Genomic DNA, 57,671 nt, shown 5'->3' with positions numbered 1-57,671 from the left:
AGTTCGCTACCACGCTAGAAAGTTGCTGTTTGCTGTTATCTAGGTCGGCATCAGCAAGGTTCTGTTGGGCTTCTTGCAGTACTAGCGAAGCGATATTTGCACATGTATCAACGGTGTCTAAAGATTTTTCTGTTAGCACGACTAACTTGCTTCGACTATCCGTTGGCGAAGGTTTCCTCTCTGTCCAACCGCGCTTTTCAAGCCCATCAATTGAGCGACTGACGCTCGATTTTTCTAAGTACAACAGTTCACAAATCTGACTTTGAGAAAGGGCACCGTTGTTTCGCAACAGCAACACGACACCCCATTGTTCTGCTGTCATATCAATACCAGCATCTTTGAAACGGGTGGTGAGTAATCGGTTAAACAGACGACTAGCAAGCCCCGTAAGGTGACCGAGAGACTGATGATGGTTGTATTGGGACATGGAAAATTTCACCAAATAACATTAACGAACAATATGGTTGTATGCACAACTATGTTGGGCGATGTCAAATTCGTTTGAAGAAAATGCTACTAGCTTGTGCTTATCGTTGGGTTGATGTGTCAGATTGAGGTGCTAATGAAAATTGGTGAGGTAGCTTCGAAAACTTCGGCCAGTCAAATGTTTGCGCCTGATGCACCGAGTTGGGGAGCAAGCTTCAATAAAGGTAGGGGAGTTGCAATCCTTTCTTTATTTATTCAGTTTAAATGTGTTTTTTGTTTACATTACAAATGGTTAGATTTTAATTCTTTTCATTCGAAACACTCTTCTCAAGAAGTTCATGATAAATCAATGAGATTGATCTTTTTGATTGGCAATGATCAAATGTATCTTTACTAAAACTGTACGGTACAGTACAGTTTGTGAAAGTCATAAAATGGGTTTCAAACATGAAGAAGAAAGTTATCGCCTTGTCGCTTGTTGTTGGTTCGTTATTTGCTGCTGGCTGTGCCTTATACCAGCCGAATACTGTAATGACGGATAACGCATATGTTCATTCAGACGTTACGGCCATTTCACCTGAGGTTGGGGGGCAAGTAAGCGAAATCTTTGTCAAAGATAACCAGTGGGTAAGAGAAGGAACTCCTTTGTTTGTCATTGATGATGAAGACTTTATTGCCAACCAAGAAATTGCTCGAGCAGCACTAGATGTTGCGAAATCTGAGCTTACTGCAAATCAAATCAAAACGGATATGCAGTTAATGAAAATTGAGCAGGCGAAGCAAGGTATTCGCCGCGCGAGTGCAAATGCCGAACACCAAGCGGCGGAGTTTCAACGTCTTTCTCGTTTGGTACAAAAGCAATCTGTGAGCAAAAATCAGTTTGAAGCACAAAAAACGCGATCTATTGAAGCAAGCAGTAATCTTGAAACCGCTAAATTGGGCTTAGCTGCTGAGCAAAAACAGCTCGACACATTGATGACTGAGAAGTTGCAACTGACAGCACAGCGTAAAAAAGCAGAAGCAAACTTACGACTAGCTAATATTTCACTGGAAAGAACCACGGTGCGTGCACCATTCGATGGCTATGTGGCAGATAGACAAGTGCAAGTCGGCAAGTTTGTACAACCAGGAATGGGGCTCATCGTGATGGTGCCAGATTATGTTTGGATAGAGGCAAACTTTAAAGAAACACAACTTGAGAACGTTGTGCCTGGGCAAGAGGTTGAAGTAGTATTGGATATGTTTCCAAACCATCCATTGCATGGCCGTGTTTCTTCGATAACCCCGGCGACTGGTGCACAGTTTAGTTTATTGCCACCTCAAAATGCGACAGGCAATTTCGTAAAAGTAGTACAACGTGTACCAGTACGTATTGAGCTAGAGATCCCTCAAGAGTTGAGTCAACGAGTCTATCCGGGGTTGTCTGCAGAAGTATCGATCGAGACCGCAGCACAAGGTTAACTGCAATGGAAAAACGTTCACCGCTGCTGATTTTGACGCTTTTTGCGATTGCTGCTTTTGGTATTAACTCCGTGATGTTCACCGAGTTATCGTATGAGATGGCGGCAACGTCAGGCTTATCTGTCGATGAAGTTGCTCTGGTTAAAGTCGGCTTTATGATTACCCAGGTATTAGGTTTTATATTCACACCAATATTGGTGCGTAGATTGGGTACGTTAATTCTCTTACATGCCATTTTATTGGTAGGTCTAGCGAGCAATCTTGTACTTTACTGGGGCGGACAGCAAGAGCTGGTGTTCACTCTGACTTGGCTCTCGAGTGGCTTTTTTATGAGCATGTTAATGGTGGTATTAAACCTTTACCTGCTCCACTTCTTTGAGCAGCGTTGGCTACCTGCCATTATCGCTTTAACGTTAGTATTCTCAACCTTGCTACCGATCGGCGCTTACCCTTGGGTAGTGGCCAATATTGTCGAAATCTTTGATTGGTCACTGTTGTGTGTCGTGTCGGCTTGGCTGTACTTCTCTGCCTTGGTAATTGCATGCATATACAATCCTAAGTCGATTCAAATCGAGGCCGAACCCAAATCTGGCTGTTGGTTTTATTTAGTTTTTGCCCTGACAATAAGCCTCGTTGTATTTCTATTGATGAGAGGCAGTTATTACAACTGGTTTGACTCGGAATGGTTTGTTAAAGCCTCTTCGATTGCCGCAGCTCTGACTTTATTAGTGGTGTATTACTTTGTGAAAACCAGTCCTTTAAATACAGCATCAATACAGCTGCATAGTAAGTTGAAAACTAATGTTTTTATGTACAACGCTTTTTTGGCAGGTTTTGCTGTTATGGCGAGCAATGTGTTGTTTACTAGCTTTTTGAAAATGGCGTTGCAGTACAACAACCTTAATGCTGGATATGCCCAATTACCGGCATTTTATGCCATGCTAGGTGGTATGCTAGTCAGTGTGCTGGTGTATTACTTCCGCCGTCCATTAGCGGATGCAGTCGTCCCGTTTGGTGTGGTGATGATTATACTTTCGGTACATATGTTTAGTCAGTTACCTAGCTTTGCTGGTACGGAATCTTTGTCCGTTCCGATGATGTTGCGTGGGTTTGGTGTCGGCTTATTGAATGTGTCTGTGACCATTGCAGTCTTGATGTACTTCCAGGTCGGGCAGCGTTTAGAAGGCATCGCCAATTTCTACCTCTTTCGTACCATTGGCGGTGTGATCGCTGGTGCCATGTTCTCACGGGTAATGCAAAGCCATAGTGCACAAGCTGCTGGAGAGATTGGCCGAACGCTAGATGATGTGAATCATGCTTTTGGTGCTTATAAAAATGCGTTGAGCAGTACGATTCTGACTCATGGACACTTGCCAAATTCGGCATTAGGAATGAGCCAAATTAGTTCTGTTGTCAAAGAGCAGGCGACCACTCTCGCACTGAGTAATTCATTATTGATGTTTATTATCTCGGTCTTTGCTCTCGCGCCAATCTTAATAATCGGTAAAAAACTGGCGGCGAAGCGAGAGATTCACTAAGCCATAGAAACAACAAGGGAGCGATGATGCTCCCTTTTATATTCAGTGAGTTTACCTTTGGTATAGATTTAGGAAGGCGGTGACCGCTTTTTTCGTATGTGCATCTAACTCTTCATCCGTCGGAAAATCGAAGCCAATTAGTGCCATGTTCTGGTAATCAAGTTTAATTAATGCAAGTAGTTGCTCACAAGCGAGGTCGGCATTTTCAACATCGAGTTGTGAGCTGACAGTTTCACTCTTTAAAAAGTCGATGAGGTATTGATGAATGCGATGCGGCCCTGTCTGCCAGAATTGATTTGGTACGGAATCATGTTTGTTGAAGTCAGCCGAAACGATCCGATAAAGTGATAGCATAGGATTGGAGCATACACCTTTTAGGTACTTCTTGGCGAAGTCATTCAATGTTTCTTGTAAAGGCTCCGATTGCTTGTCGGCAAGCTGGAAGACGGACTCTAAGCTGGTTTTGGTATTGTATGCTAAAACTTCAACAAATAACCCTTCTTTGTTCGAAAAATAGCGATATAACGTCTGCTTTGAGCCTCCACAAATCGCGACGATTTGATCGAGTGATGTGTCTTTGTAACCTTGTTTTATAAAAAGGTCAGTGGCAACTTTGATGATTCGAGTTCGTTTCTTTTCGGTAGATATGCGCATAAATAAATCAACCCAAGCAAAAATCCACCTTTGTTGTGGCTGGCGTGGTTTATTACCGAGCTTTAGGTGGTTTAGAGGTGAAAGTAAAACTGTCCAGTACAGTACCACTATTGACGTTAGTAAACACGACTTTTCATGAACCAAGTGCTTCATTGAGACAAGCAAAAGTAGGCAAATTCGATATGCTGAAACCTATAGCGAAGGATGATATATTTAAAAATATCATTACGTATAGAAAAGTGATAACCGTTCTTCGTACGATAGCCTTTACTCTCGAAATCATGTTAGTTCAGCGCCTTATCCGACTCCAATGATGCCAACCAACGAAGCACTTCGGCGGTTGCTTCAATAAGATCACTTGGGATGTACTGGTCGACGTTGCCGTCCGCGTATAGTGCGCGAGCAAGAGGGACTTTTTGCATCACAGGAACGCCTTCCTCTTTAGCGATTGCGATCATACGTTTGGCTACCGCATCGGTTTCCATCAAGGTGATGACGGGCAGGGGCGTTTCGCCTTTCTTGTAATAAAGACCAACTGCTATATGTGTTGGGTTTGTAACCAATACATTAGAACGTTTAACGTTTTCGCGTTGATTGGAGGCTTGTAGCTCTTGGTGCAACTGACGACGTTTACTTTTGATTTCAGGGCTGCCTTCCATTTCTTTGTATTCGCGTTTCACTTCGTCCTTGCTCATTTTGAGTTTCTTCGTGTGGTCAAATTTTTGGTACGCAAAATCAGCTGCAGCGATGACGATGAAACCTACCGAAGAGATAATCATTAATTGTTTAATCATGACGCCAGTAATGGTCGGGACACATTCTAGCCCGCAAGTTGGAATTTGCATCAAAGCGTTGATGTTACCGCGTAAGGTCACCCAGATAATGCAGGAAAGAAGAGAGACTTTAAGGATCGACTTGATAAACTCAATCACACTCTTAAGCGAAAAAATGCGTTTGGCACCTTCGACGGGATTGATCTTTTTGATGTCGGGTTTAACGGATTCACCACTAAATAGAAAGCCGAACTGACCCATATTGGAAAAGATGGCGACGAGTGCAGCAACCAGAATAATCGGGGCGAGTAGATAGGCAATTTCTTTTGCGATGGCAATAGCGACATCGACTAGCGCATCTTGGAAGCCCTGATAAGCAAGCTTACTTGGTAGGAGAATAAGCGCTGAGATGTGCGACATGTAATAATCGGCGAACGCAAACAGTACAATTATGAGCGCCAAAATTAATGCAGACGATACGATTTCTTGGCTTTTGGCTACCTGACCTTTCTGCCTGGCATCGCGTAACTTTTTTGCGGTGGGTTGCTCTGTTTTTTCTGCGCTCATAAAGAATCCTAAGCGTTATTGCCAAATGGTATTGAGTTGTTCTGCGAATCGGGTAATGCCATAAAATTGCACTTCAAAGTGATCCATCATTAGCCCGAGATACACGATCAGTAAAACACTCGCGATGGCACTTTTTATTGGCATGGCAAGGAAAAAAACATTCAATTGCGGTGCAAAACGACTGATAAGCGCCAGACCAAACTCAGCAAGAAACATTGCCAACACTAATGGAGCGGACATCAACACACCAAGCCACATAAGCTGTTCAAATTGCGCGTAGAAGAAGCTTACCCATGCATCGCTAACGGTTGGGAAAAAGTCCACGATCGGCCAAGATGTGTAGCTTTTGAATAACGCGTAGATAAAAGTGACAAAGCCCCCGCCAGAGAAGAACAGGGTAATCAACGTTTGGGTCAGCAACACTGCGGTTGGCGTTGATTGCGAGCCTAGCGTTGGGTTAAACATACTTGCCATGGCAGCACCACGTTGGTTGTCGACCAGAAAGCCAGCCGCTTCTATTGCCCAAAAGGGGATAGCAGCAACAAACCCGATCAATAGCCCAATTAATACCTCTTTACCCAAAATCACTATCAGCCAAATACCGTCGGTTTCTGCGGGCAAGCTTTGCTGATTAATCATCGGAAATATAAACAGTGCGAGTGAGCAAAGCACACCATTTCTCACCATGGTGCCGCCTAGCATTTGCTTGCTCAAAATAGGCAAAAAGATGAAGCATGCCATTAACCGAGGTAACGTCAGGCTATACAAAAATAAAGCCTGGTGTAAGTCGTGATAACTCATCGTATTTGAGGAATTTTATCCATGGCAAGCGAGGCGAAGGCGTGGAGCTCTGCCCCTAGCCACTGCGTTGTGACGAACAGCGTAATAATGACCGCGATAAGCTTGACCACAAAGCCTAACGTTTGTTCTTGGACCTGAGTTAACGCCTGAATAAGCGACACCAATGTACCAACCAACGCTGCGACTAAAATCGGCGGTAACGACAAGTACAAAACTAGGGTTAATGCTTGAGTCGTGAAATGAATGATTTCTGCAGAATGCATACTTTCTCCGTGATTAACCGTAACTCAGCACTAAGCCGTGAGTGAGTTTCGTCCAGCCGTCAAGCAAGACAAAAAGCAACAATTTGAAAGGGAGAGAGATGGTCATTGGTGATACCATCATCATGCCCATGGCGAGCAAGATATTCGATACAATTAGGTCGATAGCGATGAACGGTAAGTACAATAGAAAGCCAATTTCAAAAGCACGGGTAAGCTCACTGACCGTAAACGCTGGCAGCAACAGCAACAAGCTATCTGACTCTAAACGGTCCACGTACTTTTGAGGCCATAATGTGCGCGCAGCATCGGTAAAGAATATGGCTTCGGTTTCCCGAATATGTTTTTTCAAAAACTCTCGATAAGGCTGTAAACCGCTTTCAATGAGGCCTTCTACACTTGCAGAATCTTCGAGGGAGATATCATGCTGCTTTACGTAGTCGTAGGTTTCAAAACCGACGGGAGCCATGATGAAAATAGACAAAATGATCGCCAATCCGTACAGCGCCATGTTCGGTGGAATTTGCTGTACACCGAGAGCGTTACGCAGCAGTGAGAATACAACGGCGAGTTTGACAAACGACGTCGCCATCATCGCGATAAATGGGATCAGTGCCAGCAGTGCTAAGCTGACAATGAGATTGAGCTCGTCAGGTAACTGGATCATGCTGGCTCCTGCGTGCCACCAAACAGTTCCAGTACGCGCACACCTAAATGCTCATTAACATTAACCAGTTCACACTCACCGACGATTTTGCCGTTGGCACGCAATGTTACCGGCTTAGATACAGGTTGGTTTAGCTCGAATACGTACCCAGGCTGAAGCTGGTTAAGCTGTTCTAGAGTGATGGTTTGATGGCCGATATCAAACGTGAGTTCCACGGGCAGTTGCTGGTGGTCGGTTAACATTTCTGAAGTGTTTACGTCATTCATATTGGTTTCTTTTTCAATAATGTGAAGAATTTGGTCATCCAGTTGGCAGCGCCAGAGATTCTGGTTAGATACTTGAAAAATGGCTTGTTGTTGGGCGATATAACAATCGTCAAAAAAGATCACATCTCCCAGTTCGAGCGAATTAAATTCGCTTAACATTAAATGGGTCTTTCCAAGGCTTAACCACACAGGTAAAGCGAGATGTCGCGCCTGAAGAGCAGCGCTGTTTGGTAGTGCATCCAACAGCACGTTTGCTCCTTCGCTAACCCACAAACAAAGAGAGCCGTTAGGTTTATTGAGGGTTAACATCAAGGTATGCTCTTGAACTTGGCTCGACTCTAACGGTTGTAACTGGCTAAGAATGGGCAACTGACCAAATAGTGCTTTGAATGCCTCACTATGCGGTTCAATCTGAGAACTCAAAAGTGCTAACTGGAGCGAGTTGGGCAGTGACTCGAATGCAGTGGCATTCAGAGTAGACTCAAGCCATTTCTGGAGTTGCGCACGACAAAAATCCACTTGGATCGTTTGCCCTCCAATCAACGTGGTTAAACGGAATCCTTCAAATGAAGGGATTTGAGAAACAGTAATCGATACGCTCTGACCATCAGCCCCTTGGAAATGGCATTGCTTTGCACAAAGTTGATTACTGAGCGCAATACTGTCTGAATCGACTTTGGGTATCGTTAACGGCGTCATAGGTCATTCTCCGCTTGCCATTCTTCATACACGCTACGTTTCTGGCGTGAGTGTTGTTGTTCATGTTGTTGTTGATCGAGCTGTTGAGTTTGTTCGCTGATCGCTAGACGAAGTGGCTGATCACCGCCAAATCGATTTAGGCGTTCGGCAAGATCTTGTCTAGCTTGTTGGCTAATAATGGAAAGGGCATGCTCTTGTCGAATCGTCACGCTATAACCTTGCGCGTCCAACTTGATGTGGATTTCGCCACCTTTTAATTGTCCTTCACTCAGAAACAGCCGAACCTCTTTGTTGTCCGATGCGGTTGGCAGCGAAACATAGATTTTGTCCACCAATTGTTGGAGTAACGTGTTTACGTCTCGAGCAGGGGCCGGCTGAGCCTGTGAAGCGACACTCTTTAAAATGACATCGCCTTGCGTTGCCGCGCTCGCAAGGTGTTGAGGATCTGCTTTTTCGTCATCCGCTTTACCGGACAGTGTTGCGCTTTTCGTCTCGATTTTCTCAAGCGATTTAGTTTCAGAACGACTATCGGTTTTGTCTGTTAGTTTGCCTGTGTCTTGTAGTCGCTGAGTTGCACGCTTATTGTGTGTCGTTTCGGTTTGTTTCGTCGTGAAGTTAGCATGGTTAATTGCATCTTGAGCGAGCGATTTCCCTACGGCCTTTTTAGGGAGAGAACCGTCGAGAGAAGCTTGTGCTTGAGAATGGGGGCCAACGCGCTCAATCGAGGATGAGTTTGGAGCCTGATCGATCTCAAGTTTCTTATCTTTCTCATGCAATTTACTGTTTTCAATTAGGTGTTCTTCGCTATTTGTTGCGTCGTCTTGTGGTTTCTCTATGCCTCTCTTGGTGACGACGTCACTTTTTCCTTTTGATGTGGCGGTATTTCTATAAGTGCTGGCTTCTTGGTTAGAAAGTTTCGGTTGTTTGTCTAGGCTTTGAGATGCTTCATGTCTTAACGGAAGGCTCTCGTCTCTGCTCTGAGTGTCTTTTTTGCTCACAACGGTAGATTCTTCTTCCTTGCTAGGTTTCTCCGTCATTGCACGCTCGAACTGTGATTGAAGCTCAACCTCTCGTTCCAGGGGCTTTTTTTCTGGCGTTGATTTGTACAGCGTATTCGGTGTTTCTTCTGTTGGAGTAATGCGCATAATGAACCTTTAGATAATATCGACAGTGCGAAACTCTTCTTGTTCGAGTTCTTCTTGGTATTGTCTTTCTCGCGACTGTTCCGCGAGTTCTTGTTGTTGAAACTGAACGAATTTTTCTTTGGTTTTATGGGCTTGCCGTGCCTCTTTTTGTTTTTCTTTAAGTACCGAGCGTTCGTGCTCAAGCGCTTTTTTTGCTTCGGCAACGCGCTGTTTAAGCTCGGCTTCTCGCTCTCTCAACAACGCGATTTCTTGTCTCAATGTTTCCAACTCTTTGAGAACGAGTGTTTGTTGCTTTGCTTTGGCAAAACGTCGTTCTTCTTCTTCCTGACGCCAAACGTGATAGTCCTCGACGGAACGTTCGGCCTTTTGAACCTGTGCTGCCGAATTTGATACTCGGTATTCTTGGCGCTTAACGGCTTTATCCGCACGTTCAGCTCGAATTTGTTTGATTTCTAATAACCGTTCGATCATTGGTTCGCCATCCCTTTTAGTTGAGCGATAGCACCATCAAGATCACTTGGCTCATGCGTTTCTTGACGTAAAAAGGCGCGTATATCATCACTTTGTGCAATCGCCATATCTGCTCGGCTATCTGCCCCATGCTGGTACTCGCCAATTTTTATCAGTAGCTCAACTTCTTCGTACTTGGCTAACATTTCGCGAAGGTGAGCAGCAGACGCCTGATGATCAGGTTCAACGATTTGATTCATCACGCGGCTTGCTGATCGGAGTACATCAATGGCGGGATAATGGTTCATTGCCGCAAGTTTGCGCGAGAGAATGATGTGCCCATCTAAAATGGAGCGAGTTTCATCGGCGACAGGTTCTGTCATGTCGTCGCCTTCAACCAACACGGTGTACAGCGCTGTAATTGACCCTTTGTCAGATTGGCCGGCTCGTTCCATCAGCTTTGGCAAAGCGGCAAAAACGGAAGGCGGATAGCCACGTCGTGTTGGTGGCTCGCCTGCGGCTAGTCCAATTTCTCTCTGTGCGCGGGCGAAACGCGTTACAGAATCCATCAGCAGTAACACGCGTTTACCTTGGTCACGAAAATATTCAGCAATAGAAGTGGCAACAAAAGCGGCTTTGGTACGTTCCATGGCCGGGCGATCGGATGTCGCGACCACTAAAACCGATTTGGCCATTCCTTCTTCGCCCAAGTCATGCTCAATAAACTCTCGTACTTCGCGTCCGCGTTCACCAATCAAGGCGAGAACGGTCACGTCGACGTCTGCGGATCGAATCAGTTTTGCCAGTAGGGTACTTTTACCACCGCCCGCCGCTGCAAAAATGCCCATGCGCTGACCTTCACCACAGGTCAGTAGTCCATCAATGGATCGAACCCCAAGAGAGATTGGCTTTTCAATCAGTTTACGTTGCATTGGTGGTGGCGCATCGCGATAAACCGGATACCAAGCACTTGGTTCCTGGCTTTGCGTACCATCGAAAGGACGCCCAAGCCCATCAAGCGTTGTACCTAACAGGTGATCGCCAACACCGACTTCATGCATTTTTCCCATTGGGCTAACTTCTGTATTTGAGGAAATCCCAAACATGTTTCCTAACGGTGTGAGCAGAGCGTGATGCTGTTGAAAGCCAACGACTTCCGCTAATAAAGACAGAGTTTGATCAGGATTACGCAACTCACACAGCTCACCAACACGAACGCCGGGGACAACGGCCTTGATGATGGTGCCGGTTACTTGCGTAACGCGCCCGCGAATTTGGATCAGACGAGTTTGCCTGATCGCAGATTGTTGGATATCAGTGATGTATGAGAAATCGTTCAAGGTAAAAATATGCGCAATGATTGATGTTGGGAGGATAGAAAGGATGAGGGGGTATTTATAGTGAATATCAGTCGGGAGTTTTTAGAAAACTGAAAACGCACTAAAAAAACACGTCTGATTTTGACAGCTTCGAGAAAGCGCACTTCCTATAATTCGCCTGTATTGTACGGAAGGAGTGCAAGTGAATGAGTATTATCAACAATCATATCGCAACAAACCCAAAGTTTGATGCGTCTATCCAAAACGGGTTGGAATCGTCTCGTACCGACGCTTCACGAAAAGGCAATTACCGCGGTGAAACGGTCCGTGTTCACAATGCCACACAATCACTTTTTGATGCGATGGAAGAGCTCACTTCACTCGGTTCCGAAAAAGCAGAAAAAGATTTGACCAAGCGTAAAGTGAAAGATAGTGGCGTTCGAGTTAATGAAGCGCACGAACTCGTTTCTGACTATCTGCGAAAAGTCCCTGATCTTGAAAAGAACCAAAAGATCAAAGATCTGGCTGCAAAAATGGCGGGAGGAAATATCTCGACCATCGCTCAATTGCAAGCTTATTTGAATGGATTTTCAGAGGAGAAAAGCCATCAATACCTTGCGTTAAAAGCCGTTAAAAAGTTTTTGAGTTCGAGCCCAGAAAGTAAACATCTACTAGCGCTGATTGACCAAGCGATTCTGAGAATCGAGCAAAACCCAGATTCTTGGGCTCAAATTGATACGGAAATTCGCGTCTCAAACTTTGCTGATGAGTACAGCCAAGAGCAAGAGTTTAGCTCATTACATCAGCTGCGCGGTTTCTATCGCGATACCGTTCATAGCTATCAAGGGCTCGGCGCCGCTTATCAAGACGTAGTGGCGCGCTTTGGTGAACAGGAGGTATCGACCGCTGTTGACTTTATGCTGCAAGGCATGAGTGCAGATCTTAGTGTTCAAGGCAGCAGTATCGACTCGGTTAAGTTGCAGTGGTTGATGTCCGATATGCAAAAACTCAAAACTCTAAATACGTTGCAAGATCGCGTGAGTCAGCTGTTCCAAATGTTTAAACCGGAAAGGACGAGTTATGGCTTATCAAGTTTCTAATTTGATGGCTGATGTGATTGCGTTGGTAGAGCAGCGATGGGTAAGCAGTGATGAGATTTGGAAAGTCGCCAACGCAATGGAATTGACGGCGGTACAACAAAAAATCGATTTTTTTCGAGAGTTCCACAAGTTAGTTCGCGCGATCCCTATTGATGTATTCGCCGATGAAGAACAACGACAGAATTTAATACAAGCGGTACAAAAGGCGCTAGACGAAGCCATTGATATAGAAGAAGAGGAAGCGTGGGAAGATGAGTTGGATTGATGCATCCGTCAATGAATTTTGCCGAGGAATGGGGCTCGATGCCGTCGATTTCTCATCAGCTGGACGGGTGCAGCTGGATTTTGAGCAAAGCGGTACACTACATATTGAGCGACACGGAGAACAGCTATTCTTGATGTTGTCTCAAGCGTTATCTTGGCATCAAACCAGTGACATCATTCAAAGCGCCCTCAGTTTGTGTCATGCCGATCAAGGCTGGCCTTTCGAAATTAAAACTGGTTTGTTAGATGAGCAAACTTTGGTTTTTTCCGCGAGGTTAAACGGAGAAGTGGTCACGCTTCCAACTTTAGAACAAGCGTTTACGCTTTTGGTTCGTCTACATAACGATGTGGCAACCTCATGACTCGAGTAAGCACTTTAAACGTAGGCATAGAAGCCTTCACGCATGTTACTCATAGTGAGGTTAAGGCCGATTTCCCTGAACGGTTTCAATTACTTCCTGATGGACAGGCGGTCGCTACGCATTTAGAGAAGCTCTATGACCTCAGGCCTTCAGACCAATACCTAATCGCGTTAACCAAGCCAAAATTGTTGCACTCAGAATTGTTGCGTCCAGAAAAGTACCGCCAACAGTTCGATGAAACGTTGGCTCAGTTGCAAGTTCTTGCACAGGATTCAGGCTCCGCTTCTTTTATCAAAGCATCCGAAACGCTACAAAGTACGCAACTTGATCAGCGTTACCTCACTATGGCGCTCAATCTCCTTATCCAGGTCTAACCAACATGTTGAGATCCAAAGACATTGAACTGTTGCTTGTTCACGCGGCACTGCAAGTTCAATACCAAAAGCCAGAGCATGCTATCTCTATTCTCGATGCGGTTTTAGAGATAGACCCGCAACACAAAGAGGCGATGCAAACGCTCGCAGTGGCGTGTTTACAAAGTGGTCGATATGCCCGTGCTGTTGAGGTATGTGAGCACTTATTAAAATCCGACCTTAAACCTGATTCGGCAGGACTCTGGTTTTGCTTAAGCCAAGCTCGTTGGAAACAAAATGACGTCGATGGGGCACGCCAAGCGCACCGACGCTATCTGCAATCTTTAAATAGTGAATCACATGAATAAGTTGATCGATATTTTAAACAAGGTAGGGCAACGTAAAGACATTATGCTTGCTGTGATGTTGCTCGCGATCGTCTTTATGATGATATTGCCACTGCCTACCGCGCTGGTGGATGTGCTGATTGGCACCAACATGAGCATTGCGGTGGTGCTGCTTATGTTAGCGATTTACATCACTACGCCGCTTGAGTTCTCTGCGTTTCCCGCAGTGCTACTGATCACGACATTGTTTCGTTTGTCTTTATCCATCACGACAACCCGGTTGATCTTGCTGCAAGGCGATGCTGGTCAAATCGTTTATACCTTCGGTAACTTTGTCGTGGGCGGTAACTTGGTGGTCGGTATTGTTGTTTTCCTGATCATTACTATTGTCCAGTTTATGGTTATCACCAAAGGCTCGGAGCGGGTTGCAGAAGTTAGTGCGCGATTCTCACTTGATGCGATGCCTGGTAAGCAGATGAGTATTGACGGTGACATGCGCGCTGGGGTGATTGACGTACACGAAGCACGGCACCGACGATCACTGATTGAAAAAGAAAGCCAAATGTATGGCTCGATGGATGGCGCGATGAAGTTCGTTAAAGGCGACTCCATTGCTGGTTTGGTCATCATTGTGGTCAACATCTTAGGTGGCGTCACGATCGGGGTAACGCAAAAAGGCATGAGTGCTTCTGAAGCACTTGAGTTGTTTGCTATTTTGACCGTTGGTGATGGTTTGGTGTCGCAAATTCCGGCGCTGTTTATCGCGATTACGGCCGGTATTATCGTGACGCGTGTTTCTCATGAAGACTCTTCTGATCTTGGTTCGGACATTGGTGGGCAGGTCATTGCTCAGCCACGTGCGCTTCTTATTGGCGGTGTGCTTTTGGTGCTCTTCGCACTGATTCCTGGTTTTCCAAAAATTACTTTTCTGGTCTTGGCCACAGTGGTTGGTGGTGGTGGTTTCTTCCTTTTCTATCAACAGAAAAAACAGGCTGAATCAGATACTACCGACTTATCAAGCTTTGTTTCGCAAGGGGCGGGTTCACCAGCAGCGAAGCCAAGCAAACCAACCCCATCTAGAAACAGTAAAGGAAAATTAGGTGAGCAAGAAGAGTTCGCTATGACGGTCCCACTCTTGATTGATCTTGACGCGAGCCTTCAGGAAAGCTTGGAAGCGGTCGCATTGAATGAAGAGCTAGCAAGGGTGAGGCGCGCACTATATCTCGACCTCGGCGTGCCTTTCCCGGGTATCCACCTGCGTTTTAACGAGGGGATGCAAAATTGCGAATATTTAATTCAGTTACAAGAAGTTCCGGTTGCACGAGGACGAATTGTAAAAGACCAACTCTTGGTGACAGAAGGGAATGAGCAGATCGACTTATTAGGCGTGCCTTATGAGCAAGATGAAGATTTTCTACCCGGTATTTCTAGCATTTGGGTGGCACAAAGTTACGAGCAAAAACTCACGACTAGCCATGTCGGCTTTCTCACACCCGACAGAATTTTAACGTACCACTTGTCTCATGTTCTCAAGGAGTACGCACAAGACTTTATTGGTATTCAGGAGACGCGTTATCTATTGGAGCAGATGGAAGGCAGTTATTCGGAGCTTGTTAAAGAGGCTCAACGCATTGTCCCGTTACAAAAAATGACGGAAATCTTGCAACGCTTGGTTTCTGAAGACATTTCCATCCGAAACCTTCGCGTGATCTTGGAAGCCATGGTTGAGTGGGGCCAAAAAGAGAAAGATGTTGTACAGCTGACGGAGTACATTCGTTCCAGCTTAAAACGTTACATTTGCTACAAATACGCGAGTGGACAAAACATGTTGCCCGCTTACTTATTGGATCAAAGTCTCGAAGACACAATACGCAGCGGTATTCGTCAAACCTCTGCAGGGAGCTACTTGGCGTTAGACCCGTCAGTAACTCAACAATTTGTGAGTGATGTGAAACAGACCATTGGTGATTTAAGCCGCATGCCGAATAAGCCTGTGTTAGTTGTGTCTATGGATGTACGCCGATATGTGCGAAAGCTTATTGAATCGGAGTACTACGATCTGCCCGTTTTGTCATTTCAAGAATTAACTCAGCAAATCAATATTCAGCCACTTGGAAGGGTGGGGATGTAATGAAAACAAAACTAATGCTCTCGCTCGCGCAAGCGGGGATCGAAGTGACGCCATACTTTTGGCAAAAAAGTGAAATTCAACTTGGTTATCGAATTGAAGTAGAGGGTTTAGAGCTCGTTTTTCGTGTGGAGGACGGAGAAATCATCATCGTTCTTTTGAAACGTGTGCATCCAAACCTAGGGTTGAGTAACCCTTTTGCAGGCTTATTTCTCTTAGCTGAGCATGCTGTTCAACTTTATCCCTCCGATTGGGTCATTCGCGGAAACGTCGATGTGTTACGTGGTAGCAACATGAGCAGCCAGCGATTAGCCCAGTTTTATTTAAGAGCATGTGGTGCTAGCCATGATGAGCAGGCCGATTGGTACTGTTTACGTCTGGCAGATTATAGACCTTTGAAAAAGTTGAAAAAGTAAAAACTCACGACTGTTACTGACAGCACCGATGAGATGACCCGCTTTAAGATAGGAATCAAGATGAAGCAACCGTTTACCGATGCGATTGAGAACGCTGAGCTCGCCATTAGAAAAGCTGAAGACAGAATCGATATTTTTAACGAGCTATTGGAAGGCTTAGGTGTTGGTCCTGTTGCGGGTGATGTTTTACTTGGCGGCATAAAAGCGCCAGTAGATACCATGAAACGTGCAGAGCAAGAACTAATAGACGAAGTCCAGCGCCGCCGGCAACAACAAAATCAGCTACAAGGTACGTCAGGTAAACGCAGAAAGCGTCCCACAGTGATGCGCGGCATGATGATTTAGAGGTTTGGAAATGACGAATACGACAAAGACTGGCTCTACGACAGGAGCAACAGACACAGCTGCGAGTAGTGCACCATTACCCACTTTCCAACAAAACTTGATAGAGGCATTTACACCTGTACTGGGTGAAGCAGAGACTCAGCAACTTGCCTCTCTAATCTCTTCATTGCCAACTATCTCGGGACAAACGGAATCACAAAGCATCGCGCTTTATGTTGATACACTTGAAAACCTAAAAGCGAAAAATAACGCGTTTGCTGGTATATCATTGACCGACACCGCATCGGTTTGGATAAAGTCGCTACAAAGTTCTAACTCAGATGACGAATTAACCGCAGCCGAGTTCAATGCTCAAACAAACCAAACGCTATCAAATCAGTTTCAGTCTTGGTTTAGTAAGTTACTGACGGAAAACGTAGATAGCTCGTTATCTACTGAGTTTGTTAGTCAATTTAATCTGGGGACTCAGAGTAACCAAGCGGAGCAGATCGCCAACCTCTCCGAGACAGAACTGGCTAATGCCACCAAAGAAATTTCTCTTTTTGTTGCAGAGCTTGCTAATCAAATGGGCTCCCGTGAAGTGAGAGATGCTTCTATTTCTTTTCTTCGCAATGCCTTTAGTAGCTTAGGTTCCGTGAATCTCGCGCAACTGAAGAGCTCGGATTTCCTGTTGACTAAAGAGAGTTTCGCTCTTCAAGTCTCAGCTCAATTAAAAAGCAGTTTTCAAGGCATCGGTATTACTTTAAGCACCGATGACGCAAGTGCGTTAGCTTATCGAATCACTTGGACTCCCGGTATTTCTAAACAGCAGCTTAAAGAGGCGCTAAATGAAATGGCCGCTCAAGTGAAAGGCCAATATAGCGCAGCTTATGGGGAGGCGGCTGGAACAAACAACCTAAAAGCAGCACTTAACACCGTCATTGGCGGAACCGAGCCTTTGACCCTTTCTAGTCTGTTCGCCAACTTCGCGGTGAGTTTAACAAATATAGAAATCGACGACTTTTACCAGGACGGCGCGATAGCCGATGTCCAAAAGACACAAATAACGTCAGCTCAAGTTACTTTGATCAAAGAAAACACCGAACGAGACATCCGATTACAGTTTGAAAAAATAGTAAAAGGTGAATCTACCGGGGCTTCATTTACTGAGCGATACGAGGCATTGCGCAAGAACTTAGGGGCATTGAAAGAGCGTCTACTCAATATCACCGACAAAGAGAAAGCGGATCGCGAGGTGAGAGCAGAGCACTCTCTAACGGCTCGTGATTTGTTGGCCGTTGTTGAGTCTAGCATTGGAGATCGTTTTGATGAGCAAGTGCTGCTTGCACTAAATGAGCGTCGCGTAAATCGCCTAGAAAAACGTAACGAGCAAAAGGAAGCACTGCAAGATTTAACCGTGCAACTAAAAATCTTTGGTGTTGTTCAGTCGAAAATTCACTCTACGCAAAGTGTTGATGGAGTTTATAAACCGGGAGATCCAGAAAGTAACTTCAAAGCGAGTGACTTTAACTACAGCAATCAAACGGATTTCGAAGCTTCACCTGAGTACAAGTATTTGACGGATAATAAGATAACAAACCATCGAGACTTCCTTCAAAAACAAGGTATTACTATCGGTGATGGTGCGTCGTACCAAGACGAAGAGAAGTCGAAAAAACTGTCTAACTTTTCTAGTTCTGTCAGTGATAAATCCAAGTTGCTTAACGATGAAGTGCAAATCAAAACCACTGAGCTGAACGACACCAGTTCTCAATACAACTCTACCGTTGAAGCGATGAACAAGTTTGTTCAGAAGTACCACAGTATTTTACAAGAAATCCTACGAGCCATTTAAGGATAACCAACCATGACTAAAACAAACGCGACCGATCCATCCCAAATGCAAGCTGAAGAGCTGCTGTCTTTTCTGGAAGAGGGAGGCACGCTAAAAATGTTGCACGATGTGTCTCAGGACACCATCGAACATATTTATGCCGTAGGTTACAACTTTTTCCAATCGGGAAAGATTGAGCAAGCAGCGAAAGTATTTCAATTACTCAGCATGCTTGATCATTATCAGGCGCGATTTTTCATTGGCCTTGGCGCGGCTCGTCAGGAGTTGGGTGAGTATCTGCAGGCAATAGATGCCTACAGCTACGCAGCGCTAGTGGACGTAAATGATCCACGTCCACCTTTTCACTCTGCTGAATGTCACCTGAAACTGGAACAACTGACAGAAGCAGAGAGTGGGTTTTACAGCGCGAAGGAGATGTCTGCCGGAAAATCACAATATGCAGATTTGCATGAGCGTGCAGGCATCATGTTAGAAGCGGTGAGAAATAAAAAGGAGTAATTAGACTATGAGTTCTATTGCACTTGACCGCATCCAGACACAGGTTTATAGCCCTGAATCTGGCCAAGCCACGTTAGATAACGTGCAGAAAACGGCGTCTACAGCGACGCCTTCTGTGACGGTAGAAAACGTGAAGAGTAAAGATGCAGATGTACTGAACACCGGAAAAGTAAAAGTTCAGTTAGATGCACCTAACGCAGCTGTTAGCGACAAAGTGAATGATTTGACGCTAAAAGCCATGGCACAGCTGCAAAAGATCGTCGATACCATTGCAAAATCTCTCCATGCAGTTGCAGATCAAACAGGTTCGATTGCAGTCAAAATCATCGCAGGTTCTGCTGATGATTTTGAAGTAGAGCTTGCTGCTATCACGGATAAACTGAAAAGTGCTCAAAACGAGCTGAAAATTCAGGAAGTGAAGGTCGCAAAAGCTAAGCACGAAAAAGAGATGGTGGAAAACCAAGACAAAATCAAAGAATCGGAAGCCGCTGCAAAAGAAGCCCAAAAATCAGGCTTAGCAGCGAAGATCTTTGGTTGGATCAGTGCGGTGGTTTCTATTGTTGTTGGTGCCGTAATGGTGGCAACGGGTGTTGGTGCAGCAGCTGGTGCTCTTATGATCGCTGGTGGCGTCATGGGAGCAGTGAGCATGGCGCTGCAAGAGCCAGCCGTTCAAGATGCTCTAAAAGAAGCGGGCGTAAATGTCGATGTGCTAAACAAAGTCGTAATGGCATTAGAAATCGCAGTCGCGGTTATCGGAGCTGTTGTGACGTTTGGTGGTGCAGCAGCTGGCGGTATCGCGAAACTTGCAGCAAAAGGTGCTGGCAAGATAGCTCAAAAGGTCACAGAAATCGCTACGAAAGCCGCTGCAAACATGGCGAAAGTGGCGGACATGGGCACAAAAGCTGCGACAACGACCGCAAAAGCGATTCGTTACGGAGCAGAAACTGTCGATATTGCCGTCAACGTAGGTAAAGGCGCTACGGACAGTGTTCATGCCGCTAACAATGCTCACGTAACTGAGATTCAGGCAGATATCACGGACCTTCGCGCCAAAATGACCTTAAGCCAGGCCGTCATCGACAAGCTTAAAGAAGAAATTGGCAAGTTGATGGAAGATTTCCAAGAGCTGATGAGCGTCATCATGCAAATGATCCAAGCGAAAAGTGAAACCATGCAAACGGTGTTAAGCCGTCCTGCAACGGTATAAGGAGTTTATTATGCTAGATAAAGTAGGCGGAACGGGACGCGGCGAACTGTATGGTTTAGGCGATACCATTAAAACCAACAAAGCAGAAAAAGCGCCGGAAACAAAGCTTGAAGCAGGCGCCGTTAAAAGCCAAAGTGAGTCAGGTGTTTCTGGTGCAGCACGCTACCAGTTAGAGACGCCTAAAGCTCCTACAGTGAGTAACCAAGCTCAAGTTGTTGCAAACCTAATGAGCGCTCTTGCACCGACGGTGAGCTCATTAATGAGCACAACGATGAAAGCGCTTAACGGTGAGGAGGTGATCAAGTCACCATCAGATGCGGTATCACAATCGTTGACGCTATTAACATTGTTGTATCAAGTATCAAAGCTGAGCCGTGAGCAGCAAGTGCTACAACGTGAAATTGCTGTTGAAGCAAACGTCGCGAGTTTAGAAAGCCAAGCGGCAGAACTAAACAACTCGGCAAGTGCGATGATCGCGATGGCAGTCGTTTCGGGTGTATTAGCGGGTGCTACTGCAATTATTGGTGCCCTTGGTTCTTTCAAAGCAGGGAAAGAAATCAAGAATGAAATGGCGAGCAATAATGTACTGAAAACGCAAAAAGCTGGCTTCGATCAAGCAGAAGAGTTATTGAATAACAATAGCTTGTCTAAAACTCAGCAAGATCAGGTTAAGCGTGCGCACTCACTAGCGAAAGACAATATCGCAGACACGACAGCGCAGCTGACAAGTGGTGGCCGTAAGTTCGATAAGTTGATGAGCTCAAACCAAGCGAAGAACGCTATTCTTCAAGCTTTGGGCCAGATGGCAAACTCAGCATCGAATGTAGAGCAAACCAAAGCGCAAGCGCGCAGCAAAGATGATGAAGTACAAGCGACTCGCGCACAAGCAGCCAAACAGAAAGCCGATGAAAACATTGGTTTCCAAGAAGGTCTGTTGAAAGAGCTACGTGAATTGTTCCGTTCTATCTCAGATAGTCAGAACCAAGCGTGGCGAGCGTCAGTCCCAACGGTGTAACCGTCCATCTCATTAACTACAAAGCGTTGTTTATACAACGCTTTTTTTGTGCAATTCAAGTATAGATATTATTTATCAGTAGGTTACGTTGATGAAAAAGTACATATCTATAATTCAACCTTCAAAGATGAGAACTCAAACGTTATCAAATTGTTAACGGTTGCTATACTTAAACGGTCATCAACACAGGTAAAAAGGATGTTCAATGTTTAAGTTTAAGCAAATCGCACTTGCTGCTTCTTTAGCGGCACTCACAACAGGCTTTTCTGCGTCTGCGGAAGAAACGTTTGTCACGATTGGTACTGGTGGCGTAACAGGGGTTTATTATCCGACTGGTGGAGCAATTTGTCGCTTGGTTAACAAATCGCGAGAAGATCACGGTATCCGTTGTTCGGTAGAAAGTACTGGGGGATCGATTTATAACATCAACACTATTCGTGCTGGTGAATTGGATCTCGGTATCGCTCAATCAGACTGGCAGTATCATGCTTACAAAGGAACCAGTAAGTTTAAGGAAAGCGGGCCTTTTAAAGAACTACGCGCCGTATTCTCCGTTCATCCAGAACCGTTCACTGTCGTTGCACGTAAAGACGCGAACATCAAAACTTTTGATGATTTGAAAGGTAAGCGCGTCAACATTGGTAACCCTGGCTCAGGTCAACGAGGCACCATGGAAGTGTTAATGAGCCAGTATGGCTGGAGTAACGATGACTTTAAGCTTGTGTCTGAGTTAAAAGCAGCAGAGCAATCAAAAGCACTTTGTGATAACAAAATTGATGCGATGATTTATACCGTTGGTCACCCAAGTGGAGCGATTAAAGAAGCCACTACGTCGTGTGATAGTAATATCGTGACGGTAGCTGGACCTAATGTAGAAAAATTGGTTGCAGACAATAGCTTCTACCGTGTCGCAAATGTACCGGGTGGTATGTATCGTGGCACAGATAGTGATGTTCAAACCTTTGGTGTGGGTGCGACGTTTGTTTCCTCTACAGCGGTACCAGAAGATGTGGTTTATAACGTGGTTAAAGCGGTATTTGAAAACTTCGATGATTTCCGCCGTCTCCACCCAGCGTTTGCGAACTTGAAGAAAGAGGAAATGGTAAAAGACGGTTTATCTGCGCCTCTTCACCCAGGTGCGCTTAAATACTACAAAGAAGTAGGGCTGATTAAGTAACCGTTACTTTCTCTTCTTATTGATGTAAAACGCCATCTTTCGCGATTAATGCCACTCGTTTAACAGCGAGTGGCATATTTATGTCTCTCGTCATCCTGTACAGAGACGGAGGAGCGTGATACAGGATCTTCTATCCGAGCCCTTTATGGTCAAAATTGTTTCATTAGCCGCTCAGCGTACTGCTATTAGATCCCTAGCCACGCCAAGGCTCGCTGTAATGACACAAAAACCTCGTTAAGCGATCAGCATTAATCTTTCGCGATGGCGTTTTTTGCAGGAGTGTTATCCACTTGTACAAGTTTTGCTTAAACATAAACATCAATGAAAAAGTAGATAGTGATGAGAATAGAAGAAATAGCAACAAACCCTTTAACATGATTGGGATTAAGTTGACGAGATACACGAGCTGCAAGATAACCACCCACCAACGTACCGACCAAAACAACGCTACCTGTGCGCCAGTCAATGGAACCATTCGCAACAAATATCACGATAGCAATGAGTGAAACACACGTAGATACCAGCAATTTCAAACCGTTCATTAAATTAATGTCTTGGTGACCCGCTACTACCAGATAACTCAGAACAATAACCCCTAAACCTGCGTTGAAAAAACCACCGTAAGCAGAGACACCAACAAGTAATAGACCCAAAGCGATTGCGCCAAGTATTCCTGCGTGTTTGTGCTCTTTCGCGACAGTTTTGATAAGCATTGTTAAACGAGAACCAGTCAGGAAAAGCACGGTGGCAAACAAGAGCAGCCAAGGAATGGCTTCCAAAAATAGCGACTCTGGTGTGTTGAGCAGCAGATATGCTCCGACAGCGCCACCTACTAAACTGAATGAGACTGTGAACAACAGTTCTTGTTTGTTCTTCATGATCTCTTCTCTGAAGCCAACGGCTCCGCTAATGTACCCCGCACATGAAGCATAAGTATTTGTTGCATTGGCCATAATTGGAGGCACACCAACCGCCAATAGGGCCGGAAAAGTAATAAAGCTTCCGCCTCCCGCAATGGAGTTAATGATCCCACCAACTACGCCGGCAACGAATAAAAGCGCTAGTTCTAAAAGCATAAACAATCCTTGTTATGTTCTTTTTCATTGTTAGAGCTTTAGATGACCCATCCCACATGCTCTAGTGTTCTGATATGAAGTTTACTTTACCCGCTCTAAAACAAAATTGTTCAGTTCTGTGACGTTTTTGATGACATGAACGGTTTTACTTTGAGAGTACCCTTCGAGACGAGACATGAAGTCATCATTCCAGAATGCAGGGCATTGCTGAAGAACTTTGTAGCTTTGTAATGTCCCTTTAAATACCGAACTGCCATCAGGCCACCCTTCGGGTTTAATAAATAGTCCTTTAAGGAGACGTTTCGTCACAAACCAATAGCTTACGGAGTATGGTAGATCAATATAAACGAGAGTATCGGCTGCATCTAAACGAGCATTAAAGGAGCTGATAGGCCCCAGACCATCTATAATCCAACGATCTGAGTGAAGTATATTGCTATGTGCCTCATCAAAAACGTTACGCTCAACGGGCTCACCGTTTGGTTTATAGACTATGGAATCTAATTGATGAAGAGGGAGATCGGTAGCAGACGCGATTGCTTTACTTATCGTCGATTTTCCGCTGCCGGGCTTACCAAAAACCGCTACTTTTTGCATGTGACCGCCTCCAAGAGAGTATTTCCCATACGGTAGAGACAGAAAACCCACCGCTATGGGTGGGTTCGATAAATATTGAGCGCATCAAATATCCCACCATTCCTATGGAATGATGATAATTCGTTGGTTAAGTTGCGCTAAGTGTGTATTCATGCAACTACTCTTATATATAGGCGATGACTTGTCAATATTGTTTTGCTTAATAAGTGAACGATTTGATAGGAGAAAGAAAAGCCATCGCGATGGATGGCTTTGTCTAGGTTGAAAGAGACAGCTATTACTGCTCAACGCTCACTGGCTGTGCTTTAAACTTTTGAATCAGCTTTACGATTAGTGGACTTGCCAGTACCAATACGGCTAAAACAGTAAAGGTAAGGGTAATAGGGCGCTCCCATAGGAAACTCAATTCGCCGTCTGAAATCATTAATGCGCGGCGTAAGTTCTCTTCCATTAATCCCCCAAGGATGAAACCCAGCAATAAAGGCGCAAGTGGGAAGTTAGCGAGTCGAAGTGCAATGGCAGCCATAGCGACAATCAGCATCACGAACACATCCATGGTATTGAATGAGACCAAATAAACTCCGGTGATTGAGAAGAATAAAATCATCGGCAGAAGTACCGTTCTAGGCACCGCCAAAAGCTTTGAGATGTACGGAATCAACGGTAAGTTCAGGATCACGAGTACGATGTTGCCGAAGTACATGGAAATGATCACCGACCAGAACACGTCTGGGTGCTCAACAAACAGGCGAGGACCAGGTTGAATACCATAAGCGATCAGCGCACCGAGCATTATTGCTGTTGTACCAGAACCCGGAATGCCAAGCGTTAGCAGCGGTACAAATGAACCACTAGAGGCTGCATTGTTCGCTGATTCTGGCGCGACCAAACCACGGATACTGCCTTTACCGAACTCTTCCTTTTTCTCTTTAGGTGCGAGGTTGCGCTCCATGCCATAGCTTAAAAAAGCCGCAATGGTTGCTCCTGCGCCAGGAAGAACGCCAGTGAAGAAACCTAATATTGAAGAGCGAATTGAAACAGGCGCAACATCTTTGATTTCGTCCTTGGTCACTTTCATTGAGCCAATGTTACTCAGCTTTTCCTGTTCTTCATCGCTGGTGTCTTTTGATGGTTTAAGAATGCCCATCAGCGTCTCACCCAGTGCGAATGTCGCCATTGCAAGCAACAAGAAGCTAAAGCCATCCATTAAATCCGTTAAACCGAAGGTAAAGCGTTCAACGCCTACGCCTTTATCGATACCAACTGTAGATAGCATCAAACCAAGAATGGTCATCATCCACGCTTTGATGACCTGACCTTTCCCCGCAAAAGCCGCGACTGCTGATAACCCAAGTAGCATCAACGCAAAATAGTCTGACGATTGGAAGCTAAGTGAAACGCTAGCCAATGCTGGTGCTGCGACAAGCAACATAATGGCAGATAGCGTACCGCCAGTGAAAGAAGAATAAGCTGCCAAAGCTAATGCTTTACCTGCTTGGCCTTTTTGAGCCATCGGGTAGCCGTCGAATGCTGTCACCACGGTTGAAGAACAACCCGGCGCGTTGATCAAAATTGACGATGTAGAACCACCAAATACCGCACCGTAATAAACACCCGCCATCAAAATAAGGCCAGAAGAGGGCTCTAGGCCATAAGTAATTGGGATCATCAAAGCAATGGCTGAGATCGGCCCAAGCCCAGGTAACATGCCGATAAATGTACCGACGAAACAACCAACGATCACCATCATGATGTTCATTGGCATTACTGCAGTGGATAAACCTTGTAGAATTCCATCTAACATAATTCAGTCCTTTCTTTGACTACCAGATGGTGAAAATCAAACCCGGTTCGAGGTAGATGTCCAAACCTTGAGTGAGTAATAAATAGAACGCGATCACGAATGGAAACGACGCGCCGAACAGAACGGGTTTACGTCTTTCCCCCAGCAGATAAAAGCCAGCCAATAAAAAGAAGCCAGTAGCTATAACAAAACCTAGGTAAGTCAGGCCCACGCCGTAAAGCGCCATCAAAACCAAGAAAGCGATCAGCAACTTCCAATTAAAGGTCAGCACCGCGCCACTTTGTTTATCTGGTTGTCCTGTTGCCAGTAACAACAGAGAAAGGCCAGCACCAACGTAAGTCAGGATGGTTGGCAAAGTACGTGCGGTGAACGGTTCGTATTCATCACCAGGGAACAATGGAATTTGCGAGGTTTGATAACCGTAGCAAAGACAGAAGAGTAGAAAGATCATTGCGCCGACACGGTCACGACAGAGCAAATATTCTTTGGTGAAAAAGTTGGTTGAACGAGGCATATTCAACTCCTAACAAAAATAAAAAAGACCGCATATGGACGTTAATGAATAAACTAAACCATTAACAATTAAGCATTTCGCTGCTAGTCGAGCTGCTTTGGGTATATAAACAAAGGAGTGTGCATGCCGATTGTCGACAATATCCATATACGGTGAAACTTAGAGTGCAAATACAGTTGGGGAAATACCAACCCCACGTTATTGGGTGAGGTTGGAATCTGAGGGACCCAGTTCGACTGTTACTTTAGGAAGCCTAACTCGCGCATTAAGTCACCCATTTGCTGCTCTTGCTCTTCAAGGAACGCGAAGAACGCTTTGTCCGCTTTGTAGTTGTCTATCCAACCATTGCGGTCACGGACGACTTGCCATTCGTCAGTGTTGTACATTTTGGTAAATGCTGCATTCCATTCATCCAGCTTTTCTTGGCTAGTACCTGGTGCAGCAAAGAATCCACGCCAGTTAGCGAAGACAGTTTCGTTACCATATTCTGTTAGCGTAGGGATGTTTGGTGCGGCCTCTAGGCGTTTTGGTGCAGTTACCGCTAGCACTTTGACTTGACCAGATTTTGACATCTCCAGTACTTCACCTAGGCCCGTAGAGAGCAGTTGAGTTTCGCCTGAAAGAAGGGCTGCCATGGCTTTACCGCCCGCATCGTAAGCGATGTAACGAACTTTACGCGCATCAAATCCTTCGCCTTTAAATGCGGCGGCAACGACGAGGTGGTCCATCGAGCCACGAGCAGAGCCACCCGCAATTTTCACTTTGCGAGGGTTAGATTCAAATGCTTTTACTACGTCTTCCCAAGAATTGTATGGCGAATCAACAGAGGCTACGATGGCACCGTAATCCGCAATGGTGGCTGCAACGGGAGTGAGATCTCTAAAGGATTGAGGGAAAATACCTGTTAGAGAGCGAACGACGATCGGTGTTGAATTCACCATCAGCGTATCTTCTTGGCGATCTGCCGTTTCAATCAAGTGCGCAATGGCTTTACCGCCGCCGCCACCAGAAAGGTTTTGGAAAGATACCGTCTCAACGATGTCTGATTTGAGTAGCACATCACCTGTACCTCGTGCGGTCATGTCCCAGCCGCCACCGGCACCTCCAGGGATCAAGAAATGCATTTTTTCTACATCAGCAGCAAAAGCGTTAAATGAAAATGAAGCTGCGATGATCGATGCGGCGAGCGTTGGTTTGATTACCTTTAACATGTTCACGTTCCTTATGTTGGTGACTCTATTTTTTGATGAGTCTTATTTTTGTTTCAGCCTTTAACTCGAACTGGATGCTGATGTATCAAAGGTTAATTAAGTGTTAAATCGATGTCTTTAAAACGTCGATAAAGAGAATATTGAGCATAATGGGTATTTTGTTCATAAAGTTCACGCTGAAAAATTGGTTGCACATCACGCGTGCGTGCTAACAATTGCGTCATAATGGAATGACATCAAACGAATAAGGAAACAGAGAATGAAAGGGACATGTTTGTGCGGCGCTATTGAAGTGATCGCAGATGCTAAGAATGAAGTGAGTCTATGCCACTGCTCGATGTGTCGAAAATGGTCGAGTGGAGCACTCCATGCTGTGCATTGTGGTCCTAACGTAACGTTTAAGGGGGCCGAGCCAAAGCGTTATCAATCGTCTGACTGGGCGGTGAGAGGTTTTTGTGGCGAATGCGGCACAAACCTTTTCTATCATTTGTTACCGACAGGCGAGTACATTCTCTCCGCTGGTTTGTTCGACAATCCAGATTTCAAACTCTCATTAGAGATCTTTACCGATGAAAAGCCCGCGTATTATGACCTCAATCCCACCTCACAAAAGATGACATCGCAGCAAGTTTTTGAGCAATTTTCACCTAAAGAATAGCCTTTTGTATCCTTAATTGTTCGACAGCTTAATTGTTTTTCTTTTATATCATGATGTTAAGAGGTGTTTGGGTGTCGACAATTTATTTTTTCCTTCGCAATTATCCCTCCATTAAGCCCGTAATAGACGATTTTCGTCGATTTAAATTACGACCTTAGTCTAAATTGTCGACAATTTACTTGATTGTCGACACTTTGATCGACTACTTTATATTCAGGTTAAGAAATTGTAGACATTTTGATGTCGGTAACGTGAGTATCTGAGTATGAACTCTGAGTTGAAAGCTCGTTATAAAGTACTGGGTTCTGAGAAAGAACACACCAAGTCAGAAACACTGACAGAAACACTGATTGAAGTCATTGTGAATGGCGATGTTAAGCCTGGTCATAAAATCTCGGAGCCTGAACTGGCGAAGAAATATCAAGTCAGCCGGGGCCCTTTGCGTGAAGCATTAATGCGTTTAGAGGGGCTAGGGCTCATTGAACGTATTCCTCATGTCGGGGCTAGAGTGACCACTTTTTCTCCAGAAAAGCTGATAGAACTCTATGCGGTTCGCGAAGCGCTAGAAGGTATGGCGGCAAGGTTAGCAGCGCGACATATTACGCAAGAAGAGCTCTTGAGCTTGGAAATGCTATTGTCGACACATTCTAAGCACATTGATCAAGTGGAGGGAGCCTCTTACTTCCATCAGCATGGAGATTTTGATTTTCACTATCGCATCATCCAAGCAAGCCGAAACAGCAAGCTGATTTCTCTGCTGTGCGACGAGCTTTACCACTTGTTACGCATGTACCGCTATCAGTCACCGCGCGCGCAATCTCGTCCAAACGAAGCGCTGACTGAACACAAATTCATTCTGGAAGCCATTCGCAATCGCGATGAAGAGCTTGCAGAAATGCTGATGAGAAGACACATCTCAGGAAGTCGAAAGCTCATCCAATCGCAAATTATACATACAGAAAGTTTAGACAAAGACTAGAAGGAATTCGTCATGAGCTTAACACCGGGAGCGAAGTTCAGACTCGCCATTGAACAAAACAATCCGCTGCAAATTGTCGGCACCATTAACCCTTACTGCGCCATGATGGCGAAAAACTTGGGGCATCAAGCGATTTATTTGTCTGGCGGCGGTATTGCAAACGCGTCATACGGACTGCCGGATCTCGGTATTACAACATTGAACGACGTACTGGTCGATGTTGATCGCATCACTAACGCGTGTGATTTACCGCTATTGGTCGACATCGACACCGGTTTTGGAGGCGCATTTAATATTGCTCGCACGATCAAAGCAATGGAAAAGGCGGGTGCTGCTGCAGTTCATATGGAAGACCAAGTCGCACAGAAACGTTGTGGGCATCGTCCGAACAAAGCAATAGTCAGCCAGCAAGAGATGGTTGATCGCGTAAAAGCTGCGGTTGACGCACGCAATGATGAAAGCTTCGTGATTATGGCTCGTACAGACGCGCTAGCTGTTGAAGGTATGGACAGTGCAATTGAGCGTGCGATTGCGTGTGTGGAAGCTGGCGCAGACATGATCTTCCCAGAAGCGATGACCAAGCTGGATCAGTACCTTCAGTTCTCAAACGCACTTGAGCAAGCAACTGGAAAGCACGTTCCTATTCTGGCGAACATTACCGAGTTCGGCGCAACGCCACTGTACGGCTGCGACGAGCTTGCAAAAGCGAAAGTCGATATGGTGCTTTACCCGTTAAGTGCGTTCCGAGCCATGAACAAAGCCGCTGAAACGGTTTATAAGCATTTGCTAGAAGTGGGCAATCAGGAAGCTTTGGTTGATTCAATGCAAACACGCAAAGAGTTGTATCAGCACCTGAACTACCACGATTACGAAGACAAACTTGACCAGCTATTCTCTGAAGGGAAATAGCGGGGAAAAGAAAAGATAGACGGAAGCCCAAGAAAAGATAATCGGAATTTATCTAATTCAATAACGTGAAATTCGTCTGGCTAAAAAACGCTCCAAAGAGGGCAAAGCCAGACAGAAAAGGAGTTCAAACAATGTCTCAAACTGCAGAAAAGAAAGCAGAGTTAGGTGGTGCAGGCCTACGCGGTCAAAGCGCTGGAAGCACAGCTTTATGTACTGTCGGAAAAACGGGGACCGGTCTGACTTATCGCGGTTACGATATTACTGACCTTGCCAATAATGCTCAATTTGAAGAAGTTGCACATCTTCTGTTACGCGGTCACTTACCAACTCAGAAAGAACTGGATGCGTACAAGACACATCTCTTAAACCTTCGCGGCTTACCAACTGAGCTTAAGCAAGCGTTAGAGCTTATTCCTGCTACTGCTCATCCAATGGATGTGATGCGCACTGGTTGTTCTGTGTTAGGAAATCTAGAGCAAGAAATGAGCTTCGATGAGCAATTGCATTCGACGGAACGTATGCTGGCCCTTTTCCCAGCTATCATCTGTTACTGGTATCGTTTTAGTCACGATGGCGTTCGTATCGATACAGAAGAGCAAACCGAAGACTGCATCGGCGGTTACTTCTTGCGATTGCTTACAGATAAAGAGCCATCAGCGCTACACAAGCAAGTGATGCACTGTTCCTTAATCCTTTACGCTGAACATGAATTCAACGCATCAACTTTTGCAGCGCGTGTTTGTGCATCAACGTTGTCAGACATTCATTCTTGTATCACGGCAGCAATCGGTACGCTTCGTGGGCCACTTCATGGCGGCGCAAACGAAGCAGCGATGGAAATGATTGAAGATTGGCAAACGCCAGACGAGGCGGAAGCGAACATCATGAAAATGCTGGCCAACAAAGACAAGATCATGGGCTTTGGCCATGCCATCTATCGCGAAAGTGATCCTCGTAACGCGTTGATTAAGCGCTGGTCTAAAGAGTTGTCACAGCAAGTCGGTGATACACATCTATATGCTGTTTCTGAGCGTGTGGAATCAGTAATGAAGCGAGAGAAAGGTCTGTTCTGTAATGCGGACTTCTTCCATGCATCGGCTTACCACTTCATGGACATTCCAACCAAGCTGTTCACACCAATTTTTGTGATGAGTCGTTTAACGGGCTGGGCGGCACACGTTTATGAGCAACGTGCCAATAACCGCATTATTCGCCCAAGTGCTGATTACACGGGCCCAGACCATCAAGAATGGGTACCTATCGAGAATCGCTAGCGCGAAGGTCAATTAGGGCACATACGCTTTGATTGACCACCTCCTTCCTTTGTACCTCTCTCTGACAGAGGAAGGAGTCCCTCTCATCACGATGTTTCTGGAGCAATGGAAAAACGTTGATGAAGGCAAGATGTACAGACTGAATGGAAGCAAACCATGAACACAAATATTAATACCCAATATCGTAAGCCGCTTCCGGGAACTCAACTGGATTACTTTGATGCACGCGAAGCCGTCAATGCCATTTCTCCTGGAGCCTATGAAAAACTCCCTTATACCTCCCGCGTGCTAGCCGAGCAACTGGTCCGTCGCTGTGATCCGAACACATTGACGGATAGCCTAAAACAGTTAATTGAACGTAAGCGTGATCTTGATTTTCCTTGGTATCCAGCACGCGTTGTTTGTCATGACATTCTTGGTCAGACCGCTCTAGTCGATTTAGCAGGTCTGCGCGATGCTATTTCGGATCAGGGTGGCGATCCTGCAAAAGTGAACCCTGTGGTTGAGACTCAATTGATCGTTGACCATTCTTTAGCGGTTGAGCATGCGGGCTTTGAACCTGATGCCTTCGACAAAAACCGCGCGATTGAAGAGCGCCGTAATGAAGACCGATTCCACTTTATCGAGTGGTGTAAAACAGCGTTTGAAAACGTCAGCGTGATTCCAGCTGGGAATGGCATCATGCACCAAATCAACTTGGAAAAAATGTCTCCTGTGGTACAAGCAAAGCAGGGCATTGCCTACCCAGACACCTGTGTGGGTACGGACAGTCACACGCCTCACGTAGACGCTCTTGGTGTTATTGCGATAGGTGTCGGTGGTCTGGAAGCAGAAACCGTCATGCTTGGCCGACCATCAATGATGCGTCTACCAGATATTGTCGGTGTCAAACTGACGGGTAAACGTCAACCGGGCATTACCGCAACGGATATTGTCCTCGCGATTACTGAGTTTCTTCGTAATGAGCGTGTTGTTTCTTCATATCTTGAATTCTTTGGTGAAGGTGCTCGCGACCTAACAATTGGTGACCGTGCAACCATCTCCAATATGACACCAGAATACGGTGCAACCGCGGGTATGTTTTACATCGATGAGCAGACCATCAACTACTTGAAACTAACTGGCCGAGATGAAGAGCAAGTTGCTCTAGTAGAAAAATACGCAAAACAAACCGGTCTTTGGGCTGACGATCTAGATACTGCCGTTTATGAGCGAGTACTTGAGTTCGATTTATCATCAGTAAGTCGTAACATGGCCGGCCCGTCAAACCCTCACCGCCGTTTACCAACATCGGAGTTGGCGCAGCGTGGCATTTCTGGTGCGTGGGAAGAGAAAGAAGGTGAGTTGCCAGATGGCGCAGTGATCATCGCTGCTATCACATCGTGTACTAATACCAGTAACCCAAGAAACGTCGTCGCTGCTGGCCTTGTCGCGAAGAAAGCCAATGAGCTCGGCCTTGTACGTAAACCTTGGGTGAAATCGTCTTTTGCTCCGGGTTCTAAGGTAGCGCGTCTTTACCTGGAAGAAGCGGGCTTATTACCAGAGTTAGAAAAGCTTGGCTTTGGTATCGTCGGTTACGCATGTACCACTTGTAACGGCATGAGTGGCGCGTTGGATCCAAAAATCCAGCAAGAGATCATTGATCGCGATTTATATGCGACAGCCGTTCTGTCTGGTAACCGTAACTTCGATGGCCGAATTCACCCTTATGCGAAACAAGCCTTCTTAGCATCTCCACCGTTAGTTGTCGCTTATGCGCTAGCAGGAACCATTCGTTTTGATATCGAGCGCGATGCTCTGGGTATTGACCAAAACGGTAAACCAATTTACTTAAATGATTTGTGGCCAAGTGACGAAGAGATCGATGCTGTTGTCGGTAATCATGTTAAACCTGAGCAGTTTAAGCAAGTTTACATTCAGATGTTTAAGCTGGATGACGCAGAGAAAAGCTCTAGTCCGCTTTACGACTGGCGTCCGATGAGTACCTACATTCGCCGTCCACCTTACTGGGAAGGTGCGCTGGCGGGTGAAAGAACACTGTCTGGCATGCGTCCATTAGCGATTCTGGGCGACAACATCACGACTGACCACCTGTCACCATCCAACGCGATCATGGCGAGCAGTGCTGCGGGTGAATACCTTGCCAAAATGGGCGTTCCGGAAGAGGACTTCAACTCTTATGCGACTCACCGTGGCGATCACTTAACGGCGCAACGTGCGACCTTTGCTAACCCGAAACTATTTAACGAAATGGTGAAAGAGAACGGTGAAGTGGTTCAGGGTTCTCTGGCGCGAATCGAACCAGAAGGTCAGGTTGTACGCATGTGGGAAGCGATTGAGACCTACATGAACCGTAAACAGCCACTGATTGTAGTCGCTGGTGCTGATTACGGTCAGGGTTCATCTCGTGACTGGGCAGCAAAAGGTGTTCGTTTGGCAGGCGTAGAAGCCATTGTTGCTGAAGGCTTTGAGCGTATTCACCGTACTAACTTGGTTGGCATGGGTGTACTACCACTGCAATTTAAGCCAGGCGTTAACCGCAATACGCTAGAGCTGGATGGTACTGAGCTTTACGACGTGGTTGGAGAAATCAAGCCGGGTGCAGATTTAGCCTTAGTTATCACACGCAGCAACGACGATAAAGTCGATGTTCCGGTTACTTGTCGCCTAGATACCGCTGACGAAGTTCACGTGTACAACGCAGGCGGTGTTTTGCAGCGTTTCGCGCAAGATTTCTTGGCGCAATAAGGAGCGGTTATGGAAAGCAAAACTCCGAATCAAATGAGCCAAATCAAAGTGCCGGCGACGTACATGCGTGGCGGCACAAGTAAAGGTGTTTTTTTCAACCTCGACGATTTGCCACAAGAAGCGCAAGTGGCAGGTGAAGCGCGTGACAAACTGTTGTTGCGAGTTATCGGCAGCCCAGATCCTTACGCTAAACAAATAGACGGTATGGGCGGCGCCACTTCTAGTACCAGTAAAACGGTGATTGTTTCACGCAGTAGCCGTGACGATCACGATGTTGACTACTTGTTTGGACAAGTGTCGATCGACAAACCATTCGTCGATTGGAGTGGTAACTGCGGCAACTTGTCTGCGGCAGTTGGTCCCTTCGCCATTCATGCTGGGCTGATTCCACAAGATCGCATTCCAGAAAATGGCATTGTGACGGTGCGTGTTTGGCAGGTGAACATCAGCAAAACCATCTTGATTCACGTTCCAATTGTTAATGGTTTCGTCCAAGAAACCGGCGAGTTTGAGCTTGATGGCGTGACATTTCCGGCCGCTGAGATTCAAGTCGATTTCGTTGACCCTTCTGATGGCGAAGGCAGCATGTTTCCAACAGGCAACTTAGTCGATGATTTAGTGGTGCCGGATGTGGGTACGTTCAACGCGACCTTTATTAACGCGGGCATACCAACCATTTTTATTGATGCTGAATCGATTGGATATCAGGGCACTGAGCTGCAAGACGATATCAACAACGATGACACAGCATTAGCGATGTTCGAATCCATCCGTGCACATGGCGCATTAAAAATGGGGCTGATCTCTGAACTTGAAGAAGCTCAAACACGCCAGCACACACCAAAAATCGCGTTTGTATCCAAGCCGAAAAGTTACCAGTCCTCAAGCGGTAAAGCGGTAAATGAGTCGGAAATTGATGTGTTGGTTCGTGCGTTGTCGATGGGCAAACTTCACCATGCAATGATGGGAACAGCAGCTGTTGCTATCGCTTCAGCGGCGTGTGTACCGGGTACGTTGGTTAACTTGGCTGCTGGTGGCGGTGAAAAAGAGTCAGTGACTTTTGGCCACCCCTCAGGAACGTTAAAAGTTGGAGCACAAGCGAAGCAAACTGAGCTGGGCTGGGTGGTGCAAAAAGCCATCATGAGCCGAAGTGCGAGAATACTAATGGAGGGATTTGTGCGTGTACCCTCTGATGTCTTTGAGTGAAAAGAACGGTCTTTGAATAGAACGAGAGCAATGTCAGGACATACTGGAGGAAGCAATATGTCTTCATACGAAAAAGAATATTTATGGGCGAAAAACGAACCGGAGAGTTTTTGGCGCGCTCAAGCGGAGAATATCGATTGGTTCGAATCTCCTAAAACTATCTTGAAATCTGATGAAAACGGCATAGAACGTTGGTTTCCAGATGGTGTAATGAATACGTGCTGGTTAGCATTGGATTACCATTGCGAGCAAGGACGCGGTGATAATACGGCACTCATTTATGACTCACCAGTAACCGGCAATAAAACAACGTATACCTATAGTGACCTGCGTGACCAAGTGGCAAAAATTGCCGGCATGCTGTCTGCCCAAGGCGTTGAAAAAGGCGACCGAGTCGTTATTTACATGCCGATGATTCCAGAAGCCGCAATGGCGATGCTAGCCTGTGCGCGTTTGGGGGCGATTCACTCCGTTGTATTCGGTGGTTTTGCACCTAATGAACTTGCTGTACGAATTGAAGATGCAGAGCCGAAAGTCATCATGACGGCGTCGTGTGGGATTGAGATCAACAAAGTTATTCCATATAAGCCAATGGTAGACAAGGCCATTATGGACAGCCGATGGAAGCCAGAGAAAGTATTTGTATTCCAGCGCCCTGAGTGCGAAGCCGATCTAAACCAAGAAAGAGATCTGGATTGGCAGCAAGAGTACAACCAAGCGTTGCCACACGGTTGTGTTCCGGTGTTAGCAACCGATCCACTCTACATTCTTTATACTTCGGGTACGACAGGTAAGCCAAAAGGCGTCGTGCGTGATAACGGCGGCCATGCCGTCGCGATGAAGTACTCTATGAGCGCAATCTACAACATTCCTCAAGATGGCGTATTTTGGGCGGCATCTGATGTTGGCTGGGTAGTAGGGCACTCTTACATTGTTTACGCGCCACTGATTCACGGTTGCACAACAATCCTATTCGAAGGCAAGCCCGTCCGAACACCGGATCCTGGCGCATTCTGGCGAGTGTGTGACGAATACAAAGTAGATGCGTTGTTCTCTGCCCCGACAGCGTTCCGTGCGATCAAGAAAGAAGACCCAGAAGGTGAGTTTTTAAAACAGTATGATCTCTCTAAATTGAAAACCATCTTTATGGCAGGAGAACGCCTTGACCCTCCAACACTGGAATGGGTTCAGGGCAAAGCAGACAAACCCGTTATTGACCACTGGTGGCAAACCGAGACGGGCTGGGCAATTGCGGGCAACCCAACAGGTGTTGAAATGATGCCAGTTAAAGCGGGTTCTTCGACGAAGCCAATTCCGGGTTATCAGGTCGAGATTCTGAATGAACTTGGAGAGTCGGTCGGGCCTAACCAACAAGGTTTTGTCGCATTAAAACGTCCGTTGCCGCCGAGTTGTCTGCCAACGGTTTGGCGTAACCATGACCGTTTTGCAACTGGTTATCTCAGCCAATTCCCTGGCTACTATGTGTCAGGTGATGGTGGCTATTTGGATGAAGACGGTTACCTGTTCATTATGGGACGTATTGATGACGTGATTAATGTCGCGGGGCATCGTTTATCGACAGGCGAAATGGAAGAAATTGTCGGTGGCCACCCAGCGATTGCGGAATGTGCAGTCGTGGGTATCCACGATGAGTTAAAAGGGCAGTTACCACTTGGTTTTGTTGTGCTTAAAGATGGTGTCAAAGTGGACGAGCTTGATCTTGAAGGTGAGCTTGTTGGCAAGGTACGTAGTGAGATCGGTGCGGTTGCCTGCTTTAAGCATGCATTGGTTGTGGATCGCTTACCGAAAACACGTTCGGGTAAAATTCTGCGCCGAACCATACGTCAAATAGCCGATGGTGAAAAATACACCGTTCCGTCAACGATTGATGACCCAAGTAGCTTGAACGAAATTGAACGAGTGTTAAAACGTTAATTAAAACTCAATTCTAACTAACCCCTGATCCTCGAACTCTGTAGGTTGGTTCTGCCTCTGTACGCTTATTAAGTGCAGGGGCTTTTTTGTTTGTAGATAGCGTAAACGTCTCGTGCAGGCAATTTTGTGACTTGCCAATACGGCATTTTCCTCACAAACTACAGCCATTCAATTTTTAGTGACCCTTTGTATGACCACGTTTGTAATTAAATCTGCGTGTTTTAGCGACCTTGAGTCGCTCAACGACCTTATGTTTGAGCTGCATGATGAGCATCATCTTCAATCTCCGGAGCTGTTCAAAACTGCAGAGGAGATAGAGCAAGAAAAAAGTATTGCTCGATACATTGATGATCCTGAATGCCTTGTTTATGTAGCAAAACAAGGAGATGAAATTATTGGTTTTATCTCTGGTCATTTCTGTGAACTTGTTTCTACCGTCAGTCAGCCGGTTATGATGGGAAGTGTGGATGAGCTCTATGTATTACCTGAGTTTCGGAAACAAGGCACAGCTCAGGCATTGATTAACAAAATTGAGTCAACGTTCTCTGATTACGGTGCAAAACAGATGTTTGTTGAAGTATGGCACTTTAACCAGGGTGCAATCTCTTTGTATGAAAAACAAGGGTTTGCACACCATATTCACTATCTAAGAAAGCCGTTGAGCTAATGACCATGCTTAATTTTAATATTGTGATACACATTCTAGCGAATTGAAATCATTCAGTTCGTCAATAGACTTTTCTCTATAAGTTGCTCGCAATGTTAGTAAATTAATATGCGCCCACATTGGTATTGGCGTTTTTGTCTGCTTGTTTATTAGTAGCACGAGGATCGTGCTTACAAAAACAAGAGGACAATATTTTGAAACTAACAAAATCGTTACTTGCGTTGGCTGTTTTGCCAATGTTCGCAAGTGCTGATGATTTGTCACAGACACAAAATCACACTATACAACCCCAGATCGTAGGCGGCATCACTGCTGATCCTAGTGAGTGGAGATTCTACACCCAAATTGTTAGCCGTTATGGTAACCGATCATATTGTGGTGCCAGTTATATTGGGAATGGCTACGTCCTGACTGCGGCTCACTGTGTCGAGGGTGATTCACCGAATCAGATTGCGGTTAAAATCGGTGGCGTCGTTTACAATGGCACTGACGGTGTTCGAGCTAACGTGAGTGAAATCCACATGCACCCGGCATATCGCCGAGCAACGCTTTCTCACGATCTCGCAGTCTTAAAGTTAGACTCTGTACCTCAAGGTGTTGCTGCGGTTGAAATTGCCGATGGCAGTCTAACGCAATACGCCAGCATCGGAGATTGGCTTACAGTCGCAGGTTTAGGGAGAACCTCTGAAGGAGGAAGCTCTCCATCTCGGTTGCAAGAGGTTGACGTTCCACTCGTGTCGGACACGACTTGTCGTCAAGCCGGTGGCAATTACACAACCGTTGGAGAAGTGTCATTCTGTGCGGGAATTCCTCAAGGCGGGATAGATTCCTGTCAGGGAGATAGTGGTGGTCCAATCGTTATTAATCGTGGTGGCGTAATTACTCAACTTGGTGTGGTCAGTTGGGGAATAGGTTGTGCTCGTCCGGGTATGTATGGTGTTTATAGCGATATCGCCGCCATGCGTAATTTTGTTAATGGTGTCATTGGCACGACTACACCTCCGAAAGAGAATGTTTCTGTTGGGTATACCACCGAACAGACATTGGCATCATTTAATGTTGGCGAGTTGCAGCAACATAGTTTTGTTATCAAAAATTCAGGTAACACGACGTTCACTGTAGAAAACGTTCGCGCGCTTGCTTCTGGCGTTGCTGATGCTGCCGTTATTGCTAATGATCAGTGTTCTCAGGCGACGTTAGCAATGAATGCAAGTTGTCGTGTCGATGTCGAATTTGGAGCAGCTCAGGCGGGAGAAGCAAGAGTTGCTTTGAACTTCAACGTTGATAAGACCAGCACACAATATCAGGCGCTAGTGTCGGCTCAAGCGAAAACAGTGACAACGCCTCCAACAGATAACTGCGCAGCAGAATGGCAAGCGAGTACGGTGTATCTCAAAGGGGATAACGTTACTTGGAATGGCAAAGTGTGGCAGGCGCAGTGGTGGACTCAAGGCGATAACCCAGCAGACTCTGGACCTTGGGGTGTTTGGCAAGAAGTTCGCGACGCACATTGCAAGTCTAACTAACCATCAAGCATTCAAAAGCTGATTCGTTGGTGACTTGAGGTAGAATTCATTCTTGGTTTCAACGAGCAGCGCATAGTTATCATAAGCAGGGTTTATTGTTTTCGAATAATAAGCCCTTTTTTATTGTTCCAACTTTGAGAACCCATAAAATGTGTATGACTTTATCCTGACGCTACCTTCATATAACTGGCAGAATTGCGATCAACATTTCATGTTTTGTCTGATTTTTGTCAGGTTTGCATTAAATTACTCTCCAATGAGCTTCAAGATCATGCTTTATTCGATCAACGTTGTTTGGCATAACTCGTTACTTAATTTTTATCGAAAAAGATAAGATTAACTGCCATTATTCATTGGTTATCATAATGTTTACTTAAGGTCATATTTTGTGTTGAGACAGCTGTTATTACTCATCCTTTGTTTTATTTTGTTACCTGTTTCACCAATCTCTACGGCTAAAGCTGCCGCGAGCGAAGTAAAAGGGGCGCTCTGCGTTGTTCGTGCTGACGACAAGTTAGTGCTAGTTCATGAAATATTGACGGATAAGATTTCTCTACCTGGTGGGACAATTATTGATGGAGAATCCCCCAAAGTTGCTGCGCAAAGAGAAACGTGGGAAGAAACGGGTTTAGTGGTCACGGTTGGGGAGGAACTTGGCAGAACTGACACCGCGGTTTATTACGATTGCATATCAGATTCTGAGATTATTGCTTTTTCGATGAACAATTCCTTAGGTGGGAATGAGTTACCTATTTGGTTTGCTCCTCACTACGGAGTAGAAATCGCATCTGCAATGTTACTTGGACCATCCGAGCTGCCATCATTTTTGTACCGCTATCCCGCTCAATGGCCACAAGCCATTCAGTTTTTTGAACAAGCTACTCAGCAGTCCGCATCTTATGTGACTCAGCTGATCGAATCCGCGCCTTCATTTCGTCAGATTGAATTGAGGTGGATGAAAGACTTACAAAGCTGGGTAGGGGCTTTATCAGACACGAGTTTCGAGGTAGCGAATCAGATCTCAAATCTTGTTATAGAACTGACAGAACCTACGATACTGCTTTTTCTATTTCCGTTAGTAATGATGCGTTTTGGCAGTCGATTTGTATTCCGACTCTTTTTCGCTATTAGCGCGACGTCCCTGATGGTACTTGTAGCTCAACAGGGCTTTGCGCTTCCTCGCCCGCATGTCTATATACCAATGATGGAGTTAACACACAGCTTTGGATTTAGTTTTCCAAGTTTGCCTATTGCCGTTTGGTTTTGTGTTTTAACCTTTTTATTTCAGAGAACACATTATTTCGGTTTGAATGGTACGACCGCTGTTATGATGCTCATCACGCTTACTATTATGTTATGTAAGTTTTTCCTTGGTAGCGCCTTTTTCTTAGATATGTTGTTTGGTGCGCTGTTAGGAAGCTTGGTGGCCTGGCATGTTCTGCGATTGGAAACAAATCAAGACGTGAATGTTGATCAAGTGCTGAGCTCAAAAGGCGTCTGGTTCATTATGACTGCGGTAACGGCGGTCATCTCTGTTATCTGGCCATTACCTGTGTTTGGCCGCTGGTTAGCTATTTTAATTACGGCATCAGCGTTGGTTATGACGTTTAGAGAGTCAAAAGTGCATTTGGATTCTCGTCAGATGATTTTTGTAACGCTTGCGTTGGTATTCGTTGAGCAACTTTATTTATACTCAAGCTCTGTTGTCTCGTTTAGTGGTTTGTGGTCATTGGTATTGTCGACGTTGCATTATCCCTTGTTGATGTTGCTGTTTATTTTGCTTGCAAGAAAGCTGATTCATGAAAAACAACAGAGAGAAACAGTGCTAGATTGATGGTTGTATGCTTTCTTTCTCAGGCATACGAGTAAAAAGAAAGCCTTGCTTTACAGCAAGGCTTTTTTGTACGTTGAGTAGCTCAACAATGTGGCTTTGCGTATCTCTGACGCCATGGCTGAGTTAAAGGTAATAACGTTGACGCCATTGCGGCGGAGGAATTAAGCGTTAAGGACGAATTTTTCAATCGCTTTAGCTACACCGTGTTCATCATTACTTGCCGTAATGTAATCAGCGATTTGTTTGGTCTCTTCCATTGCATTTGCCATCGCGATACCAAGGCCAGCGTACTTCAGCATGTGGTGGTCATTTTCAGCATCACCCATACAGATCACTTCTTCCGGTTGAATACCTAGATACTCAGCAATTGCAGCAACACCAATACCTTTGTTGCTCGCTGGGTTAAGAAATTCCAGGAAGAACGGAGCGCTTTGAACCACCGTAAACTCTTCACGCATTTCAGACGGAAGCGCAGCGATGACCTCAGTTAACTTACTTGGCTCGGCAACCATCATTGCTTTGATGATTGGATGATCATCTTCTAGCGATTCAAAATTAATCTCTGTCACATTTAAGCCATTAATGTTGGCTTCGATGTCAGTGTATGGGTTTTTCTCATTGGTGATCAAGCCATGTACTTGGCTGAATGCGTGCACATAAGCGCCTAATTCTTTCGCTTTACGAGCGACTAATTTTGCTGCCTTACCATCAATGATTTGCTGGTGGATGATTTCATTTGTTCCTACGTTCTTAACCATAGAGCCATTGTAGAAAAGGACAAAATCTTTATCGGAATGGATATTCAGTTCGTCGAGCTTGCCTTGCATTCCTTCTAATGGGCGACCAGAAGCGAGAACGACAGTAACGCCTGCTTCTCGAGCCTTTGCGATCGCTTGTTTGTTTTCTTCAGAGATTGCTTTATCATTATTGAGCAGTGTGCCATCCATATCTAATGCGATCAGTTTATACATCATTTCTTACCTTAAAGTTTTTGGGAACTGTAAGTGAATAAGGTTTGGTATAACGCTAACCAGAAACCTACGCTCACCGCGACTATGAAACTACAAAATGGTCTATTTTAACAATTAATTTTTGGTTTAAATTGACCTAGACACGTGTGTCCATTAAGGTCTTCGCCTCGAAGTATTATGAGTTGAGTGAGTTCTACGTTGTATAAGCTAAATGAGATGTTTGAAACCATCCAAGGGGAAGGGGTTTTCACTGGAGTACCTGCTGTTTTTGTTCGCCTTCAAGAGTGTCCGGTTGGTTGCTCATGGTGCGATACCAAACAAACGTGGTATGCAGATGAGAATGACCAACGTCAAATTGGTGATATTTTGGTGAAGACGGAAGATTCTCCCACATGGTGCGTCGCATCTGCCGAGAACATCGTAGAGCAATATCAACTGCAAGGCTTTAATGCTAAACATATCGTGATTACTGGTGGTGAGCCTTGTATTTATGATCTACGCCCTTTAACAGAGGCGTTTGAGGATATGGGTTGCCAATGCCAAATAGAAACCAGTGGCACATCAGAAGTCATCACGTCAGAAAATACATGGGTGACCGTGTCACCAAAAGTGGCGATGAAGGGTAAACTGCCAGTTCTCAATAGCGCGTTAGAGCGTGCGAATGAGATTAAGCACCCTGTTGGTACACAAAAAGACATCGACCACCTTGATGAGCTATTGGCAAATGCGAATGTCGCGGTTGAGACTGTCATTGCATTGCAGCCTATTAGCCAAAAGCCTCGTGCAACGCAATTGTGTATTGAAACGTGCATTGCTCGCAATTGGCGCTTGTCTGTTCAAACTCATAAATATCTAAGTATTGCTTAAGAGCGGAGAGAGAAATGAAAAAAGCCGTTGTTGTTTTTAGTGGTGGTCAGGATTCCACGACTTGTCTGGTTCAAGCACTTAAAGAGTTTGATGAAGTTCATGCCATTACTTTTGATTATGGTCAGCGCCACAAGTTAGAGATAGAAGTGGCACAAAAGATCGCAAAGGATCTTGGCGTCAAAGCGCATAAAGTGATGGATGTTGGCCTTTTAAACGAACTTGCGATTAGCTCTCTCACGCGCGATGACATTCCTGTCTCACACGAATTGCAAGAAAACGGTCTACCAAACTCTTTTGTTCCTGGCCGTAACATTCTATTTTTAACGCTCGCAGGAATCTACGCCTACCAAATTGGGGCTGAAACCGTAATTACTGGCGTGTGTGAAACTGACTTTAGTGGTTATCCAGATTGTCGTGACGATTTTGTGAAAGCAATGAACACGGCTTTGGTGAAAGGGATGGACCGTAACCTGACGATCAAAACACCGTTAATGTGGCTAAATAAAGCAGAAACGTGGGCGTTAGCTGATCAATATGACGCGTTGCAACTGGTTCGTGAAAATACATTGACCTGCTACAACGGGGTCATTGGTGATGGTTGCGGTGAGTGCCCATCGTGCGATTTGCGCAAAGCTGGCTTAGATGATTACCTAAACAATAAAGAGACCGTAATGCAGTCTCTTGTGAACAAGCAGGCTGCTGACGTTTAGTCGTGCCTTGCTTTACTGGCTAACATAGTCAGAACTTAGGCTAATTGGATCATCGTATGCGTCTATAATGATGTTTTTTCCCTGCTTTTTAGCCTGGTATAAAGCTTGGTCTAGTATCGAATAAAGTTCATCAAAGTTGGTAAGCGGCATTGATGTTGATAGATAGGCCAAGCTAGCAGTTACACTCAAATCACTATTATTTACCGTGCGTACGCACTTCTCTGAAATCGTTTTGTGTAGGCTTTGCACCCGGAAAGGAACGTCAATTTCATCGACGTTTTTCAATAATAAGATAAACTCTTCTCCACCCAAACGGCCGATATACTCTCCCTTATTGAGCTTAGCTTTAAGCACTTGGCAAACTTGCTGTAACACCAAGTCGCCAGTCGGATGACCGTATTGATCATTTATCGTCTTAAAGTCATCAAGGTCGATTAATGCTAAAACATAGCGGAAGTCTTCGTCCGCTTTGGAGGTTTGACCTTTGATGGTCTCTATAATTGCCGCTCTATTCAACGCACATGTTAGACTATCTATTTTGGCTTTTTGTCGTGTTTGTCGCTGAAGTATCAATGCCAGAATGAGCAAGACCAACAAACAGGAAACCACAAAATTATAAGTGCGCTTTTGATCGGTAAGCTTCTCAAATTGATGCTGATTTAAGCTTTTTTCATTATTCAACCGAGCGACTTGAAGATCATATTCGTACTCTTTCTTTGTGAGGTCTAATGCCTCTAATGCTTTAATATTGCTAGCGTCTCGGTTGGCCAATTCAATGGTTGAATAGGCTTTGTGGTGCTCTAATGCCAGTTTATAATCACCTTGGGCTTGGTATGCTTCGGAAAGGAGTAATTGAGCTTGTGCCTGTAATAATGGTCTAGAGTTATTGATCGCTAGTGTTAACGCGACTTTGCCATGTGCAATCGATTTTTCAGTAGCATGGTTTTTCAAATACGCGAACCCAGCAGCTAAATGCCCTTCCGTTTCGAGGTGCGTATTTTCATACGTTTCAGCAATGTCTAAAGCTTTTCTAATGTAATCTACTGCGGTATCCAGTTGCCCACTTTCGGCTAAAACCGCAGACAGCCCTAAGTAGCTTAACCCTTGACCATATGGGTAGTGGAGCTGGTTGAGTATTGTTAATGCATTTTGATAATGATTGATGGCTTTATCGAATTCTTTGGATTTTTTATACATTGCCCCAAGGCTATGTTCGACTTGGGCGACCTTGAGTGGTGTCCCTTCATCTTGACGAGCGAGTAGGGCTTGGATGAGATATTGTTCTGATTGTTCAAACTGCCCAAGCTCTGCAAGTAAATTTCCGACGTCATTGTAAATGCCAGAAGGATCGCTTTGAGCAGACATGTTCGCCAGCAGCTTTCTATAAAGACTCAGCGCTTTTTCATAGTCGCCACGATAGTTATAGTTATTCGCTACCACACGTAACGCGAGATCAATAGGGAAGTGTTCTTGGTGTTGTTGACTTAGATGGCTTTCTAACGACGAGCAATAAAAGTTTGCTTTGTGATAACGACCTTGTTGATTCAAGGTATAACAGAGCTGATAGTTCATCAAAGCTTTGCCTTCAGAATCTGAAGTCTGCTTCATTTTTTTTCGCAACGAAGAAAAGCTATTTACTGAGGCGTCATAACTACCATGCTTACGTTCATTTAAGGCAAGAATGTACTCTGACTCTAACTGAGCAAAGTTATTGTTGAGAACTTGGCTGCTACCATAGTACGGCTGCTTTATGTTCGACATATATTCATAAATCAGCCCGCTGACGTAGAGTTTTTCGCTGTGCGATTTCGCGGTGTGGTATCGATCTTGAAGCATGCTTAATGCTGAGTCAGGATTACTTCTCAATGTGGTTTGATAAACGGCGTGCCACTGCGTGATATTTTGTTCTGGCTCAATATCTTGAGTGTCACTAGCATATACCGGGGCGAGTAAGAGTGACGCAAGCAAAGGATAGAGCGTGCGCATATTTAAACGTGCCTTATGTTCTTTTGTTGCTTTGGAATTGGAGAATCATAGCGCTATTAATTGATCAGCGTTGTGATTGAGTTGGGTGTACGAAGAAAAAGAATAGGAAAACTATGCACTTGGTCGACATATCAAAAAAAGAGCATAAAAAGAAAGACCCCAACATAAAGTTGAGGTCTAGAAATCGTTATGCAATGTAAAGCTTAGCTAGATCTTGAGGCTCCATTTCTTTGCCTTCTAGCTGATCGTTCCAGTTAGTACCAACAAGAACACCATCTTCTGCAAGAGTTAAAAGCCAATCTTCAACAAAGATATCTAGTGGGATTTCTAGTACAGTGAAGTCAGCCCATTCTTCAACATTGTGCGCTTCTGCATCTTCTTTAGAAGACCAGAAAGGCATGACTTCACTGTTTTCGAATTCAGTTGAATCGCAAGATAGCCAACCTTCTTCATTGCGTAAACCCCAAACCAGTTGGTTTTCTTTTGTTTCTGCAACAAAAAGGTCAAGGTTTGCTTGGATATCTGATGTAAGTTTGCTCATTTCAAAACTCTCGTTGTTATGACGCCGCTAGGGTAACACTAAAGTGCCGATTCCTAAAGCATAATACGGTTATTGCAATGAGTAAAAATAAAGGAGCCGAAGCTCCTTTTCTTATGTCGTTCTAGGTTTATTAATGCTTGTTTGAACAATCATTAATACAGATATTTTTACCTTTCAGGGAGGGTAGTGAATATTGTCCACTCTTTTTTAATCTCGCCTTTATAACCAACGACAGAAGCAGTTACTCGGCGGTTTAAAGCGTGGCTGACTTCATCGGTACCTTGTTGCGCTAGGTGAGTATCTCCAAAGCCAACAATACGAACCCTGCTCGGTTCGATGTTGTAGCTCAACAGCGCCTCACGTACATTGCGTGCTCGTCTCTCTGATAGATCTTGGTTGTGCTGAGAGCCACCCACTTTACTCGCGTAGCCGTGCAGTTCGATCGATGTAGTAGGGTATTCTTTTAAAAAATCGGACAGTTCACGTACTTGTCTTCTGAACACGGGATTGATTTCATCAGAATCATTGGCAAAAAGTATTCTCACTTGCATGTTATCTGATGCTTTAATGTATTCGCCGCAACCGTCATTGTCGACTTCTGAGCCTTCCGGTGTGCCAGGGCACATATCTCGAGCGTTGATGACGCCATCGTTATCTTCATCTTGAAGGTCAGCGATTTGCTCTGCACTTGGTACAGGTCGATAGTCATACTCGTCTTCAGCAACAACCTGTTGAGTAACGGCGAGAAGGCTTAATGCAAATAGAATTTTCATTGGTTTCATGATCAGTACTCCACCTTTTCATTCCATTCCGTAGGCACATCGACTCGCAAGGCATTTAACAATTGGCCGGTCGCATTCATTACACGGTATTTCGCGTATTGCTCTGAATATCGAGCATCCAAGTAGTTTTTTCTCGCTTCAAATAACTCGTTTTCAGTATTTAACAAATCCAAAAGGGTTCGTTTACCGATGCGATACTGTTTCTCGTAGGCGATAACAGTTTCAGATGCCGAATCTACGTGATCCGCTAGAAACTCTTTTTGCTGAAGCGTTAAATCTAACGCGCTCCATGATAGACGAAGCCCTTCTTCAACGCTGCGGTATGCGCGTTCTCGTAAATCTTTGGCTTTGTTTAGTTGATAGGCAAAGTTTTCAGCATTGGCGACATCACTACCACCATTAAAGAGGTTGTAACGCATACGCAGCATCGCTGTCGTTTCATCACTGCTTCCTTCGATACCGCTTGCATCATCACGCCACGTTTGAGCCGCTTCTACAGATATCGTTGGATAGTAAGTTCCCTTAGATTGCTTATATTGGAACTTAGCTGAGTCTACATCTGCCATCGAAATTTTGATTACTGGATGCGATTCAAATGCCAAGTCAATTGCTTCATCTATGGTGTAGGGAATAAAGTTCTGGTCCGCTCGCGGAAAAATCAATCCTTGTGGGGACTGTCCGACAAGGCGTGTAAACGTGGTGTGGCTGTCATATAAGTTGTTCTGAGCCGCCACCAAGTTACCGTGAGCTTTTGCTAAACGAGCTTCTACTTGAGTTAGGTCAGCGGTAGACCCAAGTCCTGAGTTAACTCGCTTTTTAATGTCTTCGTAGATCTTCTTATGAACCTTCAAGTTGTTTTCTGAAAGTGTAAGAATTTCATAAGCTTTTACTGAATCTAAGTAAACCTTTGCCACTTCGAGTGCCGTGTCTTGAGCATCAGCGAGCAGTTGATAACGAACTGATTCTGCGTCAGCTGCTGTTCGATCCATATCGTTAAGTGTCGCAGAACCGTCCCATATCAACTGGGTTAGTGTCACGGTCGCTTCTTTTCTTGTCAGATCCGTTGAATCTCGCCCTGCTTCTGCTGGGTTAATGCCTTCATAACCGATACCGGCGTCTAAATCTACGGATGGGAGGTAAGCACCGCCAGATGCTTCATTCACATACTGCTTGCTAACGAATTCATTGAACGCACTTTTGATGTCAGGATTGGTTTTTAATGTGTTTTCAACCGCTTGCTCTAGTGTTTGCCCAAAAGCATGACTAGCTGCGAACACACCAATGCAAAAGGCGTTGGCACGAGTCCACTTCACTGTGATTCTCCTAGATAATAATAAAATTTCTCGAGGTGAGAGGGCTTATAAGTGGGATACCTATAAGGGCGTCAATAATTTAGCGCACAATAACATTAATACACGATGAAGTAACCTGTTGATTCATTGTTCATTTGTTTCATTCTTGATAAATCAGTTCATTTGGTGGGTCTAAATTTTGAATAAGGATCCCGATTTTAAAGTGAAATTGATGTTTAACAAGAGTTGAGTGGCTTTTATTAAAACAAGATAAATATGCGCATAGATTCCTATTGATGTATGGCACATAATTACTTAATTGAGCATCAAATTGCTGTTATTGCACTATATAATCAGGCAATATATAGCAAATTAGTATTGTTAGTCAAAAACTTGACAGTTATTTAGGGTTAAGATTTATATGGATCGTACAGCGTTAGTGTCACTCGGTAATCAAGTCGTCGTAATAGGTTTAGATGGGGAGCTGAGAGTCCTAACAGAAGGACAACAGCCCCTACCAGGTGAAGTGGTAGTGGCAACGACAGATGCTGCACCTCTAAATTTGAACATTCAACTAACTGAAGAGCAAGGCTCAAAAGATATTTCTGATGATGTGGCACGAATTATTGGTGCTATTGAGCAAGGTCAAGACCCTTCTATAGTTGATGAAGAACTCGCGCCAGCTGCGGGTGAAAACAGTGGTTCAAGTTTACAAAATAGTGCCACGATTGCACGGGATGGCACTGAAGTACTGGCCTCAACAAATTTTGAAACTATTGGCTTGGAATCCCTCGGTTTATCTGAAACACAAGCGTTGACCTTAAATGACTTTTTCGCAACAAATATAGAAACCAGTGGAGATGGCTCAAATAAACCACTTACTAATTCTCCAGTGACATTAAGCGCTATCGAAGAAGATAGCGATCCCATCACGATAACTACCGAAGAATTACTATCGAATGTCGATATTGAAGATGCTGATACTCTTATCGTTACAAACGTCACTATTGAGAGTGGGAATGGCACTTTAATTGATAACAACGATGGATCTTGGACTTATATCCCAGAAGCTGATGATGATACTGAAGTGTCATTCTCCTATGACATCATTGATGACGATGGGGGTGTTATTAATGGCAATGCTAATTTAGATATTAAGCCTGTTAATGACGCGCCAATAGCGACTAACGATGCGATTCAAACTGACGAAGATTCCCAGGTTGTAATTGATGTGCTCGCTAACGACAGTGACATTGAAGGTGACGATTTATCCATTACTTCTGCTTCTGTATCAGAAAAGCAAGGTATCGTTGAGATTGTCGATGGTAAGCTTGTTTTCACTCCGGCTGAAAACTTCAATGGTAATGCTACTATTAGCTACACCATCTCAGATGGTGAGCTAGAGGATGAAGCTCAAGTCTCGGTAACAGTAAACTCAGTTAACGATGCGCCTATTGCCCTTAATGACGCAACAATTACAGAGGAAGATACCTCAGTAACGATTGATGTGTTGCCAAACGACACTGACATCGATGGTGATACGTTAAGCATTGAATCGGCGTCTGTGCCGAGTGACCAAGGTCAAGTCGAGATTATTGACGGCAAGCTTGTATTTACGCCAACTGAGAACTTCAATGGCGACGCTGAGATCACTTACACCGTCACCGATGGTTCGCTGACTGACCAAGCGACGGTCACCGTCACCGTGAATGCGGTGAACGACACACCTGCGGTTGAAAGCAACATCGCAGACCAAACCTTGGCGGAAGATTTCACGCCATACACCATCGATCTAAATACCGCTTTCAGCGATGTGGATAACGCCGATGGCGAGTTAACGTTTAGCGTCTCTGGCAACAGCAACATTCAAGTGGCGATCGTCAATGGCATTGCTACGTTCACTCCAACCGCGGACTGGAACGGCTCAGAAATCCTAACGTTTACTGCCACTGATCCAAGCGGTGAAAGCGTTAGCCAAACGGTGAACTTCACGGTTGCGCCTGTGGCGGACATCGTGGCAGACAAAGCGACGGTTGTGGAAGACACGGCGACCATCATCAAGGTCTTAGATAACGACACGTTCGAAGGCGACGACAAAGTGGTGTCGCTTGATACCAATAACGGTCCAGCTAACGGCACGGTCTCGGTCAATCCTGATGGCAGCGTAACTTACACGCCAAACGACAACTACCACGGTACAGACAGCTTCACCTACATTGTCACGTCAGGCGGGGTATCGGAATCCACCACGGTGAGCGTTGATGTGACGCCAGTGAATGATGCACCAGTGGCAAAAGATGACACGGCGATTACTGACGAAGACACGCCAGTGACGATTGATGTCCTGCCAAACGACACCGATATTGATGGCGAGAAGCTGAGTATTGAATCAGCCTCTGTACCTAAAGAGCAGGGCACGGTTGAAGTGGTGGATGGAAAACTCGTCTTCACTCCGGCAGAAAACTTCAATGGTGACGCTGAAATCACCTACATCGTTACGGACGGTGAATTGACCGACGAAGCGAAGGTGACCGTTACAGTAAATCCAGTAAACGATGCACCAACTATCAAAGTTGATGCCGTAGAAAGCATCACTGAAGATGCAGTGAACACGGATACGGTAGTCGCAACCTTAACGGTTCGTGATACTGATACGCCAGAAGACCAATTAACCGTTTCTTTAGAAAACAACTCAAACGGTTACTTTGTGTTAGTTGGCGATGAAGTCAAGCTGACTCAAGCAGGCGTCGATGCGGTTAACAACGATGAACTTAACCTAAAAGACCTGACTATCAGCGCGTCAGTATCGGATGGTGTTAATCCAACGGCTAACGACAGTGATAGTTTGATTGTGAATCGTGTTAACGATGCGCCGACTGTTGATAATGTCATCTCAGATCAAGTGCTAGCGGAAGACTTCGCGACCTACACGATTGATTTAAACAACGCATTTAAAGACAGTGACTCCACACTTAACTTCTCAGTGTCCGGTAACAGCAACGTGTTGGTTTCGATTGAAAACGGCATCGCGACCATTTCACCAACAGCAGACTGGAACGGTTCAGAAACCCTAACGTTTACTGCTACCGATCCAAGTGGTGAAATCGTCAGCCAAGCGGTGAACTTTACGGTTGCACCGGTAGCTGACATTGAGGCAGACAGCACGGATGTAGTCGAAGACACGCCAACCGTCATTAACGTCTTAGGTAACGACACGTTTGACGGCGACGATAAAGTAGTGTCGCTTGATACCAATAAAGGCCCAGCTAACGGCACGGTCTCGGTCAACCCTGATGGCGCCGTGACCTACATACCAGATGATAACTACGTCGGCAAAGATACGTTCACTTATGTCGTGACATCAGGCGGTGTGTCTGAATCCACTACCGTTGAAGTCAATGTGACGCCGGTCAACGACGCGCCAGTGGCAAAAGATGACACGGCGATTACTGACGAAGACACACCAGTGACGATCGATGTCCTGCCAAACGATACTGATGTGGATGGCGATAAGTTGTCGATCCAATCTGCGTCTGTACCTGAAGCACAAGGTAAGGTTGAAATTGTTGACGGAAAACTGGTCTTCACACCGGCTGAGAACTTCAATGGCGACACCGAAATCACTTACACCATCACTGATGGTGCACTGACTGACCAAGCGACGGTCAATGTCACGGTGAATGCGGTGAACGACACGCCTGCGGTTGAAAGCAACCTCGCAGACCAAACCTTGGCAGAAGACTTTACGCCATACACCATCGATCTAAATACCGCCTTCAGCGATGTGGATAACGTGGATGGCGAGTTAACGTTTAGCGTCTCTGGTAATAGCAATGTCAATGTCTCAATAGAGAACGGCATCGCGACCATTTCACCAACGGCAGACTGGAACGGTTCAGAAACCCTAACGTTTACTGCTACCGATCCAAGCGGCGAAAGCGTTAGCCAAACGGTGAACTTCACAGTATCGCCTGTGGCGGACATCGTGGCAGACAAAGCGACGGTTGTGGAAGACACGCCGACCATCATCAAGGTCTTAGGTAACGACACGTTCGAAGGCGACAACAAAGTGGTGTCGCTGGATACCAACAATGGCCCAGCCAACGGCACGGTCTCGGTCAACCCTGATGGCAGCGTGACTTACACGCCAAACGACAACTACCACGGTACAGACAGCTTCACCTACTTCGTCACCTCCGGTGGCGTAAGTGAGTCCACCACGGTGAACGTCGATGTGACACCGGTCAATGATGCGCCTGTGGCAAAAGATGACACGGCGGTTACTGACGAAGACACACCAGTGACGATTGATGTCCTGCCAAACGACACCGATGTGGATGGCCATGAGCTGTCTATTCAATCGGCGTCTGTGCCGAGTGTTCAAGGTACAGTCGAAATTATTGATGGCAAACTGGTGTTCACACCGGCAGAAAACTTCAATGGCGACGCTGAAATCACCTACATCGTTACGGACGGTGAATTGACCGACGAAGCGAAGGTGACCGTTACAGTAAATCCAGTAAACGATGCACCAACTATCAAAGTTGATGCCGTAGAAAGCATCACTGAAGATGCAGTGAACACGGATACGGTAGTGGCGACGTTGGAAGTCGCTGATTCTGATACGCCAGAAGACCAATTGACCATTTCTTTAGAAAACAACTCAAACGGTTACTTTGTGTTAGTTGGCGATGAAGTCAAGCTGACTCAAGCGGGTGTTGACGCGGTTAACAACGATGAACTCAACCTTAAAGACCTGACTATCAGCGCGTCAGTGTCGGATGGTGTTAATCCAACGGTTAGCGACAGTGACAGTTTGATTGTGAATCGTGTTAATGATGCACCGATTGTTGAAAATGCCATTGCAGATCAAGTGTTATCGGAAGATTTCGCGACCTACACGATTGATTTAAACGACGCATTTAAAGACAGCGACTCCGTGCTTAGCTTCTCAGTAGCCGGTAACAGCAACGTGTTGGTTTCGATTGAAAATGGTATCGCGACCATCTCACCAACGGTAGACTGGAACGGCTCAGAAATCCTAACCTTTACGGCTACCGATCCAAGCGGCGAAAGCGTTAGCCAAACGGTGAACTTCACGGTAGCGCCTGTGGCGGACATCGTGGCAGATAAAGCGACGGTTGTGGAAGACACACCAACTATCATCAAAGTCTTAGGTAACGACACGTTTGAAGGCACTGATAAAGTGGTGTCGCTTGATACCAATAATGGTCCAGCCAACGGCACGGTCTCGGTCAATCCTGACGGCAGCGTGACCTACACGCCGAACGACAACTACCACGGGGCAGACAGCTTTACCTACATCGTTACGTCCGGTGGGGTCAGTGAGTCCACCACGGTGAATGTCGATGTGACGCCAGTCAATGATGCGCCAGTGGCAAAAGATGATACCGCTGTTACTGACGAAGACACGCCAGTGACAATTGATGTCTTGCCAAACGATACTGACATCGATGGTGATACGCTGTCTATCCAATCGGCGTCCGTACCTGAAGCACAAGGTACAGTCGAAATTATTGATGGAAAACTGGTGTTCACACCGGCCGAGAACTTCAATGACGACGCCGAAATCACTTACACCATCACCGATGGTTCGCTGACCGACCAAGCAACGGTCAACGTCACCGTAAATGCCGTAAACGACACGTTCGAAGGCACTGATAAAGTGGTGTCTTTGGACGCCGATAATAGTCCTAAAAATGGCACCGTCATTGTGAATAACAACGGCACGGTGACCTACACACCAGATGACAACTACGTCGGTACAGACAGTTTCACCTACATCGTCACATCTGGGGGCGTCAGTGAGTCCACCACGGTGAACGTCGATGTGACACCGGTCAACGATGCGCCTGTGGCAAAAGATGACACGGAGATTACTGACGAAGACACACCAGTGACGATTGATGTCCTGCCAAACGACAGCGATGTGGATGGCGATAAGCTGAGTATTGAATCAGCCTCTGTACCTAAAGAGCAGGGTACGGTTGAAGTGGTGAATGGCAAACTTGTTTTCACTCCGGCCGAGAACTTCAATGGCGACGCTGAAATCACCTACATCGTTACGGACGGTGAATTGACCGACGAAGCGAAGGTGACCGTTACAGTAAATGCGGTGAACGACACGCCTGTAGTTGAAAGCAACATCGCAGACCAAACTTTGGCGGAAGACTTTACGCCATACACCATCGATCTAAATACCGCTTTCAGCGATGTGGATAACGTTGATGGCGAGTTAACGTTTAGCGTCTCTGGCAACAGCAACATCCAAGTGGCGATCGTCAATGGCATTGCTACGTTTACTCCAACGGCAGACTGGAACGGCTCAGAAATCCTAACCTTTACTGCCACCGATCCAAGCGGTGAAAGCGTCAGCCAAACGGTGAACTTCACAGTAGCGCCTGTGGCGGACATTGAGGCTGATAAAGCGACGGTTGTGGAAGACACGCCAACCATCATTAAAGTTTTAGGTAACGACACGTTCGAAGGCGACGACAAAGTGGTGTCGCTGGATACCAACAACGGTCCAGCCAACGGCACGGTCTCGGTCAACCCTGACGGCAGCGTGACTTACACGCCAAACGACAACTACCACGGTACAGACAGCTTCACCTACATCGTTACGTCTGGTGGGGTATCGGAGTCCACCACGGTGAACGTCGATGTCACACCAGTGAACGATACGCCAGTGGCAAAAGATGACGCGGCAACAACACAAGAAGATACCGCTGTCACGATTGATGTTCTGCCAAACGATACTGATGTGGATGGCGATAAGCTGAGTATTGAATCAGCCTCTGTACCTAAAGAGCAGGGTACGGTTGAAGTGGTGGATGGAAAACTCGTCTTCACACCGGCAGAAAACTTCAATGGTGACGCTGAAATCACCTATATCGTAACGGACGGTCAATTGGCCGACGAAGCGAAGGTGACCGTTACCGTTAATCCAGTGAACGATGCGCCAACCATCAAGGTTGATGCCGTAGAAAGCATCACTGAAGACGCAGTGAGCACTGATACGGTAGTCGCAACCTTAGCGGTTCGTGATACTGACACGCCAGAAGACCAATTAACCGTTTCTTTAGAAAACAACTCAAACGGTTACTTCGTGTTGGTTGGCAATGAAGTCAAGCTAACTCAAGCGGGCGTCGATGCAGTTAACAACGATGAACTTAATCTTAAAGATCTGACTATAAGCGCGTCAGTATCGGATGGTGTTAATCCAACGGCTAACGACAGTGATAGTTTGGTTGTGAATCGTGTTAACGATGCGCCAACAGTTGATAATGTCATTACAGATCAAGTGTTATCGGAAGATTTCGATGCATACACGATCGACTTGAATGAAGTATTTAAAGATTCCGATTCCTCGCTAGAATTCTCCGTCTCTGGCAATAACAACATCCAAGTCTCTATTGTGAATGGCGTTGCTACCATTACTCCGACTGCGGATTGGAATGGCAAAGAGGCAATTACGTTCACAGCTAAAGACTCAAGTGGCGAGAGCGTCAGTCAAACGGTGAACTTCACGGTAGCGCCTGTGGCAGACATCGTGGCAGACAAAACGACGGTTGTTGAAGACACGCCAACTATCATCAAGGTCTTAGGTAACGACACGTTCGAAGGCGACGATAAAGTGGTGTCGCTCGATACCAATAACGGCCCTGCCAACGGCACGGTCTCGGTCAACCCTGACGGCAGCGTAACCTACACGCCAAACGACAACTACCACGGTACAGACAGCTTCACCTATATCGTCACCTCTGGTGGTGTCAGTGAATCCACCATTGTTAAAGTTGATGTCACGCCAGTAAACGACAAACCTGACAGTGAAGACTTTACGCATGTGGCCGATGATCAGCTTACGCACGTTGTGTTTGATACCGATACGAAACCTCTGGATAGCGGTGACTCTCAAGATCATATCGCGGATGTTGAAGACGATTTAAAAGGCAACGATCTACATGTCCGGATTACTGAACTGCCAACATCAGGTACGTTGTTCTTTAAAGGTAGTGATGGTGAGTTGCACGAAATTAAAGAAGTTAGCGATACGCTTTATGACAAAGACAGCCTTTACTATGAAGCTGATAATGTTGGCTTCTTATTAGGTATCAAAGATCGTCCTAATACGCCTAATAGCTCGGAATCTACAACAGATTTCAATAACTGGGGATTAAGTGAGGATGGTGGTTCATCACATTCCCGTACTGAGCATTTAGCAAATGGAGCCTCTATCACCATTTCTTCTAATAGCGATGAGCTTGCGCAATACAACCGCCAGGTGTCACACATCGGCAATGGTATCGCTGACAATGATGGGCAGGGTATTGAAAAAGGTGAAACGATTACGATCGATTTGTCTAATAACCCTGTGGGCAGCGTAAACCTTGGACTAGATGGACTAGGTGGATTGTTTGATTACGGTGATGACAACGCAGCACTTATTACGGTTACATACTTAGATTCAAATAATGTCCAACAGACTCAAACGTTCGAGTTTTTGAAGCCTGAAGGCAACTTCATGCTATTCCAAGAAACAAGCGTTGGTTATGGGAAAGAGCTAGCTCTTCCTGAAGGTTCGGTCATTACTCAGTTAGATTTTTCTACGAAAAATGAAGGTAACTGGGAGTTACGTTATGTAGAAGGTGTTCCTGCAGAGGACAGCTTTGGATATGTGGCCGTCGACTCTGAAAGTGGCGTTAGCGATCCATCTACAGTCAATATCGTTAATGAAATGCTAGATGGTAATGTTGCTGAAAATGGGCCAAGTCTGTCTGTGGTCGGTGATAGCGTGACTGAGGGTGACAATGTCACGTTTTCGGTTGTTCTAGATGAAGTCACCAGTACTGTTGTTAAGTACCAAGTTGATATGCTTGCTCAAGGTTCTTCAGTTGATAAGAATGATGTAAATCTATCAAATGCAACCTACACAAATGGTGTTGTTTTCTTAGGTGGTTACTTGATTGTTCCTGCAGGTATAAGCAGCTTCGAAATATCGATTCCGACTATTGATGACTTGGTTGTGGAAAGCAGCGAAACGATCGTTCTTGAGATCGGCGGTGAAACGGGGACGGCAACAGTTCTTGATAATGATAGTACAGAACTTAGCGTAGTAGATGCCGGCGATGTCATTGAAGGAACTGACGCAATATTTACCGTTTTACTCTCTAACCCTGTTCAAGAGGCCGTTGTCGTCAATCTGAAGTCAACAACAGATGATAGCTATACAGCGGAAGATGTTGATTTAGGCACTATGGTAGTGACCTATGTGGATACTCATGGTCAAACTCAAACATTAGATATAGCGCCTAATGGAGACGTTACTATACCTCCAGGTGTCGCTGAAATTAAAGTCGCAGTCCCAGGGCAAGATCATGAAAACCCCTTATGGAATAAGGGATGACGTGAAGTCATATTTTCACTAATTAGATACTGAAGTCACAATAATCTCAATACATCCAAGATCGATTTGATGATCAGATTTAGGT

49 protein-coding genes (1 of these 49 running past the window's edge) are annotated in these 57,671 nt (G+C 45.4%); 29 read left to right on the top strand and 20 right to left on the bottom strand.

Features of this window, described 5'->3' with window-relative positions; genetic code table 11:
* Positions 1-427 carry the 5' portion of a MarR family transcriptional regulator gene (locus L3V30_RS19455; protein WP_005395130.1) on the bottom strand. The gene continues 26 nt to the left of window position 1, outside the view, so the window shows 427 of its 453 coding nt (coding positions 1-427); it begins with the start codon at positions 425-427; the stop codon falls past the left edge of the window.
* Between the two features lie 135 nt (positions 428-562).
* Here L3V30_RS19455 and L3V30_RS19450 point away from each other — a divergent pair, with 135 nt between their 5' ends.
* From L3V30_RS19450 to L3V30_RS19440, 3 genes are read left to right on the top strand one after another with little or no spacing between them, the layout of a single operon-like run.
* Positions 563-823 carry a hypothetical protein gene (locus L3V30_RS19450; RefSeq protein WP_041852949.1) on the top strand — a complete coding sequence of 87 codons (261 nt, stop codon included), beginning with the start codon at positions 563-565 and terminating at the stop codon, positions 821-823.
* A gap of 50 nt (positions 824-873) precedes the next feature.
* Entirely contained in the window at positions 874-1,887 is a 1,014-nt protein-coding gene (locus L3V30_RS19445; RefSeq protein WP_005395128.1) for an HlyD family secretion protein, read from the top strand.
* A 5-nt stretch (positions 1,888-1,892) separates the two neighbouring features.
* Positions 1,893-3,425: an MFS transporter gene (locus tag L3V30_RS19440; protein ID WP_237309586.1), complete on the top strand. Its 1,533-nt coding sequence runs from the start codon at positions 1,893-1,895 to the stop codon at positions 3,423-3,425.
* 51 nt (positions 3,426-3,476) lie between these two features.
* Here L3V30_RS19440 and L3V30_RS19435 read toward each other — a convergent pair whose 3' ends face one another.
* The 9 genes from L3V30_RS19435 to vscN form a co-directional block, all read right to left on the bottom strand.
* Positions 3,477-4,079, bottom strand: a complete 603-nt coding sequence (locus L3V30_RS19435; RefSeq protein WP_047009923.1) for a TetR/AcrR family transcriptional regulator — start codon at positions 4,077-4,079, stop codon at positions 3,477-3,479.
* Positions 4,080-4,363: 284 nt separating this feature from the next.
* Entirely contained in the window at positions 4,364-5,419 is a 1,056-nt protein-coding gene (vscU, locus tag L3V30_RS19430) for a SctU family type III secretion system export apparatus subunit VscU (RefSeq protein ID WP_047009817.1), read from the bottom strand.
* A gap of 15 nt (positions 5,420-5,434) precedes the next feature.
* Positions 5,435-6,220, bottom strand: coding sequence for a type III secretion system export apparatus subunit SctT (gene sctT, locus L3V30_RS19425; RefSeq protein ID WP_031780447.1), 786 nt, complete (start codon positions 6,218-6,220; stop codon positions 5,435-5,437).
* Complete coding sequence (gene vscS, locus L3V30_RS19420) at positions 6,217-6,483, bottom strand: SctS family type III secretion system export apparatus subunit VscS (RefSeq protein WP_005377227.1); 267 nt, start codon at positions 6,481-6,483, stop codon at positions 6,217-6,219. The genes sctT and vscS overlap by 4 nt, the downstream gene beginning before the upstream one ends.
* A gap of 13 nt (positions 6,484-6,496) precedes the next feature.
* Positions 6,497-7,147: a SctR family type III secretion system export apparatus subunit VscR gene (gene vscR / locus L3V30_RS19415; protein ID WP_005377232.1), complete on the bottom strand. Its 651-nt coding sequence runs from the start codon at positions 7,145-7,147 to the stop codon at positions 6,497-6,499.
* Positions 7,144-8,112 (bottom strand): type III secretion system cytoplasmic ring protein SctQ, encoded by a 969-nt coding sequence (gene sctQ / locus L3V30_RS19410; RefSeq protein WP_046874924.1) that lies wholly within the window; start codon positions 8,110-8,112, stop codon positions 7,144-7,146. The genes vscR and sctQ overlap by 4 nt, the downstream gene beginning before the upstream one ends.
* A complete protein-coding gene (locus L3V30_RS19405) occupies positions 8,109-9,257 on the bottom strand; it encodes a type III secretion system needle length determinant (protein ID WP_237309585.1) in 1,149 nt (382 codons plus the stop codon). The genes sctQ and L3V30_RS19405 overlap by 4 nt, the downstream gene beginning before the upstream one ends.
* 9 nt (positions 9,258-9,266) lie before the next feature.
* Entirely contained in the window at positions 9,267-9,728 is a 462-nt protein-coding gene (locus L3V30_RS19400; RefSeq protein WP_237309584.1) for a type III secretion protein, read from the bottom strand.
* On the bottom strand, positions 9,725-11,047 hold the full coding sequence (gene vscN / locus L3V30_RS19395) for a SctN family type III secretion system ATPase VscN (protein ID WP_237309583.1): 1,323 nt from the start codon (positions 11,045-11,047) through the stop codon (positions 9,725-9,727). The genes L3V30_RS19400 and vscN overlap by 4 nt, the downstream gene beginning before the upstream one ends.
* A gap of 185 nt (positions 11,048-11,232) precedes the next feature.
* On the opposite strand from vscN, the gene sctW reads away from it, so the two are divergent.
* The 13 genes from sctW to L3V30_RS19330 all read left to right on the top strand — a co-directional run bounded on the left by sctW (position 11,233) and on the right by L3V30_RS19330 (position 22,072).
* Positions 11,233-12,126, top strand: coding sequence for a type III secretion system gatekeeper subunit SctW (gene sctW, locus L3V30_RS19390; protein WP_006741538.1), 894 nt, complete (start codon positions 11,233-11,235; stop codon positions 12,124-12,126).
* Positions 12,107-12,391 carry a TyeA family type III secretion system gatekeeper subunit gene (locus L3V30_RS19385; protein WP_012841775.1) on the top strand — a complete coding sequence of 95 codons (285 nt, stop codon included), beginning with the start codon at positions 12,107-12,109 and terminating at the stop codon, positions 12,389-12,391. The genes sctW and L3V30_RS19385 overlap by 20 nt, the downstream gene beginning before the upstream one ends.
* Positions 12,378-12,752, top strand: a complete 375-nt coding sequence (gene sycN / locus L3V30_RS19380) for a type III secretion chaperone SycN (RefSeq protein WP_237309582.1) — start codon at positions 12,378-12,380, stop codon at positions 12,750-12,752. Before L3V30_RS19385 ends, sycN begins: the two co-directional genes overlap by 14 nt.
* Positions 12,749-13,126: a type III secretion system protein VscX gene (gene vscX, locus L3V30_RS19375; protein WP_005377246.1), complete on the top strand. Its 378-nt coding sequence runs from the start codon at positions 12,749-12,751 to the stop codon at positions 13,124-13,126. Before sycN ends, vscX begins: the two co-directional genes overlap by 4 nt.
* A 5-nt stretch (positions 13,127-13,131) precedes the next feature.
* Positions 13,132-13,473, top strand: a complete 342-nt coding sequence (vscY, locus tag L3V30_RS19370; RefSeq protein ID WP_005395110.1) for a type III secretion system chaperone VscY — start codon at positions 13,132-13,134, stop codon at positions 13,471-13,473.
* Positions 13,457-15,583: a SctV family type III secretion system export apparatus subunit VcrD gene (gene vcrD, locus L3V30_RS19365; protein WP_346014792.1), complete on the top strand. Its 2,127-nt coding sequence runs from the start codon at positions 13,457-13,459 to the stop codon at positions 15,581-15,583. The genes vscY and vcrD overlap by 17 nt, the downstream gene beginning before the upstream one ends.
* Positions 15,583-15,996: an LcrR family type III secretion system chaperone gene (locus L3V30_RS19360; protein WP_237309580.1), complete on the top strand. Its 414-nt coding sequence runs from the start codon at positions 15,583-15,585 to the stop codon at positions 15,994-15,996. Before vcrD ends, L3V30_RS19360 begins: the two co-directional genes overlap by 1 nt.
* Positions 15,997-16,056: 60 nt before the next feature.
* Complete coding sequence (locus L3V30_RS19355; protein WP_145532008.1) at positions 16,057-16,341, top strand: LcrG family type III secretion system chaperone; 285 nt, start codon at positions 16,057-16,059, stop codon at positions 16,339-16,341.
* 10 nt (positions 16,342-16,351) lie between these two features.
* Positions 16,352-18,175, top strand: coding sequence for a virulence-associated V antigen (locus L3V30_RS19350; RefSeq protein WP_275949762.1), 1,824 nt, complete (start codon positions 16,352-16,354; stop codon positions 18,173-18,175).
* Positions 18,176-18,187: 12 nt separating this feature from the next.
* The gene (gene vcrH / locus L3V30_RS19345; RefSeq protein ID WP_005377258.1) at positions 18,188-18,673 is read left to right on the top strand and encodes a SycD/LcrH family type III secretion system chaperone VcrH; all 486 of its coding nucleotides are present in this window, start codon (positions 18,188-18,190) and stop codon (positions 18,671-18,673) included.
* A 7-nt stretch (positions 18,674-18,680) separates the two neighbouring features.
* Entirely contained in the window at positions 18,681-19,880 is a 1,200-nt protein-coding gene (vopB, locus tag L3V30_RS19340) for a type III secretion system translocon subunit VopB (RefSeq protein WP_152814930.1), read from the top strand.
* Positions 19,881-19,890: 10 nt separating this feature from the next.
* Complete coding sequence (vopD, locus tag L3V30_RS19335) at positions 19,891-20,895, top strand: type III secretion system translocon subunit VopD (protein ID WP_237309575.1); 1,005 nt, start codon at positions 19,891-19,893, stop codon at positions 20,893-20,895.
* A 205-nt stretch (positions 20,896-21,100) separates the two neighbouring features.
* Positions 21,101-22,072 (top strand): TAXI family TRAP transporter solute-binding subunit, encoded by a 972-nt coding sequence (locus L3V30_RS19330; RefSeq protein ID WP_006741544.1) that lies wholly within the window; start codon positions 21,101-21,103, stop codon positions 22,070-22,072.
* 305 nt (positions 22,073-22,377) lie between these two features.
* Here the strand turns inward: L3V30_RS19330 and L3V30_RS19325 are convergent, their stop codons facing one another.
* From L3V30_RS19325 to L3V30_RS19305, 5 genes are all read right to left on the bottom strand, one after another.
* Positions 22,378-23,148, bottom strand: coding sequence for a sulfite exporter TauE/SafE family protein (locus L3V30_RS19325; RefSeq protein WP_237309573.1), 771 nt, complete (start codon positions 23,146-23,148; stop codon positions 22,378-22,380).
* 81 nt (positions 23,149-23,229) lie between these two features.
* Positions 23,230-23,745: an adenylate kinase gene (locus L3V30_RS19320; protein WP_182019351.1), complete on the bottom strand. Its 516-nt coding sequence runs from the start codon at positions 23,743-23,745 to the stop codon at positions 23,230-23,232.
* Positions 23,746-24,022: 277 nt separating this feature from the next.
* Positions 24,023-25,549 carry a tripartite tricarboxylate transporter permease gene (locus L3V30_RS19315; RefSeq protein ID WP_005395074.1) on the bottom strand — a complete coding sequence of 509 codons (1,527 nt, stop codon included), beginning with the start codon at positions 25,547-25,549 and terminating at the stop codon, positions 24,023-24,025.
* 19 nt (positions 25,550-25,568) lie between these two features.
* Entirely contained in the window at positions 25,569-26,063 is a 495-nt protein-coding gene (locus L3V30_RS19310) for a tripartite tricarboxylate transporter TctB family protein (protein WP_168187800.1), read from the bottom strand.
* A gap of 239 nt (positions 26,064-26,302) precedes the next feature.
* Complete coding sequence (locus L3V30_RS19305; protein ID WP_005395072.1) at positions 26,303-27,274, bottom strand: tripartite tricarboxylate transporter substrate binding protein; 972 nt, start codon at positions 27,272-27,274, stop codon at positions 26,303-26,305.
* A 259-nt stretch (positions 27,275-27,533) separates the two neighbouring features.
* Between L3V30_RS19305 and L3V30_RS19300 the strand changes: the two genes are divergently transcribed.
* From L3V30_RS19300 to L3V30_RS19255, 10 genes are all read left to right on the top strand, one after another.
* The gene (locus L3V30_RS19300) at positions 27,534-27,932 is read left to right on the top strand and encodes a GFA family protein (RefSeq protein WP_053807462.1); all 399 of its coding nucleotides are present in this window, start codon (positions 27,534-27,536) and stop codon (positions 27,930-27,932) included.
* A gap of 265 nt (positions 27,933-28,197) precedes the next feature.
* Entirely contained in the window at positions 28,198-28,911 is a 714-nt protein-coding gene (locus tag L3V30_RS19295) for a GntR family transcriptional regulator (RefSeq protein ID WP_237309571.1), read from the top strand.
* Positions 28,912-28,923: 12 nt separating this feature from the next.
* Positions 28,924-29,820: a methylisocitrate lyase gene (prpB, locus tag L3V30_RS19290; RefSeq protein ID WP_005395068.1), complete on the top strand. Its 897-nt coding sequence runs from the start codon at positions 28,924-28,926 to the stop codon at positions 29,818-29,820.
* Positions 29,821-29,951: 131 nt separating this feature from the next.
* On the top strand, positions 29,952-31,094 hold the full coding sequence (gene prpC, locus L3V30_RS19285) for a 2-methylcitrate synthase (protein WP_237309569.1): 1,143 nt from the start codon (positions 29,952-29,954) through the stop codon (positions 31,092-31,094).
* A 156-nt stretch (positions 31,095-31,250) separates the two neighbouring features.
* A complete protein-coding gene (gene acnD, locus L3V30_RS19280) occupies positions 31,251-33,842 on the top strand; it encodes a Fe/S-dependent 2-methylisocitrate dehydratase AcnD (RefSeq protein WP_237309567.1) in 2,592 nt (863 codons plus the stop codon).
* A 9-nt stretch (positions 33,843-33,851) separates the two neighbouring features.
* On the top strand, positions 33,852-35,048 hold the full coding sequence (gene prpF, locus L3V30_RS19275) for a 2-methylaconitate cis-trans isomerase PrpF (RefSeq protein ID WP_237309566.1): 1,197 nt from the start codon (positions 33,852-33,854) through the stop codon (positions 35,046-35,048).
* Positions 35,049-35,105: 57 nt separating this feature from the next.
* Positions 35,106-36,983, top strand: a complete 1,878-nt coding sequence (locus tag L3V30_RS19270; protein ID WP_237309564.1) for a propionyl-CoA synthetase — start codon at positions 35,106-35,108, stop codon at positions 36,981-36,983.
* 190 nt (positions 36,984-37,173) lie between these two features.
* Positions 37,174-37,650 (top strand): GNAT family N-acetyltransferase, encoded by a 477-nt coding sequence (locus L3V30_RS19265; protein WP_046874942.1) that lies wholly within the window; start codon positions 37,174-37,176, stop codon positions 37,648-37,650.
* Positions 37,651-37,844: 194 nt separating this feature from the next.
* Positions 37,845-39,176, top strand: a complete 1,332-nt coding sequence (locus tag L3V30_RS19260; protein ID WP_237309562.1) for a trypsin-like serine protease — start codon at positions 37,845-37,847, stop codon at positions 39,174-39,176.
* A gap of 388 nt (positions 39,177-39,564) precedes the next feature.
* A complete protein-coding gene (locus tag L3V30_RS19255; protein ID WP_237309561.1) occupies positions 39,565-41,010 on the top strand; it encodes a bifunctional NUDIX hydrolase/phosphatase PAP2 family protein in 1,446 nt (481 codons plus the stop codon).
* A gap of 161 nt (positions 41,011-41,171) precedes the next feature.
* On the opposite strand, the gene L3V30_RS19250 is transcribed toward L3V30_RS19255, so the two are convergent.
* Entirely contained in the window at positions 41,172-41,981 is an 810-nt protein-coding gene (locus L3V30_RS19250) for a Cof-type HAD-IIB family hydrolase (protein ID WP_237309621.1), read from the bottom strand.
* Positions 41,982-42,197: 216 nt separating this feature from the next.
* Between L3V30_RS19250 and queE the strand changes: the two genes are divergently transcribed.
* Both queE and queC read left to right on the top strand, forming a co-directional pair.
* Complete coding sequence (queE, locus tag L3V30_RS19245; protein ID WP_031780442.1) at positions 42,198-42,848, top strand: 7-carboxy-7-deazaguanine synthase QueE; 651 nt, start codon at positions 42,198-42,200, stop codon at positions 42,846-42,848.
* 14 nt (positions 42,849-42,862) lie between these two features.
* A complete protein-coding gene (queC, locus tag L3V30_RS19240; RefSeq protein WP_005395054.1) occupies positions 42,863-43,558 on the top strand; it encodes a 7-cyano-7-deazaguanine synthase QueC in 696 nt (231 codons plus the stop codon).
* Positions 43,559-43,570: 12 nt separating this feature from the next.
* Here queC and L3V30_RS19235 read toward each other — a convergent pair whose 3' ends face one another.
* From L3V30_RS19235 to L3V30_RS19220, 4 genes are all read right to left on the bottom strand, one after another.
* Positions 43,571-45,544 carry a diguanylate cyclase gene (locus L3V30_RS19235; protein WP_237309560.1) on the bottom strand — a complete coding sequence of 658 codons (1,974 nt, stop codon included), beginning with the start codon at positions 45,542-45,544 and terminating at the stop codon, positions 43,571-43,573.
* 187 nt (positions 45,545-45,731) lie between these two features.
* Positions 45,732-46,085 carry a DUF2750 domain-containing protein gene (locus L3V30_RS19230; RefSeq protein ID WP_005395049.1) on the bottom strand — a complete coding sequence of 118 codons (354 nt, stop codon included), beginning with the start codon at positions 46,083-46,085 and terminating at the stop codon, positions 45,732-45,734.
* Positions 46,086-46,252: 167 nt separating this feature from the next.
* Positions 46,253-46,867 carry an OmpA family protein gene (locus L3V30_RS19225; protein WP_046874949.1) on the bottom strand — a complete coding sequence of 205 codons (615 nt, stop codon included), beginning with the start codon at positions 46,865-46,867 and terminating at the stop codon, positions 46,253-46,255.
* Positions 46,868-46,869: 2 nt separating this feature from the next.
* The gene (locus tag L3V30_RS19220; protein ID WP_005395046.1) at positions 46,870-48,180 is read right to left on the bottom strand and encodes a TolC family outer membrane protein; all 1,311 of its coding nucleotides are present in this window, start codon (positions 48,178-48,180) and stop codon (positions 46,870-46,872) included.
* 400 nt (positions 48,181-48,580) lie between these two features.
* Here L3V30_RS19220 and L3V30_RS19215 point away from each other — a divergent pair, with 400 nt between their 5' ends.
* On the top strand, positions 48,581-57,586 hold the full coding sequence (locus L3V30_RS19215; protein ID WP_237309559.1) for a tandem-95 repeat protein: 9,006 nt from the start codon (positions 48,581-48,583) through the stop codon (positions 57,584-57,586).
* Positions 57,587-57,671 lie beyond the last annotated feature (85 nt).

The sequence above is a fragment of the Vibrio sp. A1-1 genome, from assembly GCF_021728175.1.
Lineage (GTDB): Bacteria > Pseudomonadota > Gammaproteobacteria > Enterobacterales > Vibrionaceae > Vibrio > Vibrio diabolicus.
This window is presented reverse-complemented; position numbering and strand designations above follow the sequence as displayed.

What these genes read in the sequence shown, in the direction of transcription:
- vcrH (WP_005377258.1), top strand. Translation starts at nt 18,188, where the DNA reads ATGACTAAAACAAACGCGACCGATCCATCCCAAATGCAAGCTGAAGAG.
- L3V30_RS19450 (WP_041852949.1), top strand. Translation starts at nt 563, where the DNA reads ATGAAAATTGGTGAGGTAGCTTCGAAAACTTCGGCCAGTCAAATGTTT.
- vscU (WP_047009817.1), bottom strand. Translation starts at nt 5,419, where the DNA reads ATGAGCGCAGAAAAAACAGAGCAACCCACCGCAAAAAAGTTACGCGAT.
- L3V30_RS19405 (WP_237309585.1), bottom strand. Translation starts at nt 9,257, where the DNA reads ATGCGCATTACTCCAACAGAAGAAACACCGAATACGCTGTACAAATCA.
- L3V30_RS19310 (WP_168187800.1), bottom strand. Translation starts at nt 26,063, where the DNA reads ATGCCTCGTTCAACCAACTTTTTCACCAAAGAATATTTGCTCTGTCGT.
- L3V30_RS19355 (WP_145532008.1), top strand. Translation starts at nt 16,057, where the DNA reads ATGAAGCAACCGTTTACCGATGCGATTGAGAACGCTGAGCTCGCCATT.
- sctT (WP_031780447.1), bottom strand. Translation starts at nt 6,220, where the DNA reads ATGAGTTATCACGACTTACACCAGGCTTTATTTTTGTATAGCCTGACG.
- L3V30_RS19225 (WP_046874949.1), bottom strand. Translation starts at nt 46,867, where the DNA reads ATGAAACCAATGAAAATTCTATTTGCATTAAGCCTTCTCGCCGTTACT.
- prpF (WP_237309566.1), top strand. Translation starts at nt 33,852, where the DNA reads ATGGAAAGCAAAACTCCGAATCAAATGAGCCAAATCAAAGTGCCGGCG.
- L3V30_RS19295 (WP_237309571.1), top strand. Translation starts at nt 28,198, where the DNA reads ATGAACTCTGAGTTGAAAGCTCGTTATAAAGTACTGGGTTCTGAGAAA.
- L3V30_RS19400 (WP_237309584.1), bottom strand. Translation starts at nt 9,728, where the DNA reads ATGATCGAACGGTTATTAGAAATCAAACAAATTCGAGCTGAACGTGCG.
- L3V30_RS19320 (WP_182019351.1), bottom strand. Translation starts at nt 23,745, where the DNA reads ATGCAAAAAGTAGCGGTTTTTGGTAAGCCCGGCAGCGGAAAATCGACG.
- L3V30_RS19300 (WP_053807462.1), top strand. Translation starts at nt 27,534, where the DNA reads ATGAAAGGGACATGTTTGTGCGGCGCTATTGAAGTGATCGCAGATGCT.
- queE (WP_031780442.1), top strand. Translation starts at nt 42,198, where the DNA reads ATGTTTGAAACCATCCAAGGGGAAGGGGTTTTCACTGGAGTACCTGCT.
- L3V30_RS19215 (WP_237309559.1), top strand. Translation starts at nt 48,581, where the DNA reads ATGGATCGTACAGCGTTAGTGTCACTCGGTAATCAAGTCGTCGTAATA.
- L3V30_RS19330 (WP_006741544.1), top strand. Translation starts at nt 21,101, where the DNA reads ATGTTTAAGTTTAAGCAAATCGCACTTGCTGCTTCTTTAGCGGCACTC.
- prpB (WP_005395068.1), top strand. Translation starts at nt 28,924, where the DNA reads ATGAGCTTAACACCGGGAGCGAAGTTCAGACTCGCCATTGAACAAAAC.
- L3V30_RS19360 (WP_237309580.1), top strand. Translation starts at nt 15,583, where the DNA reads ATGAAAACAAAACTAATGCTCTCGCTCGCGCAAGCGGGGATCGAAGTG.
- L3V30_RS19440 (WP_237309586.1), top strand. Translation starts at nt 1,893, where the DNA reads ATGGAAAAACGTTCACCGCTGCTGATTTTGACGCTTTTTGCGATTGCT.
- vopD (WP_237309575.1), top strand. Translation starts at nt 19,891, where the DNA reads ATGCTAGATAAAGTAGGCGGAACGGGACGCGGCGAACTGTATGGTTTA.
- L3V30_RS19230 (WP_005395049.1), bottom strand. Translation starts at nt 46,085, where the DNA reads ATGAGCAAACTTACATCAGATATCCAAGCAAACCTTGACCTTTTTGTT.
- L3V30_RS19315 (WP_005395074.1), bottom strand. Translation starts at nt 25,549, where the DNA reads ATGTTAGATGGAATTCTACAAGGTTTATCCACTGCAGTAATGCCAATG.
- sctQ (WP_046874924.1), bottom strand. Translation starts at nt 8,112, where the DNA reads ATGACGCCGTTAACGATACCCAAAGTCGATTCAGACAGTATTGCGCTC.
- vscR (WP_005377232.1), bottom strand. Translation starts at nt 7,147, where the DNA reads ATGATCCAGTTACCTGACGAGCTCAATCTCATTGTCAGCTTAGCACTG.
- L3V30_RS19325 (WP_237309573.1), bottom strand. Translation starts at nt 23,148, where the DNA reads ATGCTTTTAGAACTAGCGCTTTTATTCGTTGCCGGCGTAGTTGGTGGG.
- L3V30_RS19435 (WP_047009923.1), bottom strand. Translation starts at nt 4,079, where the DNA reads ATGCGCATATCTACCGAAAAGAAACGAACTCGAATCATCAAAGTTGCC.
- L3V30_RS19305 (WP_005395072.1), bottom strand. Translation starts at nt 27,274, where the DNA reads ATGTTAAAGGTAATCAAACCAACGCTCGCCGCATCGATCATCGCAGCT.
- L3V30_RS19445 (WP_005395128.1), top strand. Translation starts at nt 874, where the DNA reads ATGAAGAAGAAAGTTATCGCCTTGTCGCTTGTTGTTGGTTCGTTATTT.
- L3V30_RS19270 (WP_237309564.1), top strand. Translation starts at nt 35,106, where the DNA reads ATGTCTTCATACGAAAAAGAATATTTATGGGCGAAAAACGAACCGGAG.
- L3V30_RS19250 (WP_237309621.1), bottom strand. Translation starts at nt 41,981, where the DNA reads ATGTATAAACTGATCGCATTAGATATGGATGGCACACTGCTCAATAAT.
- sctW (WP_006741538.1), top strand. Translation starts at nt 11,233, where the DNA reads ATGAGTATTATCAACAATCATATCGCAACAAACCCAAAGTTTGATGCG.
- L3V30_RS19265 (WP_046874942.1), top strand. Translation starts at nt 37,174, where the DNA reads ATGACCACGTTTGTAATTAAATCTGCGTGTTTTAGCGACCTTGAGTCG.
- L3V30_RS19350 (WP_275949762.1), top strand. Translation starts at nt 16,352, where the DNA reads ATGACGAATACGACAAAGACTGGCTCTACGACAGGAGCAACAGACACA.
- prpC (WP_237309569.1), top strand. Translation starts at nt 29,952, where the DNA reads ATGTCTCAAACTGCAGAAAAGAAAGCAGAGTTAGGTGGTGCAGGCCTA.
- vscX (WP_005377246.1), top strand. Translation starts at nt 12,749, where the DNA reads ATGACTCGAGTAAGCACTTTAAACGTAGGCATAGAAGCCTTCACGCAT.
- queC (WP_005395054.1), top strand. Translation starts at nt 42,863, where the DNA reads ATGAAAAAAGCCGTTGTTGTTTTTAGTGGTGGTCAGGATTCCACGACT.
- L3V30_RS19385 (WP_012841775.1), top strand. Translation starts at nt 12,107, where the DNA reads ATGGCTTATCAAGTTTCTAATTTGATGGCTGATGTGATTGCGTTGGTA.
- vscY (WP_005395110.1), top strand. Translation starts at nt 13,132, where the DNA reads ATGTTGAGATCCAAAGACATTGAACTGTTGCTTGTTCACGCGGCACTG.
- sycN (WP_237309582.1), top strand. Translation starts at nt 12,378, where the DNA reads ATGAGTTGGATTGATGCATCCGTCAATGAATTTTGCCGAGGAATGGGG.
- L3V30_RS19235 (WP_237309560.1), bottom strand. Translation starts at nt 45,544, where the DNA reads ATGCGCACGCTCTATCCTTTGCTTGCGTCACTCTTACTCGCCCCGGTA.
- vopB (WP_152814930.1), top strand. Translation starts at nt 18,681, where the DNA reads ATGAGTTCTATTGCACTTGACCGCATCCAGACACAGGTTTATAGCCCT.
- acnD (WP_237309567.1), top strand. Translation starts at nt 31,251, where the DNA reads ATGAACACAAATATTAATACCCAATATCGTAAGCCGCTTCCGGGAACT.
- vscS (WP_005377227.1), bottom strand. Translation starts at nt 6,483, where the DNA reads ATGCATTCTGCAGAAATCATTCATTTCACGACTCAAGCATTAACCCTA.